Origin of the sequence: Nonomuraea sp. NPDC049758 (genome assembly GCF_040674635.1) — a bacterium.
In the GTDB taxonomy this organism is placed as follows: Bacteria; Actinomycetota; Actinomycetes; order Streptosporangiales; family Streptosporangiaceae; genus Nonomuraea.
Genome location: NZ_JBFAMZ010000036.1, coordinates 1 through 51,076 on the forward strand (window position 1 = coordinate 1; position 51,076 = coordinate 51,076).

The window sequence follows — 51,076 nt, forward strand, 5'->3', positions numbered from 1 at the left end:
ATCCGCTGCCTGAAGCGCTACATAGCTCGCGAACTCTACCGAATCATCACAGCAAACGATCAAGAACATCCCGCTTGACATCCATAGGAGCATCCAGCTCAGTCAGCGCCTGCTGAAGGAACGCATCGTGGTGCTCGGCCAGGAGGTCGACGACGAGATTTGCAACCGGCTCTGCGGTGAGCTGCTTTTGCTGGCAGCCGAAGACCCCAATCGGGACATAACGCTCTACATCAATTCGCCGGGCGGCTCCGTGACGGCCGGCATGGCGCTCTACGACATGATGCAGTTCGTCCCGTGCGACGTGGCGACGGTGGCGATGGGCTTCGCCGCCTCCATGGGCCAGCTGCTGCTGACCGCCGGGGCGCCGGGCAAGCGTTACGCCCTGCCCAACGCCCGCGTCGTCATGCACCAGCCGCTGGGCGGCATCGGCGGCTCGGCCAGCGACATCCAGATCCAGGCCGACAACATGCTTTACACCAAGCGCCGGATGGCCGAGATCATCGCCCACCACACCGGCCAGCCGCTCGAGCGCATCCAGGCCGACTCCGACCGCGACCGGTGGTTCACCGCCCAGGAGGCGCTGGAGTACGGGTTCGTGGACCACATCGCCGAAGGGATGAACTGACCATGAGCGGTCGCTACGTGCTGCCCTCGTTCACCGAGCGCACGTCCTACGGGGTGCGGGAGATGAACCCGTACAACAAGCTGTTCGAGGACCGGGTGGTGTTCATCGGCGCCCCGATCGACGACACGGTGGCCAACGACGTCATGGCCCAGCTCCTCACGCTGGAGTCGCTCGATCCCGACCAGGACATCAACATGTACATCAACTCGCCGGGCGGGTCGTTCACGGCGATGACGGCCATCTACGACACGATGCAGTTCGTCCGGCCGGAGATCCACACGGTCTGCATCGGGGAGGCGTCCTCGGCGGCGGCCGTCCTGCTCGCGGCGGGCACGCCGGGCAAGCGGGCGGCCCTGCCGCACGCACGCGTCCTGCTCCACCAGCCGGCCACGGAGGGCGGCCGGGGGCAGTCGAGCGACCTGGAGATCCACGCCAGGGAGATCGTGCGGATGCGTGACCAGCAGGAGGAGATCCTGGCCCGGCACACCGGGCGCGGGGTGCTGGAGATCAGGAAGGACATCGAGCGCGACCGCATCTTCACCGCCGAGCAGGCGCGCAGCTACCGGCTGATCGACGACATCTACGCCTCCAGGAAACGCACCTTGGCCGCCGCCCACTGACCTACCCGCCCGCACCTGGCCCTGGCCCTGGCCCTTCCTGGGCCCGCCGGTCTGTTTGGAACTGGCCTGCGGGCTCGTGCGGGCTGGCCCGCCGCTGGTCTCTCCGGATCTCTGCGGGCTGGTTTTGCCTGCGCCTCGTGCCCGCTGGTTTGACTGTGCCTCCTGCGGGCTGGTCTGCCAGGGCCCCTTCGGGTCGCCCTGCCGTGGGTCCTGCCCGGACCCCGGTATCGGCGTCCTGCTTGGGTCCGGCCTGTTGGCCTCCTCGGGGCCCCGGCCGGGCCCTGGGATCATCCCTCCCGGTCGTCCCGTACGGTGCGCAGGCGTCGCAGGGCCAGCAGTCCGCCGACGCCGGGTACGAACGCGCTCAAGCGCGCCCCGGGCGTACTTTGGGCCCTGGGGGTCATGGCCGCCGTGGCGATGACGATGAGGTAGGCCATGCCGTGCAACGGGCCGGCGTAGGTCGTGATCGCCTTGGCGTGCACGGTGAGCAGGTTGGTCAGCAGAACCGCCAGCGTGACGGCCTCGGCGGCGGCGGCGATGCGCAGGGTCAGCACGCTCAGGCTCCCGTCTGCTCGCCCGGACGGACGATCATGAGCACGACGACGGCCGCCCACAGCAGGTTGTAGACGCCGGTGAGCATCGTCAGCGTGCGGAGCCGGCGGCCGTCGTCAGGGGCGTCGAGGGCCTGGCGCTGACGGGGGTGGATCTGGGTGGCCAGCAGGGCGCCCGCGACGGCGGTGAGGATCATCGCCACGATGATCCAGGTCTGCCCCATCCGTCCCTGCACACTGGCCAGCACGATCCCGGCCAACGGAACGATCAACCCGAACGCGGCGTAACCACCGGTGATGCGGTGCAGCACAGCGGCTACGGCGGTACTGCGCTCCGCGCCGGCAGCTTCGGCAGAGCCGGTGGCCGTGGCAGAGCCGGTGGTGGTGCTGGGCGTCGTGGATGCGACGGGGGCGTAACGGGGGAACAGGCTCGACGCGACCGCCGAGCCACCGACGAACACGATCCCCGCCAGCACATGGATGGACAACAGGACATGATTCATGGATCGCCTCCAACCTTCAGGGGGACTGAAGCCTAGCGAAACCTTCAGCCACCCTGAAAGTCGGCCTGTCCTACGGGACTCCGCCACACCTTTCGCCCTCGCCTCAGCCGAGGAGGCCATCGCGGCCCGGCTGCGCGTCCTGTACGCCGACTTCCGCCACCAGATGGCCGACCTCGTCACCCATGACCAGCAGGCCGGCCGCATCCCCGCCACCCTTGACCCGTCCGACACGGCGCTCGCCCTGGTGGTCCTGGCCGAAGGTTGGCCGCCTACGTGCTCACCGGCGTCACCTCCGCGACCCCGGCCGCGAGCAGGTGCTGGCGGCCGTCGCAGGGCTCTACCGCTGAGGCGGCGACGGAGGGGGCAGGGGTGGAGGCGGGGCAGTGGTGGCCAAGAGGTCAGGGGGTGGGGAAGGCGGTGCGGATCGCTTCGCCCACCTGTTGGTGGATCGGGTCGGCGTCGGGGCCGAAGAGGCGTTCGTCGACCTTGGTGATGGCCTGGGCGGCCTCCCGCAGGAGGCGTCGCCCCTGGGGGGTGAGCTCGATGGTGGAGGCCGACCCCGCCCGCGCCGTACGGTCGCGCACCAGCCCCGCCTGGACGAGCCCCTTGACCGCCGTGTGCACGCTCTGCACCGAGATGCCCGACATGCGGGCCAGGTCGCTGAAGGACGCGCCGGGCACCCCGGCGATGTGTCCCAGCAGCCCCAGGCGGCTGATCGTCAGCTCAAGCGGCGCCAGCTCGGCGGAGAGCTCCGTCTCGACCCGCCGCGCCAGCGTCAGCACCACGATGGAGGTGCTCGACACGGGCGGTCCGTTCTCGATCGTCACCGGTCCAGTCTCGCCTACCCGGGCGGGACGACGCCCGCCGGTCACCCGCGCGGCGGGTAGACGGTGTGCAGGAGGTCGCGCAGGAAGGCGTCGAGGTCGTCGAGGCCGTAGTCGGCCAGCGTCTGGGCCGGTTGGGTGAGCAGGTAGGTCAGGGCCGTGTTGAGGCACATCGTGACCGTCGCGGCGGTACGCCGGGTCGCCGGCAGGCCCGCCGCCTCGTGGGCGCGCAGGTGCAGGGCCAGGTCGGCGCGGGTGAGCTCGGCCAGGGGCGCGCGCAGCTCCGGTCTGCGTGCGGCCTCGGCGTGCAGTTCGGGCTGGGGGCGGAGCTGCGGCGCCGTACGGTGCCCTACCGTTCGGCGCAGATCCTGACGCCGGACGGCCGCCGGCTGGCCGACCTCCCCCCTCGAGCGCATCGAGCGCAAGGAGGGCAGGCCCGTGCTGATGCTGTCCAGGGTGTCGCTGATGGAGATGCTGCTCGACGCCGCCGGCGAGGCGACCGTCCGGACCGCCGCGGACATCGCCGACCCCGCGGCCCTGCGCAGCCGGTACGACCTGGTCGTGGGGGCCGACGGGCTGCGCAGCACGGTCCGCCGGGCGTTCTTCGACACCGCGGCTCGGCCGCGCTACACCGGCATCGTGGCCTGGCGGGGCGTCGCCGCGTTCGAGCCGCCCGTCCATGGCGAGACGTGGGGGGCCGGTCAGGTGTTCGGCATCACGCCGCAGGAGCCCGGCGCGACCGACTGGTACGCCGCCGTCGCCACCCCCGAGGGGCACCGCGAATCGCTGGACGCGCTGCGCGTCCGCTTCGCCGGCCGGCACACCGCCGTCACCCGCGTCCTGGCCGAGGCCGACGAGAAGAACGTGCTCCGGCACGAGATCCACGACCTGTGGCCGCGCCTGCGCTCGTTCGCCGGCGGCAACGCGGTCCTGGTGGGGGATGCCGCGCACGCCATGACGCCCTCGCTCGGCCAGGGCGCCTGCCAGGCCCCCCGGGACGCCGACACCCTCACCACCTGCCTGCGGGAGGCCGGGGACGTGGCGTCCGCGCTGCGTCGCTACGACGCCTCGCGCAGGAGGCCCGCGCAGCGCGTGGTCAGCATGTCGCGCCTCATGACCCGCCTGGCCGGGCACCACCTGCAAGGCCCCCGCAACCTCCTGCTCCGCCTCCTCGCCGCCTGACCGCACGACTGGAGCACGCGAGGGTCGGGGGTTCGCCGGGGGTGGGGCCGGGGTGAGGGGGTGGCCTGCGGTGGGTGGTTGGAGAGGGGCTGTAGTCTTCTGGGCGTTTCCTGGGGGAGTGGGGGAGCGGCGTGCCGCTGGAGCAGGTTGTGGTGTTGCTGGCGGCCGCGGCAGGCGCCGGATGGGTCGACGCCGTCGTGGGCGGCGGCGGGCTGGTGCAGCTGCCGGCGTTGCTGATGACCGGCATGCCGCCCGTCCAGGCGATGGCGACCAACAAGTTCTCCTCGGTGTTCGGCACGGCCTCGGCCGCCGTGGCGTACGCGCGCTCCACCAAGATCGACCGTCAGGTGGCGTTACCGGGTGCGGCGCTGGCCGTGGTGAGCGCCGGACTGGGCGCGTGGGCGGCCGCGGCGATCTCGGCCGATGTGTTGCGCCCGGTCGTGATGGTGGTGCTGCTCGGCGTGGCGGCGTTCGTCACGTTGCGCCCTTCGATGGGGGCCCTGCCGCAGCCGCACCTGCGGACCGACGGCCGGGTGGTGGCGGCGGTGGCCGTGGCGGGCGTGGGCATCGCCTTCTACGACGGCATCATGGGGCCGGGCACCGGCACGTTCCTCATCATCGCCTTCACCACCATCCTCGGCCTGGACTTCGTCGCCGCCTCCGCCTCGGCGAAGATCATCAACGTGGGCACCAACCTCGGGGCGCTGGCGGTGTTCGGGCTGCAGGGACACGTGCAGTGGGCGCTCGGGCTCGGCATGGCGCTGTGCAACGTGGCCGGCGCCCAGCTCGGCGCCAGGATGGCGATCAGGCGCGGCACGGCGTTCGTCCGGGTCGTGCTGTTGTGCGTGGTGGTGGCGATGGTGATCAGGCTCGGCTGGCAGCAGTTCGGCTGATCCCCGGCACGCCGCTGATCCCCGGCACGCCGCCCGCGATCGGACTCCTAAGACCGCAGGGCCGGGGCCGTCAGGGCGACGAAGGCCGCCATCAGCGCCGGTACGGCCAGCGCCCGCGGCAACCCGGCCAGCTGGGCCACCGCCCCGATGATCACCGGCCCCGACAGGAACCCCAGATACCCGATGGACGCCACCCGCGCCAGCGCCCGCCCGGCGAAGGCCGGATCCCGGTGCCCAGCGGCCGAGAACACCTGCGGCACGATGCATGACAACCCCGCCCCGAAGCAGCCGAACCCCACCACCCCGGCCACCGGTCCGCCGCCGAGCAGCGCCAGCCCGAGCCCCGCCGCCGCCAGCAGCCCGCAGCACCGCACCAGCGTCACCGGCCCGAACCGGGCGGCCAGCCGGTCGCCCGCCAGCCGCCCCGCGGTCATCGCGATCGAGAACGCCGCGTACCCGGCGGCGGCGAACCCCGCCGAGGAGGCCAGGTTCTCGCGCAGGTAGACCGAGCTCCAGTCGGCCGCCGCCCCCTCGCCCACCAGGCAGCAGAAGGCGAGCACGCCGAGGAACAGGATGCCCTTGGGCCGTCCGGGCCCCGAGCCGCCGGCCGGCAGGGGAGCGGGCGCCGAGCGCAGCGCCCACCGCCAGGCCCACACCGCCAGCACGACGATCACCGCCCCCACGCACCCGAACGTCACCGACGGCGGCAGCCCGGCCTGGGCGAACAGCCCGCCCGTCGTGGCCCCGGCGAACCCGCCGACGCTGTAGACGGCGTGGAAGGACGACATCACCGGCCGCCCGTAGGCGCGTTCCACCTCGACGGCGTTGGCGTTCATGGACACGTCCAGGACGCCGTGGACGACCCCGAAGACCAGCAGCGCGGCGGCCAGCGCGCCCAGGTTCGAGGCGAAGGCGGGCGGCACCAGCACCACGCCCTGCGACAGGGCCGCCGGGATCATGACGCGGCTGCTGCCGTACCGGTCCACCAGGCGCCCGACGGTCGTCATGCCCGCGACGGCGCCCGCGGCGATGGCCAGCAGGGCCAGGCTGAGCCGTCCCGCGTCGAGCCCGAGGCCCTCCTTGATGGCGGGGATGCGGGCCGTCCAGGTGCCGATGGCCAGGCCGGCCAGGAAGAACAGCAGGTAGACGGCCGTCCGTTCGCGTCTCATCCGGCCTCCTTGACGTCCACCCCGGCCGCGAGGAGCGCGTCACGCTGCTCGGGCGGCACGCCCTCGTCGGTCACCACGACGTCCAGGCGGGAGATGGGGCAGACCGCACCGAAGGCCGTACGGGAGAACTTGCCCGAGTCGCAGGCCACGATCACCCGCCGGGCGGCGGCGATGGCCGCCCGTTTGACCGCGACCTCGGGCAGGTCGTGCGCGGTCAGGCCGTGCTCGGCCGACAGGCCGCAGCAACCGATCACCGCGGTGTCGAAGCGCAGCGCCGCGATCGAGCTCTCGGCGAGCGGGCCGGTGACGTTCAGCTCGCCCTTGCGGACCTCGCCGCCGGGCAGCACCAGGCGCACCCGCGGCGCGGCGGCCAGCAGCGAGACGGCCTGCAACGCCAGCGGCAGCACGGTCAGCCGCCGCCCGGCCAGGACGCGGGCCACCTCCAGCACGGTGGTGCCGCCGTCCAGGACGACCGCCTCCCCGTCGGCGATCAGCGCCGCGACCTGGACGCCGATGCGCCGCTTGGCCTCCACCGCCTCCCGCTCGCGCACCCCGAACGGCGGCTCCTCGCCGCGCAGCAGCAGGGACAGCGCCCCGCCCCTGACCCGGCGGACCACGCCCTGCTGGGCCAGCTCGTCCAGGTCGCGCCGGATCGTCATCTCCGACACGCCGTGCCGCTCGGCGAGCTCGGTCACCGAGACGCTGTCCTGGGCGCGCAGGGCGTTCATGATGGCGGTCAAACGTTCCATCTGTTCATACAAACACCGAAAATGTGCGCAATACAATGACGAGTATGCGTGCCAGCCGCCTGCTCTCCCTCCTCCTGCTGCTGCAGACGCGGGGCCGGATGACCGCGCCCGAGCTGGCCGCCGAGCTGGAGGTGTCGATCCGCACGGTCTACCGGGACGTCGAGGCCCTGTCGGCGGCCGGCGTCCCGGTCTACGCCGACCGCGGACCGGCGGGCGGCTACCAGCTCCTGGACGGCTACCGCACCCGCCTGACCGGGCTGACCGCCGAGGAGGCGTCCTCGCTGTTCCTGGCCGGGCTGCCGGGACCGGCCGCCGAGCTGGGGCTGGCCGACGTCGCGGCGACCGCGGAGCTGAAACTGCTGGCCGCGCTGCCGCCCGAGCCGCGCTCGCACGCCTCGCGCATGCGCGAGCGTTTCCTGCTGGACGTGCCCGGCTGGTACCGCTCGGCCGACGACGTGCCGCACCTGAGCGACGTGGCCGAGGCGGTGTGGGAGCAGCGGCCGCTGCACATGACCTACCGCCGGTGGGGCCAGCGCGAGGTCGACCGGGTGATCCACCCGTACGGGCTGGTGCTCAAGGGCGGCTCCTGGTACCTGGTCGCCGCCCCACCCGAGGGCTCGCCGCGCACCTACCGGGTCTCGCGCATCCTCACCGTCGAGCAGCTCCCGGGCCGTTTCCGCAGGCCGGAGGGGTTCGAGCTGGCGGCGTTCTGGCGGGCGTACGCCAAGGAGTTCCGCGAGCGCATGTACACCGCCGAGGCCGTCATCAGGCTGGCGCCCGGCCGCGAGGACCTGCTGGCGTACACGATGGGGTCCGACGTGGTCGCCGCGGCGGTGGCCGCGGCGGGCGAGCCCGACCCCGAGGGCTGGCGGACGCTCACCGTGCCGGTCGAGTCGCTCACCCACGCGCGCTGGCTGCTGCTGCGCATGGGCGCCGACGTCGAGGTGCTGGAGCCGGCCGAGCTGCGGGCGCTGATGGCCGAGGCGGTGGCCGGCCTCGGCAAGCTGTACCTCTAGATCAACTTGTCCGGATAAATCGCGAGAAATAGGCCGCCTTCTCTGTCAGCATGCCCAGCATGTACCTTCTGGCTTTCGTCGGCGCGTGTTTCCTGGTGGCCATGGTCCCCGGCGTGAGCACCGCCGTCATCCTGCGTCAGACGCTCCGCTCCCGCGGCTCCGGCCTGGCCGCCGCGCTGGGCAACGAGACCGGCATCCTGCTGTGGGGGCTGGCCGCCGCGTTCGGGCTGTCGGCGCTGCTGGTGGCCTCGCAGGTCGCCTACGACGTCATGCGCGTCACGGGCGCGGTCGTGCTGGTGGTGATGGGCGCGCAGGCGCTGTGGAACGCGCGCCTGGGCACCCCGACGGTGGAGGTCGAGGCGGTGGCCGGGCTGCGCAGGTCGTACCTGTCGGGGCTCGGCACCTGCCTGGCCAATCCCAAGGCCGCGGTGTTCGCGATGTCGTTCCTGCCGCCGTTCGTGCCGGCCGGGCAGAACGTGCCGCTGACGCTGGTGACCCTCGCCGTCGTCTGGGTGCTGGTGGACACCGTCTGGTACGGCCTGCTCATCTGGACGGTCGCCAGGGCCAGGGACTTGCTCGGCCGCCCGGCCGTCAGGCGCCGCCTGGAGCAGATCTCCGGCGTCGTGCTCATCGGCCTCGGCGTCCGCCTGGTCCTGGACGCGCGATGACCCGCTGAGCGGCGGGAGATCGTGGACTACCGTTAGGGCATGACCAACGACCTGGCGTCCCTGATGAGGCAGGCGCAGGACGACGATCCGCTGCTGGCCCTGCACGCCACCACCGCGCTGCGGCGCGAGATCGAGCGCCTGGAGGCCGTCCAGGTGCGCCGGGCCAGGGTGGCGGGCCTGCCCTGGGCGCAGATCGCCGACGCGATCGGCGTCAGCAAGCAGGCCGTGCACAAGAAGTACGGCCGCCGCTGATCACGTCCGCGTCCATCGGGCGGCGAACCAGTCCAGCACGATGTTCCAGGAGTAGCCGCGGCGGATGCGGCCGGCCACGTCCGGGGGCAGGGTGTCCAGGCCGCGGTGTTCGAGCAGCACCCGCGTGCCGTCCTCGACCGCGGTGAAGGCCACCTCGATCTCCATCCGGCCGCCCGGGTTGAGCAGGTCGGCCCAGACCAGGCGGCGGGGCGGCTCCCAGCGCACGATCCGGCCCATGTCGGCGTGGCCGCCGTCGTCCCACAGCTCGCGCAGGTAGCCGTCCTGGAAGCGGATGGCCACCGCGCGGGCGGGGTCGACCCAGCTGTGGCGGCCGCGCACGTACCACTGGTCGATCTCGTCGGTGAACATCCGGAACGCGGTCGCCGGATCGACCGGCACGACGACCGCCGCCCGCACCGCGTTCACCGTCCGCGCTCCACGTGGTCCTTGAACGAGCCGAGCTGCTCGGCCCAGAACGCCTGCACCTGGTCCAGCCACGCCTGCAGGGCCGCGAACGGCTCCTGGCGCAGGGTGTAGAGCCGCAGCCGGGCGTCCTCGCCGCCCGCCTCCGCCCGCACCAGGCCGCCGGCCCGCAACACGCGCAGGTGCCTGCTGAGCGCGGGGGCGCTCATCCGCACCGCCTGGGCCAGCTCGCCGGCCGAGCGCGGGCCCTCGCGCAGCAGGTCGATCACCTTGCGCCGGGTGGGGTCGGCGAGGGCGGTCAGCGTGGCGTCCAGATCGTTAACGTCGTTGTTAATCTTTACCTGCTTCCGTTATGGTGTTGGTGCTTAACGATAGCGGCAATTATTGCGGGGAGATGTGCATGAGTGTCCAGCTGGGTTACTACACCCTGTCGGTCGAGGACCTGGAGCGGGCGGCGGCCTTCTACGGGCCGCTGTTCGGCTGGGAGTTCAGGCGCGAGCACGAGCGCTACCTGCACGTCACCAACGCCGACGTGCCGATGGGCCTGCGCGCCGGCGGCCGGTCCGCGCAGCCCAACCTCTACTACCAGGTCGAGGACATCGACGCCGCCGTCGAGCGGGTGCGCGAGCTCGGCGGCACGACGAGCGAGGTGCACGAGAGCAAGTCCGGCCGCAGCTGCTCCTGCACCGACGACCAGGGCACCGAGATCAGCCTGTGGCAGGCCGCCCCCGGCTTGGAGTGACCCTCGCCGACCTCACTGTCTAGGTAGGCTTCGCCGGTGACGACAGACGTGTGGCGCATCACCGGCCAGTCCCAGATAGACAGTTATGTCGGTAGATGGGTGGATCTGGCCGTGCTGCTGGTCAACGAACTGGCCGTCGCCCAGGTGCGTGGTCGTCCCGCCGGGCCGCCGGCCGACCGGCGCGCCGCCCTCGACGCCGCCTTCGTCCAGCATGGATGGACGCCCAGCAGGGCGCTGACCGGCGCCGACGCCGACCGGCTGGCCGGGGTGGCCGACGAGCTGCGGCCCGCCTTCACCGCGAGCCCCGACGCGCCGGCCGCGCTGAACCGGGCCCTGCTGCGGCACGGCGCCGTGCCCAACCTGCACGGCGACCCGCCGGTCCTGGCCTTCCACGGGCCCGCCGCCGGCCTGGTGGACGCGTGGGCGGCCGACACGGCCACCGCGCTGGCCATGGTGATCGGCGTCGGCCAGGGGGTGCGGCTGCGCACGTGCGAGGCGGCGGCGTGCGAGCTGGTCTTCTTCGACGCCACCCGCAACGCCTCGCGCCGGTTCTGCGGCCTGTCGTGCCAGAACCGCGCCAAGGCCAGCGCCTACCGCGCCCGCCGCCGTACCTGATCTACAACGTAAAGGCGTGGGCCTGGGACGACCGCCACCGTCAGTGCACGGAGAAACCGCCGTCGACGAAGAGCAGCTGGCCGGTGACGAACGCCGAGGCGTCCCCCGCCAGGAACACCGCCGCGCCCGCGAAGTCGCCGGGCACGCCGTTGCGGCCGGTCATGTGCCGGGCGGCCAGTTCCTCGACGCGGCCTGGGACGGCCTGGGCGGGCTCGGTCAGCGGGGTGAGCACGAATCCGGGGATGATCGTGTTGACGCAGACGCCGTGGGCCGACCACGCCTCGGCCTGCGAGCGGGTGAGACCGGCGACGGCGGCCTTGGCCGCGCCGTACACGCCGCTGTGGCCGAAGGCGCTGATGGACTGCTGGGAGCCGACGTTGATGATGCGGCCCCGGCCGCGGGCCGCCATGCGGGGGCCGAAGTGCTGGCCGAGCAGGTAGGGGGCGGTCAGGTGGACGGCGATGGTCTGCTCGTAGTCGCCGGGGGTGAGCTCGGCCATGGGCTTGCGGATGTTGTTGCCGGCGGCGTTGACCAGGATGTCGATCTCTCCGGCGGCGGCGCACAGGCGGGCCAGGCCGTCCCGGTCGTGCAGGTCGGCGCTGACGGTGGAGGCGGTGACGCCGTGGGCGCGCAGCCGCTCGGCGGCCCGGTCGAGCTCGGCGGGCCTGCGGGCGGCGAGGACGACCTCGGCTCCGGCCCGGCCGATCGCCTCGGCCATGGCCAGGCCGATGCCGGAGCTGCCGCCGGTGACGAGCGCGCGGCGGCCGTGCAGGGAGAACAGGTCGCGTAGATAGTCCGACACGACCGCTCAAGCTAGCACCAGTCGCGGGAAGGCGGGCAGGCGGCGTCGGTTGCCGGAACGGCGAAGGAGGGCTAGGCTCGTGAGCTCGACAATACGAGAAGCGGCTCCACAGAGCTCCCGTAAAGGAGTATAGCAGGGAATGGCTAATCGTCAAGATGGTCTCGCGGAAGCCCTTGACAGCGAGCAGCGTACGGTCCGGTGGCTGTACGCCCGGCTCGACGCGGCCAGGGAGCGGGCGCAGGCGACGCTGCGCCAGGTGTACGCCGGCGGCGGCGCGCTGGGCACCCGGCAGGCGCGGGTCGAGCGCGAGGTGACCGCCTCCGAGCAGGCGCGGCGGCTGGCCCAGCTCAACGCGGTCGAGCGCGGCCTGTGCTTCGGCCGGATCGACGACTCCGGCGGCGTCAGCACGTACGTCGGCCGGATCGGGCTGCGCGACGAGGACCACGAGTCGGTGCTGATCGACTGGCGGGCCCCGGCCGCGCGCCCGTTCTACGTGGCCACCGCCACCGACCCGGGCGGCCTGGTGCGGCGCCGCCATCTGCACCTGAAGGACCGCACGGTGGTCGGCATCGACGACGAGGTCTTCGACCTGGACCGCATGTCCGACGGCGACCGGCGCACGCTGGTGGGCGAGGCGGCGCTGCTGGCGGCGTTGCGGCGCGGCCGTACCGGCCGGATGGGCGACGTGGTGGCGACGATCCAGATCGAGCAGGACCGGGTGATCAGGGCGGGCCTGCAGGGGGCGCTGGTGGTGCAGGGCGGGCCGGGCACCGGCAAGACCGTCGCGGCGCTGCACCGGGCCGCCTACCTGCTCTACACCCACCGCGACACGCTGGAGCGGCGCGGGGTGCTGGTGGTGGGGCCCAACCCGATGTTCCTGCGCTACATCGGGCAGGTGCTGCCGGCGCTGGGGGAGACGCAGGTGGTGATGGCCACGGTGGGCGAGCTGTTCCCGGGGGTGCGGGCGGTGGCGGCCGATCCGCCGGCGGCCGCGGTGGTCAAGGGCGACCTGCGGATGGCCGAGGTGGTGGCCGCGGCGGTGGCCGACCGGCAGCGGGTGCCCGCGGGCGATCTGGAGGTGGAGCTCGACGGGCTGCGGCTGCGCGTGCCGCACGCGGTGTGCGTGCGGCTGCGCGAGCGGGCGCGGGCGGTGCGGCTGCCGCACAACATGGCCCGCAAGCTGTACGTCACCGAGCTGCTGAAGGAGCTGGCCAGGGCGGAGGCGCGGGCGCTGGAGGAGTCGCTGCACCTGGAGGAGCTGGCGGTCGACGACCCGGAGCTGGCCGAGCCGCTGGACCTGGAGGGCGACCTGGACGAGACGGACATCGCGCTGGCGGCCGAGCGGCTGTGGGGGGAGGAGCCGGTGCGGCGCGCGGTGGCCGAGCTGTGGCCGGAGCTGACGCCGCAGGAGCTGGTCGCCGATCTGCTGTCCGCGCCGGACACGTTGTGGTCGGTGTGCCCGCCGGGCCTGGACTGGACGCCGCTGGTGCGGCCCCGCGAGTCGCCGTGGACGGTCGGCGACGTGCCGCTGCTGGACGAGGCGGCCGAGCTGCTGGGCCGCGACGACTCGGCCGCTCGGGTGGCGGCGCGGCGGGCGGGGGAGGAGTGGGCCGAGCAGGAGTTGTACGCGCGCGAGGTGCTGGAGACCACCGGCCTGCTGGAGGAGGGCGTCTTCGACCGGGCCGACGTGCTGGCCGAGCGGCAGGCCGACGACGGCGCGGGGCTGACGACGGCCGAGCGGGCGGCGGCCGACCGCACGTGGGCGTACGGGCACGTGATCGTGGACGAGGCGCAGGAGTTGTCACCGATGGCCTGGCGGACGGTGGTGCGGCGGGTCCCGGCGCGGTCGCTGACCGTGGTGGGCGACCTGGCCCAGACGGGGTCGGCGGCGGGGGCGCGCTCATGGGCGCAGGTGCTCGATCCGTACCTGGAGGGGCGCTGGCGGGAGGAGCGGCTGCTGGTCAACTACCGCACGCCGGTGGAGATCATGCGGGTGGCGGCCGACGTGCTGGCGGCGGTGGCGCCGGGGCAGGAGCCGCCGGAGTCGGTGCGGGACGGCGGCGACGAGCCTCGCGCGGTGCGGGCGGCGGTGGCCGAGCTGCCGGCGCTGGTGGCGGCGGAGCGGGCGGAGCTGGGCGCGCGGGGCGAGGGCGGCAGGCTGGGGGTCATCACCCCCGACGGGCTGCACGCGCGGGTGGCGGCCCTGTTCCCGGGGTCGGCGGACCTGGACGCGCCGGTGGTGGTGCTGACGGTGACGCAGGCCAAAGGCCTGGAGTTCGACGGGGTGGTGGTGGTCGATCCGGCGGGGATCCTGGAGCAGTCGCCGATGGGCGGCCACGACCTGTACGTGGCGGTGACGCGGGCGACGCGGCGGCTGACGGTGGCCTGCGAGGGCGAGCTGCCGTCGATGTTGTCCCGCTTGAGATCTACAATGTAAAGCCGCTGGGCTGGTGACATTCACCCGCAATTCACCGAAAAAGCGGCAATAACCGGGAGCGCCCCGGCCGGGTCATTCGTTGTAGAGCTTGTCCGCGACTTCGCGGATGCGGCGGGTGGCGTGGTCGAGGGCGCGCAGGGTCTCGGTGTCGAGGTGGGACATGATGCGCTTGTAGTGTCTGAGGCCCGCGTCGTTGATCTCGGCGACCAGGGTGGCGCCGACGGGGGTGAGCTCGACCCGGCGCACCCGGCGGTCGTTGGGGTCTTCGTGCCGGCTGACCAGGCCCTGGGCGACCAGGCGGTCGACGATGCCGGTGACGGTGGCGAGGCTGACGCCGAGGGTGTGGGCGAGGTCCTGGCCCGAGGCCGAGCCGTGCGTCGACAGCTGCATGACGACGCGGAGCTGCCGGATGGTGAGGTTGGAGCTGAACAGGGGGGACTGTTGCCCGGTGAACAGTCTTCCCAGGTCGCGCTGTGTCTCGGTGATCCGGCGGATCAGGTCTTCGCGGTCGTCGCTCACGCTCACCTCTCGCTTCCTGAGAAGGTTATCAGGAAAGCTGGATCAGGCTAAATATTCGTATAAGGCAAAGTGTTAGTCTGGGGCGAACTTTGGAGGGGAGCCTATGACCGCTTTCGCCCGGTTGAGTCTGGTCAACCGCAGTCTTGTGATCTTGGTAGCGGTCGTGATCACCGCGTTCGGCGCGTTCACGATTCCGCAGTTGAAGCAGCAGCTCCTGCCGTCGTTGGCGTTCCCGGGCGCGTTCGTCATCGCGCCCTTCCCCGGCGCCTCGCCGGAGATCGTCGAAGACCAGGTGACGAAGCCGATCGAGGACTCCTTCCAGGGGATCCCCGGCATGGAGCAGATGACCTCCACGTCGAAGGAGGGCATGGCCCAGATCCAGGTGGCCTTCGAGTACGGCACCGACATCGAGGCCTCGCTGAACAAGATGCAGCAGGCCGTCGCCCGGATCACGCTCCCGCAGGGCGTCGATCCGCAGGTGGTGGCGGGCAACACCGACGACATCCCGGTGCTGGTGCTGGCGGTGGGCGACGGCGGCGACGAGCGGGCGATGGCCGACAAGCTGCGCCGGATCATGGTGCCGGAGTTGCAGAGCGTGGAGGGGGTGCGCGAGGCGGCGGTCACCGGCACTCGTGACGAGGTCGTCACGATCGAGCCGGACGTCAAGAAGATGGCGCTGGCCGGGGTGTCGGCGGCGCAGATCCCCGAGGTGCTCAAGGCGAACGGCACGCCGATCCCGGCCGGGTCGCTGACCTCCGACGGCAGGTCGCTGACCGTGCAGGTGGGGTCGCGGGTCGACTCGCTGGAGAAGCTGAAGAACCTCTACCTGACCCCCGCACAGCCTGCCCAGCAGCAGGCCCAGTCCCCGGCCCAGACGCCGGGGCAGGCGCAGGGCCGTCCGCAGGCCGGGCAGCCGGCCCAGACGGGCCGGGCGGCGCTGCCGCAGCAGGTGGCGCGGCCCAAGCCGCTCAAGCCGGTCAAGCTCGGTGACGTGGCCGAGATCAAGCGCGGCCTGGCCGACGCCTCGACGATCACCCGTACCGACGGCAAGACGAGCCTCGGCGTGTCGGTGACGATGACGCCTGACGGCAACGCGGTGACGATCTCCCACGAGATCCGCGAGAAGCTGCCGGAGCTGACGCGCTCGCTGGGCGACTCCTCCGACACGCAGGTGTCGGTGGTGTTCGACCAGGCGCCGTACGTGGAGGAGTCGATCGAGAACCTGACCACCGAGGGCCTGCTGGGGCTGGCGTTCGCGGTGCTGGTCATCCTGGTGTTCCTGCTGTCGGTGCGTTCGACGCTGGTGACGGCGGTGTCGATCCCGCTGTCGGTGGTGATCGCGCTGCTGGCGCTGTGGGCGGGTGACTACTCGCTCAACATGCTGACGCTGGGCGCGCTGACGATCGCGGTGGGCCGGGTGGTCGACGACTCGATCGTGGTGCTGGAGAACATCAAGCGCCATCTGGGTTACGGCGAGGCCAAGCTGCAGGCGATCCTGACCGCGGTGCGGGAGGTGTCGGGGGCGGTGACGGCCTCGACGCTGACGACGGTGGCGGTGTTCGCGCCGATCGCGATCGTGGGCGGCATGGTCGGTGAGTTGTTCCGGCCGTTCGCGGTGACGGTGGCGGTGGCGTTGCTGGCCTCGCTGGTGGTGTCGCTGACGGTGGTGCCGGTGCTGGCGTACTGGTTCCTCAAGGCGCCGTCGTTGTCGCCGGAGCAGGCGCGGGCCCAGCGTGAGGAGGCCGAGGCCAAGGAGCTGCGCAGCCCCTTGCAGCGGGCGTACCTGCCGGTGTTGCGGTTCGCCACGCGGTTCAAGCTGGTGACGGTGCTCATCGGGGTGGCGGTGTTCGTCGGGACGATGGGCCTGGCGGGCGGTCTGCGGACGAACTTCCTGGACTCCTCCGGGCAGAACACGATCTCGCTGACGCAGAAGATGCCGGTGGGCACCGATCTGGCCACGACGGACAAGGCCGCCAAGAAGGTCGAGGGCGTGCTGTCGGGGCTGGCCGGTGTGGAGACGTACCAGGTCAACGTGGGTGGCGGCAACGCCATGCAGGGCGGCGTGGGCGGTGGCGCGGACCGGGCGTCGTTCTCGGTGACGGTCAAGGACGGCGCCGAGCCGGCGACGGTGGAGCAGCAGCTCCGTGAGAAGATCACGGGCCTGTCCGGGGTCGGTGAGGTGACGGTCGGCGGCGCCGGCGGGGGCGGGTTCTCCTCCGACACGGTGAGCGTGATCGTGCAGGCGCCCGACGCCGAGTCACTGCGCACGGCGACCGAGGCGGTCAAGGGTGCGATGGGCCAGGTGAAGGGTCTGCGTGACCTGTCGTCGAACCTGGAGGCCAGCGCGCCGCGCATCGAGGTCGCGGTGGACCGGGAGAAGGCGGCGGCCAAGGGGCTGTCGGAGGGTCAGGTCGGCCAGGCGGTGGCGCAGGCGTTCCGTGGCGCGCCGCTGGGGCAGATCACCCTGGACGGCCGCAGCAGCGACCTGGTGCTGCGCGGGGGCGATGCGCCCGAGGACGTCAAGGCGATCGAGGACCTGAAGCTGCCGACGGCGGCGGGGCTGGTGAAGTTGTCGTCGGTGGCCAAGGTGGAGCAGGTGGCCGGTCCGACGCAGGTGACCAGGATCGACGGTGAGCGTTCGGCGACGGTGTCGGGCAAGGTGGAGGCGTCGGACCTGGGCACGGTCACCCAGGAGCTGACGACGAAGATGAAGTCGGTGGCGCTGGGCGCCGGCGCCCGGTACGAGATCGGCGGCGCCTCGGCCGACCAGGCGGACGCGTTCTCCGACCTGGGCATGGCGATGCTGGCGGCGATCGCGATCGTGTTCATGATCATGGTGGCGACGTTCCGGAGCTTCGTCCAGCCGCTGATCCTGCTGGTGTCGATCCCGTTCGCGGCGACCGGCGCGGTGGGTCTGCTGGTGGCGACCGACACGGCGATGGGTGTGCCGGCGCTGATCGGCATGCTGATGCTGATCGGCATCGTGGTGACGAACGCGATCGTGCTGATCGACCTGATCAACCAGTACCGGGATCAGGGGCTGGGCGTGGTCGAGGCGGTGATCGAGGGCGGCCGGCGCAGGTTGCGGCCGATCCTGATGACGGCGGTGGCCACGATCTGCGCGCTGACGCCGATGGCGCTGGGGGTGACCGGGTCGGGCGGGTTCATCTCGCAGCCGCTGGCGATCGTGGTGATCGGCGGCCTGGTGTCCTCGACGCTTCTGACGCTGGTGCTGGTCCCCACCCTTGTTGTTGCTATAACTCGGAAGCGTGATCGAGGACCGCGCCACGTTAACCCCAGCCATCGCGTACGTGAGAGTGTCGATGATGCTGGAGGAAAAGATCTCGCCAGCAATCCAGCGTGATGCCATCGAGGCGTTAGCCGCCCGGCGGGGTTACTACATCCCGCCGGGCGCTTGGCCGGACGGCGGCTGGATAGAAGATCTTGACGTGTCCGGGAGGAACTTCCAGCGGACGATCATGGCGGCCATCTCTCAGGTGGAGAAGGGTGCTGCCAAGGCGATCCTCGTGTGGAAGTACTCCCGGTTCGGCCGTAACCGCATGGGCAACCAGCTCAACCTCGCACGGTTGGAGACGGCGGGTGGCGACCTGGTGTCTGCCACGGAAGAGGTGGATGCCACCACCGCGGTCGGCAAGTTCACCCGCGGCATGCTGATGGAGCTGGCCGCCTTCGAGAGTGACCGGGCGGGCGAGCAGTGGGCGGAGGCGTTTCAGAACCGTCTGGCGCGGGGGCTCCCGCCGTTCGGTGGAGAGTACTTCGGGTACGTGCGGCGGGGGCGGCAGCCGCACCCGCTCGATCCGAATCGGACGTTGCGCGACCCTTCCGATGGCGAGGAACGCTACGAGCCTGATGTGCAGTCCGGCGCCGCCCTGGTGTTCGCAGGCTGCTACGAGTCGTACGTGGCCGATCAGAATTTTGCCGCGCTCGCCACGCGGCTGAATCGGCACGGGTTCACCACCGAGGGTGGTCTGCCGTGGAGTGCCGAGACCATCCGCCAGGTCATGGACCGCGGCTTCGCGGCCGGCCTGCTGCAGATTCACGATCCCGAATGCAGGTGCGCCAAGGCGTCCCGCTGCCAGCGGAGAGTGTTTCGTCCGGGCGTGCACGCGCCTCTCATCAGCGACGAGTTGTGGAAGCGGTACCTCGCGCTGAGAGCTGCCAAGGTCACACGGCCGTCGCACTCCATGCACCAGTTCACCGGTTTCATCAGCTGCTGGCACTGCGGCGGCGGGATGCACCTGAACAGGCATCAGAAGGGCTTTATCTGCGGCTCAAGAGCTCGGCATGACGAGGTGGTGTGCGGGTCGAGGTTCGCGCTCTTGGCGGCGGTGGAAGAAGCACTGCTGCAACTGCTCGCCGAGTGGGCACCCGAGATCGAGGCGGCGGCCGAGTCGTTCGCGATCGAACCGGAACCTCCGCGGCCGGAAGCGAACCTGGAATGGCTCAAGAAGGAACTGGTGCGCATCAACGAGGACTTGGACCGGCAGACGATGCAGTTCGCGAAGGGTCTGCTGCCTGAGGACTCCTACATACGAGTGCGCGACGAGTTGCTGGCCGAACGGGATCGGCTGATAAGTGCCTTGGAGCCGGAACCGGCGGATGAGGCGAGGATGGACCCGCGCGAGGCCGTTCCGGTGATGCGAGGGCTTATCGAGGAGTGGCCGACGCTCGCCGTGCTGGATCGTCGCGCCCTGCTCATGCAGATTGTTGCCAAGCTGGAGATCGAGAAGCCTCCGTACGCGCCGGCGTGGCTGTGGGTGCATCCGCTGTTCGAGGCGAAGCCGAAGCGAGTTCCTTTGCAGAGCCGTCTGCGGCTCGATGAGGTCAAGGACGGCATTCTGGCGGCGATGCGGGCCAGAGGAGAGGCGTCGATGGGGGCCTCGGAGCTGCTGCGGGTCGTGCCGACGTCCCATCCGACTCTCGGTCGTGCTCTTGGGCAGTTGCTCGCTGACGGCATGGTGACGCGGGAAGGCAAAACCAGCAGCACCCGCTACCGGCTCGTTAAGCGTCCCGGCGTTCTCTTGGGCGCTCACGCTGAAGCGGAACGCGTGAAGGATGCCATCCTACGCATGCTGACCGAGCGGGAGGGGGAGCCGGTCGGCGCTCGCGAGATGAGGATCGCTGTGGGGTCCTCTGCTGCCACCGTTGGCCGGGCGCTGGCCGCCTTGCAGGCGGACGGTCTCATCGGGCGCGGAGGTAAGGGAAAACGAACTCGTTACCAACTCGCGCAGCATCACCGCTAGCGGAACCGCTCACACATAGCTAGCTGCGTCTGTAGCGGTTGCTGAGCGCGTGAGGATGCGTGTTGCACCCCATGATGTCGGTTGGTCGGTTCAAGCGCTCTGTGTTCGTTTTGCGACGCGTCCCGTGTCGTTCCCGGAATCTCTCTCAGACTCATTGCACTCCCGCAATGAGTCTGCGAATCTGATCACCGCACCACCCATGAAACCCGCTGACCAGCGGAAACGCCTACCGAGGAGCGGCTATGATCACTCGGCTCTACACCCGCAACGCACCCCAACTCGCAGTCGGCATCGAGGTCTACCACCTCACCATCCACCTGCCCGGCCAGACGAACCACATGGGCGACATCACCAGCACAGGCGACATCTGGGTCGTGCACTTCAGCGGTGACCGCGCCGACAAAGACGTCTTTGCCCCTGACGCCTTCGACGTCTACGGCGAGAACGACCTGCACGAGGGCGACCAGGCCCCGGCACCAGGTCAGACCCTAGAGGCGTTCCTCGAAGCCGAGCACCAGTACATGACCGACCAGGGCTGGGTGCTGCTCCCTCACGACTTCGGGGTGAGCGAGACCGCCTCCCGGATTATCGCCCGTTCCTACGAGCTGGCCCAGCACGCTATCCGCTAGCCATACCGCTTCCCGAAAAGAGGACCACATGAGCATCCGCTACCAGGCGATCGCCGTCGATGACTCCACCACCTTCGAGCGCGGCCTCGACGGCGCCCCCCTGCCCCCGAACCACCTGGTCGTCGTCGCCGAAGCGCAGGAGCACGCCGAGGACGAGGAGACGACCATCCTCGTGGCGGTGCCTCGCGTCGTCGCCGTCATCGACACCGGCGTGCCGCTCGATGACAAAGGCCCGGACCTGGACGACCTGCTGGACCGCCACGGCTGGAAGTTGACCGGCGACAGCGGCCTGGGCGAAGACGGCGCCAGGCACGAAGTACACGAGGTCGTCCCGGCCGACCCGGACGCCGCGCCGCCCGCGGTCACCTACCGGAACGGGAGCCCGCTGCCGTACTACCTCGCCGGCCGGGCGCGACTCGACGAGAACGGCTCGCTGCGTCCGGCGCTCCTCGTCGCCTCCTTCGCCGCCGCCCAGGCCGAAGGCGCCGCGCACGGCCTCGACGTCACCGGTATCGAACTGCTCCTGATCTCTGCCGTCCGCGCCGCCGTGGACGACAGGCTCACCGCCGAGGGACATGGCCTCGACACTGCCGACACCGCGTGCAAGCAGCGATTGTTCATGATCGCGTGCGACGCGATCGGCAACGCGCTCGACATCATCCGGGAGCGGAAGACCTGCCGCACCTGCGACGCCCGCGCCGTTTCCCGCACTCTCGACGGTCTGCCGACCTGCGCGAACACCAGCCACTAACCGCTAGCGACGACGCAGTCTTGCAAGGCTCGCGTGGACCTCCGTGATCTGAAGCTCTGACCGCACCGCCCGCCCCCTTCTCCCCGAGGTGGCGGCCCCCCGCCCCCGCAACCGAACCAACTCACCTGGAGCCTCATGACAACGACCGCCACCCCCGTCGAACTCGGCGAGGGACTCCTCACTCTCCTCCGGCGCGCCGACACGCACCCTGACCCTCACATCAGCGGCGGCGGCGACACCGTGGCCGACCATCTGCACGCCGCGCTGATCGCGCTGCTGGGCACGCAAGGCTGGGGCCCCGCACAGGCCGCAGACGCGATCGCCGCCGCTCGTCTCAGCGACTGCACTCTCGGCCGCGCGCTGCTCGACCACCAGGAGGGCACCGTCCGCCCGACGACCGTGTCTCGCGCCCAGGCCGAACAGGTGGCCGCCGCGATCGCCCGCCAGTTCGGAGTGCTCGCCGACGAGCCGAAGCTGATGGAGGAGTGGTGGGACGGCCGCCAGTGGTCGATCTACTGGGACGGCCCGCACGAGTGGACCTGCTACGTGCCCGAGGGTGGCCCCTTCGCCGAGTCCGACTGGACGATCCCGGCGTGCGACCTGCCGTCCGGCGTCCGCGTCGAGGCCGTCAACGCCTGCACGCTCACCATCCAGCCCCGCTGACCCGGGCCACCCACAGAAAGGGAGCGTCATGTCCACGATCGTCTGCACCATCGCCGCGGGCGCCGGCCAGTTCGTCATCGAGGAGATCCGCACCGACCTGCGAGGCCGGCACCTCTACTACAGCGAGGCCGCGGCGCTCGACCTGGCCTCAGCCCAGCACCGGCCCGTCACGCTGGTCCGGCTCGACGGCACCCGCGAGCGCCCGGCCGTCGCCTTCGACCCCGATGCGTGCGAGCGGCACGCCTACCGGGGCTACGTCTGCCACGGGCTGTCGATGACGGACGGCCACTTCGTGCCCGAGCCGTTCGAGCAGTGGGTGTCCGCCTTCCGGCGGCACCCGGACTGGCGCGGCATCGACGCGCCCTGGCCCGTCGTGGACGCGCTCGGCACCTACAAGGCCCACCGCGCCGCCGCCCCGGCGGCCTGACACCCGACACCGCGCGGCTCGCCCCAGGGGCCGCGCCCTTCCACAGAGAGGCACCACCGTTGACCATCGCGTCCACGACGCTCACCCCGGGCGTCTACAAGCTCGACGGCCGCCTGTACGCGGTCAAGGACAGCCGCCGCTACAGCGACAAACAGGACGTCAAGCGGCTCGAAGTCCGCAACGGCAAGCTGCACCGCCGCCCGGTCACCCCCACCACGATCGACCGGCTCACGCCCGACCTCCACATCACCCTGGAGGACGCCGTCGCCTTCGGCGAGAAGCACCACTTCTGCTGCATGTGCGGCAGACAGCTCACCGCCGAGACGTCGATCGCCAGGGCGATCGGGCCCAAGTGCGCGAAGAACATCGCGAAGGCGCATGCCGCATGAGCCTCCCCGAAATCTCGCCCCCGCATAGCCCGCCCACGGCCGAGCAGCAGACGTGGGCGTGGGGACCACTTGTCCTGCCACGCGAGAAGAACTGGGCGTGCGGCTGCGCCCCGAACTGCCCCCACCCGTCCGTCGTGGCCCTCATCAGCCACAACCCCGACTGGCGGTACGGGTTGTGCGAGGCCAGCGCCCGCGAGAGCGGCTGCCCCCAGACCCTGCTCGATGAGGCAAAACCGTGAACGCCGGATCGAAGATCATCGGCTACCGCCTCGCCGATGTCCGCCCGTACGGGCCGACCGGCGACGATCTGGAGGTCACCCCTCTGCCCGGCCTGTTCACCGTGCCGCCCTCGAACGTCGCCTCGGTCCTGGGCAGCGACGTCGTCGTGATCGAGTTGCGCCGCGGAGGCCGCTCCAGCGCCGACCCGACCGGACGGCCGCTGCCCAACTGGTGGCACGTCGTCTGCGACGGCGGCCATGTGGAGCTGCCGTGCACGACCTGGCAGAGCGCCGTTCGGGCCCGGGATCGCATCCTGCGGCACGACGAGTGCCCTCATGACCACCGGGTGATCACCCGCCACCCCGACGTGATCGCCATTCTCCGCTAGCGAAACCGCCAGCACCCTTCGTGCGGGCTGGCCCAGCACCGCCGGGCCAGCCCGGCCAATCCCGAAACACAGCACGAAAGGCACCACGCATGATCCTTCCCCCGATCGACCGGCCCAAGACCGGCCGCGCCGCCGACATGACCGATGAGGAATGGGCCGCCTGGCGCGGCCAGCAGCTCATGGGCAACTCCTGGGCCGCCGCCTCCTGCCAGGTGACCGCCGCCGAGATCCGCGACAACCCGGCCGTCCTGGACGAGTTCCGGCTGTACGCCGCCCAGTTCCCCCACTACAACCGGCACACCTTCGCCAACGCGATGCGTCTGTACGCCCAAGACCCGGACGCGACCCGCGTGCAGGGCGAGAAGTGGTGGAGCGGCGAAGGCCGCCAACTGCGTGAGGGCGCCGTCCCGCTCTGGATCGAATCCCTCTACCAGGGCACCCGCCGCGAGCAGCGGGAGAACCCGGACACCGGCGAAACCGAGGAGGTCACCCGCCGCCGCCGTCGCGCGATGGTCGGCACGGCCGTCTACGACGTCTCCCAGACGGTCCCCAAGGACGGCGTCACCTGCATCCTGTGTCGCACCGAAGGGCCGCAGGACTGCCCGCCCACCTGCCCCGTCTATCTCCCGGAGTCCGGGCGCATCCCCTCACGCAGCGACGTCCTCGTCGAGGCGGCCACCCAGCTGAAGGAGATCGGCGGCCTCGACATCGAGGAAGTCCTCAGCCAGCTCGGCACCGACCCCTACCGTGACGGCGACCACGTCCACGGCACCAACAGCTTCGTCTTCAGCGTCCCCCGGCTCCGCGGCAAGGGCACCCGGTCGTTGCGGGCACACGTCTCCCACGACGAGCGGGGCCGCACCCGCTACGCCGTCGTCCGCGTCGGCGTCTTCTGGATCGGCCTCGACAGCCTGGAATACGACCGCGCCGCCTACGGGGGGAACCGCCGCCGCAACGCCCTGCGCGTCCAGTACGGCGACGCCCGCGACGGCGAGGACTGCCACAACCGGGACGGCAGCCGGGCCAGGCCCGGCGCCCCCACCGTCAACGGCGTCACCCTGGCCGGTGACGGCACCTACAACGCCGACGACATCACCAAGGACGGCACGTCGGGTCCCTGGGTTGGCCGCCCCGGCCGCTACTCCTCGGGCAGGGTGCCCGAGAAAACCGAGCAGGCCGTCCGCCGCATCGTCTACAACCTGACCCAGCACTGGCTGAGGCAGCCCGGCCTGGACGAGCTGCGCGCCGCGCACGACCGGCATCACGCCCCCTCGCGCAAGGCTGGCCACGACCGTCGCGTGGAGCGGCTGCGTGAGCAGGTCGGCCAGCTCGCAGCCGAGCTGGCCGAGCAGGAGGAAGCCGCCGCCGTCCAGGCCGCGCTCGTCAAGGCCGCGGGGGAGGGGGCATGAACGTGGCCCGGCCCCCGCAGCTCGCTGACGAGCCGCTGTGGCGAGGTGTCATCGTCCCCAAGATCACCTTGTGCCATCTCGACGGCACGCCGATCCTCGGCGAGGTCGACCAGAGCATCGTGGGCGACTTCCTCGCAAGCCAGCAGTGCCAGCTCTGCGGCAAGGAGATCAGCAGTCCGCGCGGCACCGCCGTGGTGATGGCACGCCCGGGGGACCTCGACCGGGGCCTGGTCAACGAGCCCGCCCAGCATCGGTGGTGCGCCAACTACAGCGTCCAGGTGTGCCCGATGCTGTCAGGCCGCCTCGACCAGTACCGGACCACGGCACGCTCCGATCGGGATCGGTGCGGGGACCCGCGCTGCCACTGCGCCACCTGGGATCCGCTGCCGATGGCGCTGCGAGCCGGCCAACCGGCCGACCCCTGGTACGCGGTGCAGTTCCCGATGGCGGACTACCGCGTGGACACCATCGCGCTCCCGGGCGGGGCCGTCATGACCGGCGTGTCGCTCACCTACCCGCGCAACCCACGCATCCGGCTCGTCACCCCTGGCAGGCCCGGACCCGACGACCTGAACCTCATCGACCGGCTCGGGCTGCCCACCCCTGTCTGACCGTTGACCACCGGCGTGCGGCGGCCGACCAGCCGCCGCACGCCCCCTCACCCTTCGAGGAGACCAATGGAGCGCAACCTGCCTCCCATACCGCTACAGATCGCGGCACTGCCCCAAGATCGCGGCTTCCCTGTCCCGTGGGTCGCCGAGTGGAACAGCCGCACCCAAACCGTCGCCGTCGACGAGCAGTTCGGCCGGATGCTGGCCTGCGACTGCGCCCCCGGCCAGGGACGAGCCACCCTCGGCGTGAACTGTGCCGTCCGGCAGCGCGAAGCCATGCGTGACCGCCTGTGCGGCACCTGCGGCACAGCGATCATCGGCCCCATGGCCATGGTCGGCACGCGCGACATGCCCTACAGCGTCGAACCGGGCCTGCACCTCGACTGCGCGGTCTTCTCCCTGCTGGCCTGCCCAAGACTCGTGCATGCGGGCGGCCGGGCCGGGCTCGTGGTCATGGACCGCTACACCCTCATGGAAGACCGCATCCTCGGCGTGAACCCTGACCGGACACTCATCCGCCACATGCTGCCGCCCCTCCTCGGCGCGATCTCCGGGGGCGTCCTGGCCTACCTCGTCGCCATCATCCCCAGCACCGCGCAGCGCTTTCGCGCCACGGACTGGCTGGACGCCAACCGCCACATCCTGACCAGCCCTTCGCCTACCCCCTTGGAAGGACACCGATGACCTCGCAGCACTCGCTCGCCGACCTCGGCCAGCTCACCGGCCGACCGCGTGAGTCTCTCGTCGAGGAGGTTCTCCCTGGCCTGCCCGTCAAGGTTCACGGCCTGCTCCGCGCCAACGGCGTGCACACCCTCGGCGACCTGCTCGACCGGGGAGAAACGGGCCTAGCCGAGATCCCCCAGTTCGGTGCCGTCGCGTTGGAGGCCGTCAAGCAGGCGCTCGGCCGCATCCTGCCGTCCCTGGTCACCCCGCAGGAAGCGGCTCACACGCTGCGTGGTCTCCTGGACCGCGAAGAGCTGTTCACCCGCCTCCACGCCGACGGCAGCAGCCTCGACGTGCGGTCCGGCCGGGCGAGAGAGTTCCCCTCGGGGCCGATCACGCACGTCATCATCGAGGCCAGCCTGCTGGGGCCCGCGTACGTGATCGCGCCGCCGCCGCTGCCCGGCCGCGACGCCGGCCCGTCCCGCGTTACCCACCACGTAGGCGAGGCCGTCACCTGGATCTGCTCGCAGACGCTGTACCCGTACGAGTGCCTGATGGACTGCGGAAACCCGGCCGGGGTGGGCTGTACCCCGGCCTGCCAGTCCTTCCCGGATGACCGGTACACGCCGCCACCGGCCGAGGAGAACGCGGACCATGGCGGGCTGTTCGCCGACGAGCCGCCTTTCCCCGACGACCCGTGGGCGACCGCCGCGCAGGACCGTCAGCACACCGTTCCGGACGGCCCAGCGTGACCGGCCACGACAGCGAGCCGCGCGGCGCGATCGCCCGCCACCTGCACTACCGCTCCCTCACCCACCGGCCCACCGGGGTCTGGGCGATCTACATCACCCATCCCGGCAACGTGCTCGGCCAAGCCCACGCGCCGCTGGTCCCCGCCGAGGAGCACCTGCCGACCGTGCTGTTCCAGTCCGGCGTCTCCCCGCGCCGCTTCCTCGGAGCGTGCCTGGGCTGCACCTGGGAGAGCGAGCGGGAATTCGGGCACGTGCTCCTGGCCGTCGAGGCCGCCCACGATCACACCCACCCTGGGTGGCGGGCGCTGCCCGCCGTGCACCCCCGCCCGAAGTCAGGGCCGGCCAAGCAGTGGATCAGACAGGTCACAGCCGCCTACCCGGCAGGCTGGTTCGCCCGCGGCGGTCCGATCCTGACCATCCGCGCCGACCGCGCCGACCGCATGCCGCTGCCCCACAGGGCGCCCGGCGGCCGCGGATACGACCTGCCCGCTCTCCCTCCCGCGCACGCGTCCGTGCCCGCCACCCCCGCCCCCTCACCCACAGCCTCGCCCCTCATCCCCGCCCTCGAAGGGAGAACCCCTCATGCCCGACTCCACGCTGCCTGATAGCCCTCCTCCGGCGCGACGCCGGCGACGCAGGAACAACCCCATCAGCCACGGCATGCTGATCCGGGCCCTCGTCGGGATCGCCGCCGAGCATCCCGGCCGCACCGGCGCCTCCCCCCACCGCAGGCAGCAGGAACCGCACGCCTGCATCGCGGTCGCCCTGTTGCAGACGCAGGGTGTCACCGTCGAGGACCTGCCGTCCGGCTGCGACATCCAGAACGCACCCAACCGTGTCAGGCACATGTTCACGCCCGGCGCGCGCTGGCTGCTCAAGCGCCTGCACCAGGCCAACCACCGCGGCACGCCGTGGGGTGACCTGCCCGACTTCGCCGAGCGCCTGTTCGCCGCTCAGGAGCGGCCGTGAGAGGCCACGTGGTCGGCATGCACCTCGGCCTGCCGACCTCCCACGTCGCCATCACCACCGACTACGGCATCACCGTCCACCGCTGCACCCCCTCGGCGGGCTACGGTCCGTCGACGCCTGAGCTGATCCGTCGCCATCACTGGATGGCGCGCGACATCGGGCTCACCGTCGCCCAGTTCAACCCCGTCCTCGTCGTGGTCAACCAGCCCGGCGAGCAGGACGGCAGCAATCGGTGGGACAGCCACGGCCTGTGGTGGCACGTCGTCAAGGACCTGGTCGGCGACCTGCGGCCGATCTCGGTGATCGACGACGACACGGCGTTCACGTACGCCACCGGCGTCAACCGGGCCACAGACCCGCTGCCCTTCGAGGACACCGTCTTGGCGCGGTTGACCGACCGCTACGGCCAAGAGCGCAGGCTGACCAGCGGCCAGGCCGCGGCCCTGATCCGCGCCGCGATGGGCGCCGACCACCTTGGCCACCCCGTCGCCCCCGTGCCTGCCAGACATCGCGCCGCGCTCGACTCCGTCGAACGCTGGGCTGAGGTCTGGCGCTAACCGCTAGCAGCACCGCTAGCGTATTACCGATCAACAACGTGAAGGGATCACACATGGCCACCATCACGAACAAGCCCATGGGCAAGACCGAGCTGATCGCCGCCATCGGCGAACTGATCGGCAACCGGGAGATGGCCGCCGACGCGGTCGCCGCCCTCATCGGCGTCATCACCCAGCAGGCCGCCGCCGGCCGCGAGGTGCGGATCACCGGGCTTCTCAGCATCAAGCCGCACCTGCTGCCTGCGCGCACCTTCCGCAACCCCAAAACGGGCGACGAGGTCCAGCGGCAGGCCCGGTGGAGCGTGAAGGTGAAGGTCGGCAGCGAGCTGGAGACCGCGGCCGCCTCACGCAAGCCGTAGCAGCCCCGAGCAGCGTGGGCGGGGCGACGCCGCCCGGCCCACGCCCGCTTCCCCCTCCCGGAGAACTTGATGAGACGTTCCGACATGGACGCCAGGCTGGCCGACCTGTACGCGCAGGTACCGCAGCCCAACTGCAAAGGGCTGTGCGCTGACTCGTGCGGCCCGATCGACATGAACGCGCGCGAGCGGCAGCGCATCCGCGCCCGCGGCGTCACCATCCCGCACCATGACGACCAGCTAGACCAGGCGGCGCGTGAAGGCGATTACACCTGCCCCGCCCTCAAGGATGAGCGCTGCTCCGTCTACGCCGACCGCCCGATGATCTGCCGCCTGTGGGGGGCCGCCGAAGCAATGGCCTGCCCCCACGGCTGCCGGCCTGAAGGCGGACTGCTATCCGACGGGCACGGCTCCATGCTCCTGTATGAGTCACTGGCCCTCGGCGCGGCCGACGCCGACGTGATCGAGCAGCGCCGACGCCAGCTGCAGCAGCGGTTCGCCGACGCCGAGTTCCGCCGGGCGTATCGGGAGTTCGTCCGCCGCCCCACACGGCTGCCCTCCACTCAGCGTCAAGGCGGCCAGGCGGCCAGCGGATAGGTCTACGATCATCGGGATACCCCTCCCGAGCGAAGGCCCCGCCATGACCGACCCTGTACGGCGTCCCGAGTGGTACAGCTCGGCGCAGCTTGACGCCTACCAGCTCGACCCCCGGCGCGGCTCGGTGCGCAAGACGGTGCTCGTGGCAGGGGAGCGGATCGGCAGCATCGAGCCTATACGCAGCGATGCGACCGGCGCCGTTGTCGGCTGGAAGGCCCGCAGGCTGTCCGGTTTGACGGTTCCCCGCGCGTCCACTCGGTACGCGCGGGTGCAGGGAGAGGCCGTGCAGGACCTGATCGCCGACCTGCACGGCCGATGGCAGGACCAGCAGTCGCGGCCAGTTTCCGAACAGGATGCGGACGCGGGGCTCAAGCCGCCGCTGGCGCAGGAAGAACGCTCGGAGCTGCTGCGCCGCTACACCGAGGACCTGGACAGCACCGTGCCCGAAATCGCGGCCGACTTCGACGTGAGCACGGCCACCGTCTACCGGCTCGCGTCCGACGCCGGCGTCCACCGGCCCAACCGGCGGGGCCAGGGCCGATTGCCGAAGGTCAGGCTGACGGACGAGCAGATGGCGGACCTGCGCGCCTCGTACCCGACCGCCGAGTCTACGGTGGACATCGCCTGCAGACTCGGCATCAAGGTGGAGGAGCTCGCACGGATCGCGAGCCGGGAGGGTCTGCGCCGCCCCAGGTAGTTAGCGGGGCGGGATCTCCAGCCTCGTTCGGTTGGCTGGGAGCACGCGCTCTTGGCCGTCCTCCTCGACCACCAGGACGGGCACGCCTTGCGCGGGCAGTCCGAGGTCGCGCCGCTCGTCCGGCGTCGGCATGCGCGCGTGGACGAAGGCCGGGCCCTCCAAGACGACGGTCTGGCGCTCGACCTGCGCCGAGACGAAGCTGCCGACGCCCTTGCGGGACTCGATGAGCCCTTCGCCGCGCAGTTCGGCGAGAGCGTCCTCCACCGTGGCGACGCCCACGCCGTACTCGGCCGCCATGCGGTGCAGGGATTGCAGCTTGTCGCCCGGCGCGAGAGCGCCTGCACGGATCTTTTGGCGCAGTGCGTCGGCGAGCTGCTTGAACAGCGGGCGATCAGCTGTGTGGTCCAAGGTCACATCGCGATGACATCAGGGCTATAGCGCCGTTCCCCCTTAGCGTCTTAGCGCTTAAGCGCTAAGGTTGCGCTTTAATGGCTTTCCGAAACCCGGGGGCCCATCTACCCGTGGGCGCCCCCAGCGTGACGAGGACGAAAAGATGGCATACGGCTGGGGACCAGAAGAAGAACTCATCCGCCTGGAAGACGCGCTGGCCGAGATCAGCAACAGGCAGCGGCTATGCATGCTCCCGGAGGCGGGGGAGGTGGATCCGCAGGGCGTGCGCCTCAGCGAAGAGCTGGAGGTGCAGTGATTGACCGCACCGCCGCGGGCATGCCCGTCCCGGCGATTCTCGCCAGGATGGCGGAGGCGGTCTATCAGCAGCTGATCTTCAGGCGGCACGCAGGATCCGAAGGTGGGATGCGCCTGGAGCACGTCAACGTCAATCCCCGCACGGACTGGCGGCGCGGCATCCTCCTGGGCCGCGTTCACGACACGATGCGCGGAGACCCGATGTGGCGCATGCTCAACCACAAGCGGCAGTGGACGATGATGCGGAAGAACCTCTGCCAGGTGTGCCGGAGATCAGCGGTGATCCCGGAGACGGGCAGGATCTCCTACGTCGTCACGAAGACCAACTTCGTCGCCAGCGAGGTAGATCGACTGACCAACGCGCCGCCCACCTGCCGCGACTGCATCCGACTGTCCCTACAGTGGTGCCCGCAGCTCCAGAACTCCAGCACGGCCTACACGGTGGGCCGGACAGACCCCGCCGGCGTTCTGGCGGACCTGTTCCGGCCCGGCGTGCTCGGCCCGGTGAGGGAGGCCAAGAACGTGTTCGTCGGCTGGGACGAGTTCGCCAGGCACCCGGTCGCGCTCGCCAAGCAAATGGTCGTGCACCTGGTGGACATGCAGGCGGCCGACCTGCCGCTTGCCGTTACGCGCTGATCGAGGCCGAGGCGGTGCCCGACCCTCGGATTCCCCTGCGGCTCATCCAGACATTGAGCGCGGTGTTGACGATGCGCTCGGGGCCGTCGCCGGTGAGCTCCCACACCGCGGTGAGACGGGCATCGGTCAGCGGGTCGAGCCTGGTGCCGATTTTCGGCGGCTCTTCCCGCCTGACTCCTCTCGGGCTGCGGCTTCTGCGGTCCTGCGTCGTGGGAGCCGCGCGGCGGGGCCGGTCCTCCGGGCGGGGGATCGGGAGGTCGCGGGGGACGTCGAGGGCGTCAGCGTAGGCGTTGATGGCCTGGATCACGATCGGCTGCGGCCCCAGCTGATAGCGCTGATGGGCGGCGGTGAGCCTGTCATTCATCTCGGGTGTGGTGCGCACCGTGAGCCGGTACAGGTCCTTCGGGGCCGTGCGCCGCGCGACTGGCGTTTTCGCTTGCGCGTTGGATGTGACCGGCTTGCGTCTGGGAGCGTCAACGACGGCGAGCTGGCGAGCGTCCGGCTCTTGCTGAGACTTCGCGGCTTTCCTGGCCATCGAGGGGTGTCGCCTCCGTCGGGTTGCGGGTCACGGTCGGCTCCAGTCTTCTGCCGATGCGGAATTTTCGCAACTGCGGCACACCTTCCGCTAGCGGAACCGCAATCAAAACCCCTGGTCAGAACCCAACACCCCCAGAACCTCTCAGAGCGTCGCTCACGCGCAAACTCCCCACCCCCGAAGGATCACCCCCCATCGCGGGAGAACCGCGCTCACACGCACCTCTCAAACACTCTCAGAGTCATTGCAACCTCGCACCGACTCTTGACATAGTGATCAACCCACCCCCCGACGCACCTCACAACGACCGCTAGCGTGACCGCTAGCACACCTGAAACGGAGCCACATGAACGACATCATGCGCACCCTCCTCGGCGAACTCCCAGCGGACACCGCCGCCGACCGCATGACCCTCAAGCACCTCGTCACCCAGCAGATCACCTGCCCCAAGACCGGCGTCGTCCTGGATGTCCGCCAGGCTGTCGCCTTCACCCTGCGCGCCCACAACGGCGCCCACGCCGGCTACCGGGCCGTCGACGCCGCATGGTGGGACACCAACCGTGCCACCTTCGACGACCTGGCCGCCGAGACGAACACCACCGTCGAAACCCTCGACGGTCGCACGCTGTTCACCGACTAACCAGGCCACACACCCCCGGCCCGGCCTCTGGGCCCCCTCACCTTCACCCACGAAAGGAACCACCGTGCCCAACCCCGACCACCGCCACATCACGATCATCCTCGACCGCTCCGGCAGCATGCAGACCGTCAAGGCCGACACCGAAGGGGGCTTGAAGGCGTTCCTCGCCGAGCAGGTCACCAACGCGGGCGAGACCCTCCTGTCGCTCTACCACTTCGATGACACGTGTGAGGCGGTGTACGAGTACCGCGCGCTGGCCGACGTCCCCGACTACCGCCTGCAGCCGCGCGGCAGGACCGCGCTTCTCGACGCTATCGGCAAGACCCTCACCAGCATGCGCGCCCAGTTCGACGCCATGCCCGAGGGCGACGTGCCCGGCAACATCTCGGTCGTCATCCTGACCGACGGCGAGGAGAACGCCTCCCGTGAGTGGCGCTCCCGCCGCCAGATCCGCCGCATGATCGAGGACCTGCGCAAGAAGGGCTGGACGTTCATCTTCCTCGGCGCGGACCAGGACGCGTTCGCCGCAGCCGACGACATCGGGATCGGAGCGGACACCACCCTGTCGTACTCCTCCCACCGCACCACCGAGACACTGACCCGCGCCGGACGGGTGGTCTCTCGCGGGGGCGAGTTCACCGACGACGACCGCAACGCCACCCGTCACTGATCACCCCGGCGTCCCACCCTCTACCCCCGGCGGGGACGCCTCGACTCCCGAAGACCGGAGACCCATGACCACCGAAGCCAGCAAGAAGACCTTCAACCGCATCCGCAAGCTACTCACCAAGGCCGAGGGCACCACCAACGAGCACGAACGCGAGACGTTCATGGCCGCAGCCCGCGGTCTCATGGCCAAGTACGGCATCGACCAGGCCCGCCTCGGCTACCTCTCCTCCGGGCGGGAGAAGCCCCAGCTCCGCGAGGTCGCGTGCCCCGATCCGTATAGCAAAGAACAGACCGTCCTGCTCCACAACGTCGCCAAGGCCCTGCGGTGCCGCAGTGTCACCATGCGCGTCCCCCGAAGCAAGGACGCCACCGTCGAGCTGGTCGGTTTCGCCTACGACCTGGACCGCCTGGAGCTGCTCTACCCGAGCCTGCTGCTGCAGATGCTCGGCGGCATGGCCCAGCAGCGAATCCCTCAGGGGGAGTCGAAGACCGTCTACCTCCGCTCGTGGGCGTTCGGCTTCATCGTCGAAGCGACCGCCAAGCTCGAAGCGGCCGAGAAGCACGCCGCCGACGAGCAGGCCGCCCAGGACAAGCCCGGCGAGGCCAGCACTGCGCTCGTCCTCCTCAAGAACGACGAGGTCGTCGACACGCTGTTCGCCAAGCTCTACCCGAAGCTGCGCCAAGCCCGCCAGGTCAAGGTCAACAACGACGCCTGGCACAGCGGCGCCGAGGCCGGCCGCCGCGCCGACGTGGGCGGCGCCCGCCTGGACACCACCCCCAAGGCATCTATTCGCTAGCGAAACCGCAGGCGGCCCCGCTGCAAGCGGGGCCGCCCCCCTATGAGAGGAGCATCGTGGCAGTTCGCTTCAACCTCACCACCACGGCGGGCATGATCTCCGCCATCCACCACCTGACCAGCCACCTCGACACCGGCCGGGTCGCCATCACCTGGGGCGACCGCGAGGAGTACACGCGGCGCATGCTCGTCCGGTTCATCGGGCTCGACCGCGACGACAAGGGCAAGCTCACCCTGTTCATCCGAGGCGCCATCCCCACCCCCATGGTGCAGGACTGGCTGATCTGCTGCACAGACCGGCTGCCCGGCACGGAAGACAGGGACAGCACCGACGTAATGGCCCGCTGGACCGGCGCCAGCATCGCCCTGAACCTGCCCAGCCACGCCCTCACCGTCGAAGAGGCCCACCACTTGCACGCCCAGCTCGGCGACGCCATCCGCCAGGCGGGCGGCCCCGAGCGGTGCGAGATCGACCCGCCCGGCACCGCGCGGTGACCGGCGCACCGTCGGACGAGACGTTCCACATGCTCGCCTACGCCTGGAACATCACCGCAGCCAAGGCGCTGGCCGCCGGACGCAAGCCGAACGGCCGGCTAGCCCCCGCCGAATGGGCGGGCGTCCTCAGCCTCATCGCCACCACCAGCGACCACGCGGCCGGCGTGGACCTGGACGAGCCGCTCATCGCCGTTCCCGTCGACGACGCGGGCCACTTCCCGATCGACGGCTGGCACCGCATCCGGCGCGCCCTGACCGAAGGCGTCCAGCACCTGCCCGCGATCGTGCTCACCGCCGAGGAGGAGCACCAGATCCGCATCCATGGCGGCGACAAGCAGCCGCACTTCCCGCACCACCCCACCCACCGAAGGAGATGACGAGATGGCCGATCCCCACGGCTGGATTATCACCGAAGACCGCGTCGCGACCAGGCCCGAGGAGTCCCGGGCCAACGTGTTCATCGCCACAGCGAACGCCGACCTCACCGCGCACTACCAGCTCACGCGCCGCCTCAAGGCAGGCGAGGGCACACCGTGGCAGCTCTACGACGGCGACGGCAATCTCGACTACGCCGGTCGGATCATCGTCCCGCCGGGGGAGGAGGGCGGCGAGCTGTGGTTCGTGCCCCTCGACTGGGCCAAGGCACACACCGGCTCGGCAGAGATCCGCTACCTCAACACCGGCACCGGCCAGTGGGAGGTGCTGTGACGATCGCGGACCTGATCGCGCAGGCCGGCCTGCCCAACGACGCCGACATCAAGCCGACCCTGCCGGAGCTGACCTGGCATGTCACCACCCCGCTGAAGCGAGCGGGCATCACGACCATCGGTGAGCTGCGCGCCCGTAGCGACGCCGAGCTGCTGGATATCCCGCAGTTCGGCGAGCGCCGACTGGACATGCTGAAGGCCGTGCTCCAGCAGCGGGAGGCGCAGTGACCAGCCCGCCCGCCAATTACCTGCACGCCGTGGACGAGCTCACCGCCGATCCCGTCGTGCGCAAGATGGCCACCCGCCTTACCGACACCGCCGAAGAGCAGGGCGTCAACGCTGACGGCACCCTGTCGTACGCGTTCCTGCGTGACTCTGCTGAGGAGTACCTGCGCGCGGGCGGCCAGCATCGCGGGCCCGTGGGCGCGGTCGCCCACGCCATGCTCCGCCTCCGCGCCGAAGTTGCTCGGCCAGCACCGGTCCACATCACGCCTGACGGGCCCGGCGCAGTCGCCCAACGGCCCGAGGAGGAGCCCGCCCAGGGGGAGACGGCAACGACCGCCATTGATGATCCCCGAGGCTGCATGTCCGCGCACGGCCCCAACTGCCCGCACGACCGGTGTGACCGGTACGGGTGCCTCCTGGAAGGAGATTGCTGCCAATGAGCATCGACGCCTACATCGGACGCGAGGGCATCAAGCAGGTCGTCGGCCTGCTCGGAGCCCCGCCCGGTAATCCCTATAACAGCGTGGAGATCATCCCGACAGCCGTCAACGGCAGGCAGGACAACCCCGTCTCTGTCTATCGCGCGGCCCTGATGTGCGCGGAGATGGCAGCCGAGGACAGCGTGGACTACGGGGCCGAGCAAGGGCTGTTCTCCGTCAAGTACTCCTTCGAAGACGGCAACGACGGCAAGGCCATTGCGGTCACCCCGATAGAGGAGAACGACGCCGACGCCGACCGGCAGACGGCCCGCGAGATCGTCGCCGACCTTACCGCGCGGTTCGAGCTCGACCGGTATGCCGAGCTCGGGCTGACCGGCGATCAGGTGGCCGAGCTGGTGCGGCTGGCCTTGGCCGTGTGCGCGGCGGGTGAGGAGGGCGGCGAGCAGCTCGCGTGGGCGCTGGACTTCTTCATCGATCCGGACGGCATCGTCAAGCTGGGCGAGGCCATCTGGCACAAGCTCGACAACAGGTACGGGCCCCTCTGATGTAGCCGAACATGATCTATCACGGCTACCGGCGCAGGATCAGTGGCTCGATCATCGCGATCGAGTCACTGGACGGGGTGCAGTAGCGCGCCCGTCTGCAGCAGAAATGCCAGGTCGTCCATCGTGAGCGAGCTTAGCGCTTGTGGACGGGGCGATGCGAGTATGGCCCTGCGCGAGTTCCGGCCATATCATAATGCGAAAGCAGTAACGCAGAGATGGTGTATGGCGTTTATATTCTTGCCCAGAGGACAACCTCGCGCTAGACGGGCTCGCCGAAGCGGCGCATACACGCCACCGACATGAGAGGTTATGTTGGTGACCAGAGGAGGAGGGGCTGGTGAATCTACTCACGCAGGTTATAACGATTGCGGCAGTGATAGTAGGTGCAGTCGTGACATACGCGACGAATTCTGCCACCGAACGGTCACGGCACCGGCGGCAGCTGCAGATCAGATGGGATGAACGCAACCTTGAAGCGTATGCCGATTATATCGGGAAGGTCCGATCATGCATTTACTCCGCTGTACGTCTTTATGAAAGCCCGCGCGAACCTGACTCCCCAGAAGGTCAATGGGGGCAGCTCCTAGATGCCCTTACAGCAGCAGAAGGCCAACGCGCCGTGGCATTTGAGCGAGTAATGCTGTTAGCCAATGATCAAGTCATCGAAAAGGCGCACGAGGTGAATATGGCCGCAGCCCGCATCGACTGGGCAGCCCGACGTCGAATTGAGTGTTCACTTGAGGAATGGCGTTCACTGCACAGAGCAGTATTTGCGGCGATCAATCGCCTGCATCAGTGCGCGCGTCAGGATTTGAAAGTTCCCGGTCTCTTCATAAGCGATCAGCACACTGGTCGTGGGCTAACGCTGCCCGATTCCGATCAGTAAGGCTCCGGCTTCTCGACGCGCAGACTCGCGAGAGACTCAGATCCACAGGTGAAAGCAAGTGCTTCTTGACTTACCACCGTGAGGTGTTGCCGAGCGCGTGCGAGCAGCAGCCCCAAGACGGGAACATGACGCGCAGAACGGCCAGGCTGCTTACTCTCATCGGTCGAGTAGCGAGGGCGTCCCGCCCGTCTCGGCTGGCAAGAACTTCCACTTGGCGGCCGAGGCGGGTGCAGCGGGCAGGACGCGACTGGACCACCAAAGAGATCGCGGAGGTCATGAGGAACGCTGTCGTATTTAATCGCTAGCGGATAGGCTATCGTCTTGCTATCCCCTTCTGGTTTGGAAGAGAGCGTGAGTGTTGAGCGAGGCGCCGCTGTGTGTTGCCCCTCGCTGCGGTGGACAGCGGGGTCCCCGCCAGGCTGCGTCCGGCTGGCTCATCTGCACGTCCTGCCAGACGCGACTGGAGCGCGACGTGCGGATCACGCCCACGCTTGAGCGGTGGCTGTCCCATCACGTCGTACCCGGCAGCGGGGGAGGGCTGAAGGTCTCCGGTAGCCGCGAGGCCCCAGTGCCGATCAGGCTGGACGTCCTCGATCACGTCGCTCACATCGAGCACATCCTGAAGTCCTGGGCGTGGCTCATCGCCGAGCACCGCGGCTTGAAGTACCCGAGTCCCACGTCGATTACCACTCTCGCGCTGTGGCTGGCCCAGGATCTGGAGTGGCCGGCCGCCAGACCGTGGATCAGCGACATGTGCGACGAACTGGCCGGGCTGCGCCGGACCGCGCACGCACTCGCTCCCTGGCGGGTGCAGGTGGACTACCTGACGGGCCCATGCCCGTCATGCGACCTCCGGGCCTTGATCCAGGTGGCCGGGGAGACGTACATCGAGTGCGACCTAAGGGCTGGCGGCTGCAACAGTCTCTGGACAGGGCAGGAATATCACCGCCGTGTGAAGGAGATCGCCGACGAGCACGAGGCGGCTACGATGCTGACCATGGCCAGGCGACACCCCGGGCGGCTCCCCCCGGCAGAGCAGCGCGCGGAAGCGGAACGGGATCTTCAGACGGTGGCAGAGGAGTACGCAAAGGCCAAACAAGCTGCCGACGAGGCGTACCAGCGGGCGATGGCCGAGCCGACGACTCGCCTGCACGCCGCGATCCGTGTTGCGGCGGCCCCACCTGAGGGCGTTCCGGCCGCCGAGAAGAAGAGCCTGGTGACGCGGAACCGCATCGCCGAGATCACGGGTATCCCGGTTCGGGTGGTCCAGCGCATTGTCAATGAGGGCGAGGCGTCGTAGGGTCGCAGCGGTTGCGTTGCTCACGAAAACCCCGGCATGAAGGTGCCGGGGTTTTCTTGTACGTCACTCCAGGCTGGGGCAGACGCGCGAGATGGCAAGAAGGTTTACAGTAATCCAGTTTTTCTGATTACGAATTCAACGCGATTAAGTGCAGGCATGGAACGTCGAACGGATGCTTCGGGACAATCGCCGCATGCCGCGCATGAGTCCGCCCTTACAACAGGAGAAGCTAGGCCGTGAGCTGCGGGCTCTGCGGCTGGCGCGGGGCCTCACCATTACTCAGGTCGCCCAGAGGTTGGGGTGCGCGAGCGGAAAGGTCTCGCAGGTCGAGAACGGCCTGACCCTAGTCACGCCCGGGTATGTACGCGACGTCCTGGACCTCTGCCAGGCGGACGAGGGAACCCGTGAGCTCTGCCTGCAGCTGATCATCGATGCCCGGCGCACGCCCTGGTGGAGACGCGGCGAATTCCGTCAGGTTCTCGGCCCGTTCATCGTCTATGAGACCGAGGCCAGACGCCTGTGCTACTGGCAGGCCCAGGTGATTCCCGGGCTGCTCCAGACGTTCTCTTACGCCTGCGAGGTCATCAGCGCCGACCGGCCCTGGGAGGGGGAGGACCTGGTGCGGTTGCGGGCTAGGGCGAGAATCGCCCGGCGATGGGTCCTCAGCCATGAGTCTGATCCACTGATGGTGGACGCCATCGTGAGCGAGGACGCGCTGCATCGGCCAGTCGGACGCTCCGCGGTGATGGTGGAACAGCTCGCTCATCTCCTTGAGGTCGGCGGCTGGCCGACGGTGCAGTTGCGCGTGGTGCCGCGTTCGGTCGGCGCACACGCGGGCCTGACCTGCTCCTTCGTGCTGTTTCACATGCAGGATGCACGGACCGTGCTGTATCGAGAGGGTGGCGTGGATGAGATCGTTGATCTCGGCGCGGGCGTTGCGCAGGAGTACGAGCGACGCTTCGAGCATCTGACCCGCGTCGCGCTGACGCCGGAGGCGTCGGCCGATCTGATCGATTCGATCCGCGAGGAGTTTGTGCGTGCCGAGCAGCATGACGAGCAGCGTGCCGAGCAGTGTGCCGAGCGAGGAGCATTTGACGGAGGCATGGCGTAAGGCCACACAGTCGGAGTCCGGGGGCTGTGTGTGGGTGCGGTTGTCGGGGAACCGCATCGAGGTAGCAGGATCGTCTCCCGTCGGAGAGGGCCCTGATCTGGCCGGGCCGATCAACCAGTTCACCCCGCACGAGTGGCGCGTGTTCCTCGCTGGCGTCCGGGGGAGCCAGCGCTTCGACCTTCCCGACGGCTCTGTGTAGGAACACGCTCCAGGTCGGCGTGCTGCGGGCCTGGAGCGTGCCATTCTCAGCGTTGGCGCTGCGCGCTGCGATGGCCATCGCGCAGGCCCGCCTCGTAGGCAATCTCAGTGGGCACGGGGGGCGGCGATGGCCAGGACTCAACCCTTTTTGTGAATGCGCTGGTGAGCAGGGCCATGACGGCGACGCTGGCGCCGGCGATGGGCAGGGGCGGCTCGCCTGCGGCGGCGAGCAGGAAAGTGAACAGGGTGCTCATGCCGAGCACCCTGGTGGATTCGATCATGACGGCAGTCCCTCATCTTAGGGATGTTGAGCTTTGAACCACCACACTGTGTCACGCATGAATTTCATCGTCACGCCTCTGGCGTCGATCGTTACGTTCTTTCACAATCTGCACCGATCACACACAGTTTCGGTAACGTCCCATATGGCACTTTCGTGCCATGGTTGGAACGTGCCGCCAGAAAGGCTGGACAGGAACACGGGTGGGCCATTTGCATATTCCTCCACGAGCGGTAACAAACATCGCTGACATCCAGGCTTGGCGTTCGTCAGCAGGTGAACCGCTGTACGTGGACAATCCCTCGAACTGAGAAAGGCACCACCATGCTGTCTCGACTCTCCCGCACCGCACGGACCCTGCTCGCCACGGCAGGGGCGGCCGTACTACTGGCCACCGCGACCGCGGCTTACGCCGATGACGAGCCTGCCACCGCTACAACCGGCGCCAGCGAGCCGGTTCTCACGCAGGGACCTACGGTAAGCCCCGAGCCGGCCGCGTCGGAGAGTCCTGCGGGTTCCCCTGTGACGACCGCGCCGTCTGGCGCGCCCGTCACCACAACCAGCACCACCTACACCAAGGTCGTCAACCATGACGGGTCGGTGACGATCACCACGACGCGTATTACCACGACGAGCAAGAGCGTCACCTACGCCAAGGCGAACGAGGTGCCCGCTGCGCTGCAGGCGCACATGGGCGGCTGGTGATCTGGACGGTGCGCCCAGCGGATGTCCGGCCACGCCGATTCGATCGCGCCTGGCTGACATCCGCGATCGGGGCGGGCACAAGCTGGATCGCCTGTCCGGCCACCCTCACCGGGGGTGGCCACCTCGGCGAGGACGAGATGCTGCTGTTCGCTGGATGGGTCGCCGCAGTGGCACTGCCTCTCACGTTGCTGGCGGTCCGGCTCCACCCCGCCCAGCGTCGGGCGGCCAAGGCGTATCGGGCGTATCGCATGGGACACATGCATGGACGAGAAGCCGCAGCTGACAGAGCTGCCAGGGCGGCCAGAACGTAGAAACAGGTCCCGGCCTGACGGGGCCCAGGCCATGGGGAAGGCATGTACCAGATTTTCGGCCTCGACGACGACGCCGAGGCGCTCTACCGCCTGTTGTTACGCGAAGGGCCCGTGCGTGCGGACTCCTTCGCCCTCAACCCAACAGAGGGCGCCATCATCGAGCGGCTACGCGATGATGGGTTGATCTACGGGGAAGACGTGCTCACCGCAGCCCGCCCCGGCCTAGCCCTGAAGGGCCGGCTGCTGGAACGGCAGCGTGCCATCAACGCGGCAGAAGCGCTGATGACCGAGTACGAAGCGCTCTACCAGTCGAACAGCCGTCACTACAGCGACGGCGTGCCGGTCGAAGTACTGACCGACCCGGCGCACATCCGGCGGACCTTCAGCCACATCGAGGGCTCGGCCCGCAGCGAGCTGCTGTCGTTCGTGACAGCCCCCTTTCAGGTCGTCACGGGGGATCGGCGTGTGGTGGACCCCAGCGATCACCCGCGGTGCCGGATTCTGGTGGAGGAAGAGGCGTTCACGGACGAGGCCGCCGTCGCCGCTGCGCAGCACTCGGCCGACAGCGGGTGCGAGGTCCGCGTCATCGAGAGACTGCCGTTCAAGCTGATCATCGGCGACCGGCGCCAGGCGCTGGTGCCTCAGGCGCCCGGGGAGACGATGCCGGTGCTGCTGGTCCACGCGGGTACGGTGCTGGACGCGCTGGTGGCGACGTTCGACGTGTTCTGGGAGCGGGCCCTGCCGCGCAGGACGGCCTGGCGCAACAACGGAACGGATGACACCAGGCCCACCCAGCAGGAGATTACGATCTTGCGGCATCTGGCCAGGGGAGCCACTGAGCAGCAGATCGCCACGACGCTCACCATCTCCAAGCGCACGGTGATTCGCCGAATCCAGCAGCTCATGGATCGGGCCGGCGTGGACACGCGCTTTCAGCTCGCTCTGCACGCGGCGCGCGCCGGGTGGCTGTCGAAGGTAGTCGACGCCTGACCTCAGGCGGTGTCGATGCCGAGCTGGACGTCGACGAGGTCGGCGGTGGATTCGTAGTGCTTGAGCAGTGAGGCGATCATGCGGTCCTGCTCTGCGGGGGTGGTGTCGCGCATGGCGCGGATCTGCTGGATCTGGCGGCGCTGACGATCGGTGAGCTGGTCTAGATCGAGCGCTGGGTGCATGGCGGGTACGGCATGGGGCGCTGGGATGCCGAGTTCCGGCGCTCCGTGCTCTCGTACGCGTTCCAGCAGGCGGGCGGCGCCGGGGCGGCCCATGTCGTGCTCGAGTTCGTTCGGCTCGATGTTGCGGTAGATGAGGGCGAGGACGACCACCTGGTGGTCGTCGGCTTCGCGCCGGCCGGACTCCCAGTGGTCGATGTTGTTGCGGCTGAACTTCCTGCGAGTCATCTCGGCGAAAAGCCGTGCGACTTCGGCGACTTTGAGGCCGTCGAGCCGTGCCGTTCGCTTGGCTCTGAGAAATGCGCCTTGCTGTGCGTACGGCAGGGTCTCGCCGCGTGTGCTGGTGGCCACGGCCGCCCTCCCTTCGTCATCTGACTGCGGTTTTTTCGCGCCGACGGCCACCGTATCAAGGCGTGTGGCTTTTGGCCTACACGTGTGCCGATCTGCTACACGAACTCACACGTATGCCCGCGTGTGTGTGAGTTTGTGTGAACACCGAAGCGCAAAAGCGTTGACCTTCTCACACAAGTCACACTATGTTCGACGGGTGCGTGACCATAGTTCGACCAAGATCAACAACACGTGAGAGGGGGTGCGCACGTGCGCAAGAAGCGAACGGAGATCTCCCGACGGGAACGACGGGAACGACGAGAGGCCGTGCTGCACGCCCTCCGCGAGTCGAAAGGAACCATCCCTCCGGACGTACTCACCGCGCTCGTCGCGGCAGGACTCGTCATCCTCTCTCAGCCCGCGAGAACTGCCGCCCCCAGGATCCGCCCCTCAGGCGCGGGACTCTCGGGCGAGTCTCTATATGCCGCGCTGAGCTGGCCTTACCGCGACACCCTGGCCAAGCTCAAGGCGGGCGTCCCCGTCACCCTCGACGAAGTCGCCGATCTGAATCTGCTGACCGTCGCCGAGGCCGCCGAGCTCATGGCCGTCAGCGACCGCACCGTCCACGCCCTCGTCGCGCGCGGCGACATCGCCCACTTCCGCATCCATGCCCGCGCTCTGCGCATCCCCGCGGGCGCGGCCGTGGAGCACCTGGCCAGCCGACTGACCTACCCCTCCAGCACCGATGCGGAGGCGTCTCCCCCCGCCCCCGCCGACCTCGAAACGAGAACCGCATGACCAGCGTCCTCCAAGCCGCTAGCGAACTCGCTAGCCATGACGCGCGCTCACGGGAGTGCACCGCCCCTCACAGCGATCGTGTAGCCGAAGCGCGTCCGAAGCGGGGGCGCCCGGGCGCCCCCGCTTCCTCCTTCGGCGCCACGTTCGCCGACAACATGAAAGCCCAGGCCGCCGCCCTGTCCGGCGACGAACTGCTCGCCATGTACGAGGAGGGCCTGCGGCTCAGCCCCGTGTCCCAGCTGGTCATGGACACGCTGCGCGCCGAGCTGCTGGAGCGCCTCAACGCCGCCCGGGAGGGAGCGTGACGACCACGCTTCTCACCCGCGCCCAGGCCGCCGCCATGCTCGACCTCACCCCCCGCCAGGTGCGCCGCCTGGCCCTCGCCGGCCTGCACCCGCACCGGCAGCCCGACGGCCGCTGGCTCTACCGACAGTCCGAGGTCGAGGCCAGGAAGCAGGAGGTGTCTCGGTGATGGGCTCGCCGCTCCTGTCGGACGACGACGGCCTGGCCGCTCACCTGGAGTGGCTCGGCGCGCTGCACGAGGAGTCTGAGGCGAAGGGCTGGGAACCGGCCCCCTACCCGGCCTCCACGCCCTGGCCCACGTGGGGGAGCGCCGGATGATCGTCTACCGTGTGGGCGACCACGTCACGCTCACCATCGCCGGTGTCATCGACAGCGCCGACCCGGAGGACCCCGCCCGCTACCAGCTCCGCCACGGTGAGCGGGGCCTGGTGTCCTTCCGCACCGACGACCGCAGCATCCACCAGGCCCTGGTGGCTACAGCGGACTGGCCGCCGCTGCCGGGCGACGTGTGGCTCGACCGCAATCGCAAGCGCTGGTTCGGCCAGGTCGAGACCGGCCCCGACCGGCCTGATCTCATCATCCTGGTCAGCGAGTTCGGGGCCTGCTACTCCGGCGAGGAGCGCCTGCTTAAGGCGATCCAGGAGCACGGCACCTTCCACCTGGAAATCCCCGGCCGCGTCCGACTCGAACAGGCCGATCCTGCCTGGTTCGGCGTTGGGCAGCGCGGCAGCGCGACGGTCGATGCCTGGTTCCGGACAGACGACGACAGTGTCCGGCACACGCTGGTGACCGCCGTGCAGTGGCCGCCACTGCCCGGCGACACCTGGATGGACGGCACGGGCAAGGACTGGTTCGCCCACGCGGCCGAGGATGACGGGCACGGCCTCGCCCTCACGTCCGAGTTCGGTGCCCGCTTCGAGGACAAGGACGGGCTCAAGCGAGCGGACGAGCTGTATGGACCGTTCCGCCTCAAGACGCCCGGCAAGCAGCGCCTCGAACAGGGGAGCAGCCAGTGAGCGGCCCCCGCTACCGCAAGGGCGACCACGTCGAAATCGTCCGCTGGGGCGTGGTTGTCCACGTTGACCCGAAGGACCCGCACCGGTTCGGCATCGGTCAGCCCGGCAGCCGGATGGTCGATGCGTGGTTCCGCGCCGACGCAGCCGAGGTGCGTCACCGGCTGCTGACTGCTGCCGAGTGGCCGCCTGTGCCGGAAGACGCATGGCGCGATCGGGACGGCAAGCAGTGGAAGGCGGTCGAAATCGACTGTCCCGACTGCACCGCTGACGGCCGCGAATGCGAGGACGGCTACGTCGCGCTGAAGTCGGAGTTCGGCGCGTGGTACCCGGGCAGCCTGCAGATCGCCCAGGCCCACCGCTACTACGGCCCGTTCACGCTGGAGAAGCCGAGTCCGCGGCGCAGCCAGGAGCGGCCGTGCTGACCCAGATGGCGGGAACCGCCCGCCGTCTGGGCCGGTACCGCCCGGACAGCCGCCGCGGACGCCGGATCCGGCGCGGCCGGCTGGGCGGCTCCTCGATCGCCGCGGTGATCGGGAAATCGCCGTGGTCGTCGCCGTACTCGGAGTGGGCCTTGCAGAAGGGGCTCGTCCAGCCGGACCCGACCACGGCCGCGCAGAGCCGGGGCAACTACCTGGAGCCCGCCCTGCTGAAGTGGTACGCCGACCAGCATCCGGAGTTCCGGGTGCGGCGGGGCGGCACGTACGTGCACGTCGATCGGGACTACCACCTGGCCAGCCCGGACGGCCTCTGCTTCCAGGACGGCGTGCTGGTCGAGGGAGTCGAGGCCAAGACCGACGCGGACGCGGACGGCTCCGGCTGGGGCCGCCCGGGAACAGACGAGGTGCCGATCTACTACCGAGTGCAGGTCGTCTGGTACATGGACGCCTTCGGAGTGAAGCGGTGGCGGTTCGTCCTGCTCGACGGCCGCCTGCAGTTCCGCGAGTACGTCGTCGAGTACGACCCGGCCGAGGCGCAGGTGCTGCGGGATGCGGCCGAGGACTTCCTGGCATCGGTGTTCTGGGACGAGATGCCGGAGCTCGACGAGCACCCGGCCACGTACGCCACGGTCCGCAAGTTGCATCCGAAGATCGACCGCGAGGCCACCGTGCAGTTGCCCGCCGAACTGGCGGCCGAGCTGCACGCGGCCGTCATCGGCATGGACGCGGCTGAGAGCCGTAAGCGGCTGGCGCTGTCCAAGGTCGGCGCGTTCATGGGCACCGCCCGCCGCGCGATGCACGGCGGCTACGACTACGCGCTGCGCCAGTTGTCGAGCAAGGGCCTGCCGTACGTGAAGCCCGACAACAAGCTGGATCAGGTGCCACCGCCTGATCTCCCTGACGACACCACGGAGGAGGCCGCGTGAGCGACACCTTGCCCGCTCTGATCGAAGAGATGAACGCCCGCATCGGCAAGCACACCGCCGAGTTCGAGGCGGCGCTGCCGAAGGGCGTGACGGTCGCCCAGCTCAAGCAGGACGCCCTGAACAGCCTGCGTGCGACCCCGAAGCTGGCCCAGGCGCACGCGCCGACCGTGCTCGGCGCGCTGATGACGTGCGCACAGCTCGGACTGCGTCCCGGTGTCTCTGGTCTTGGCCACGCCTGGCTGCTGCCGTTCAAGAACTACAGGGAGAACAACCGACTCGAAGCCCAGCTCATCATCGGCTACCGCGGCTACGTGGACCTGGCCTATCGCCACCCGGCCGTGCAGGGCGTCGTCTCACGCATTCGCTACGCCAACGACAGGTTCAAGCTCATCTACGGGCTGGACGGCGACACGCTGGAGCACGAGCCGCCCGCCGACGGCGGTCCTCGCGGCGAGGCAGTCCTGTACTACGCCATCGCCCGGGTGCGCGGGCACAGCATCATCACCGAGCCCATGTCGCGCCGGGAGATGGAGGAGCATCGCGACAAGTTCGCGATGGCCAAGAGCAGAGATCGGGGAATCGTCGGCCCCTGGCGTGACCACTTCGACGAGATGGCACGCAAGACGATGATCCGGGCCCGGCTGGTCAAGGCCATCCCGACCGCGCTCGACATGGCCATCGGCATGTCCGTGGACGAGGGCGTACGGCTCGACTTCGACCCGACCGCCAACCCGGCCGAGGTGACCACCCACCCGGACCGCGCCGACGAGGCGGACGCGGAGAACCCCGCTCAGTCCGTCCGCGAGTCCGTCACCATCCGCGAGTCGTTCCCCAGCGGCGGCCTGACCGGGGACCAGGACCGCGAGATCGCCGGGCTCGTGCGCGACCGCAGGATGAGCAAGGACCAGGCGCTCGATCTCGTGGAAAGGCTGTTTAAGGAGCGCAAGTCGGCCCGGCAGCTCAGCGAGGAGCAGGCCGCCGAGCTGATCGAAGAGCTGAAGAAGATCCCGCTGCCCACTATGGAGGGCGAGGTCTTCCCGCCCAGCCGCTCGTCGGCCGAGCCGGACCAGCCGGCCCCGGCGAAGCGGAAGCCGACCAAGGCGATGATGAACATGATCCACGCCGCGCTGGCCGAGCGGAATATCACCGACGATGAGGCGGTGCGCGCCGAGCTCGGCCGCATCCTCGGCGTGACGGTCGAGTCCCGCAGGGACCTGACCTTCGACCAGGCGTCTCAGATCCTTGATCGTCTCGAAGCCCCCGCAGACGCCGCCGCTCCCGCGCCGGGCAAGGATGAGCTGACTCCGGAGCAGATCAGAGAGCTGATCCGCGCCGAGTGGGCCGAAGCGGGCGGCCAGCCGCAGGCCCTGGCGGGAGCATTCCGCAAGGCTATGAACGTCGGTGCCCGTGAAGCCGCACCGAACGAGCTGAACGCGTTCCTCCAGCAGCTCCGCGACGGCAAGCACCTGCCCCGGCAGCACGAGCGCAAGCGCTTCCTCGGCTCCATCACGGCCCTGTTCGACGGGCTCGACAAGCCGATTCCCGAGGAGGACCGGCTGCGCGACCTGTCGGCGCTGCTCGGCTACACGGTCCTGCGACCGCACCAGATCGCCTTCGACCATCTCCAGGACGTCATCGACGTCCTGACCGCCTGCAAGGGCCAGACCCACGCATGGGACGAGGCCCTCCAGGCCGCGCAGGCCGCACGCGGGGACCAGCCCGCGTCCTGACCCCCATGCTCCGAGCCCGGCCCGCGCAGCGCGGGCCGGGCACCTACCCCTCAAGGAGATCCGCTCATGCCCATGTCCATCACCGTCAACAAGGGCGAGCCCAGCCCGGCCGATGTGTTCCATCAGGCCACCGACCAGGCCATCACGCTCGTCATCGGCGACTACCGGTACAGCATCGACGCCAGAGACCCCCGAGACCTGATCGATGGCGCCCTCCTGCTGGACCGGCTGCAGGCCGTCCTTCCGGCCGCGCGCCGCGACATCGAGGCCGCTCTCACCGCGCACAAGCGCGCGGAGCAGGATCGCGTGCGCGCCGCTGCGGGGCTCGCGTCGCAGCGGACGTGCTCATGCGGGACGCCGGACAGGCCCCAGACGGTTCACCGTCTCGACCTGCCGTGCCACGCCGAGAGCATCACCCCCTGCTTCACCTGCCAGGGGGGTGGCTGCCCGGAATGCGTGGGCACCGGAAACCAGGACGTCGTCGCCAGGGCCAGCACCCCCGTGCATCTGGTCCGCGAGACCACCCACGCGGTGCGCCCGTACGTGCCCGCCGTCACCCCGATCAGCACCCCCACGCGCGCGGCCAGCGCGCCGCCGCTCCAGCCGCGCGAGTGCGGGTGCAGTGAGCACGGCCCCTGCCCGGCGCACGGCGGACCGGCGCCGGGGGAGGAGACCCGTGACCTGACCAGCGTGATGCCGAGGCCGGCGCAGTCCGCCGCGACGCCACGGGAGGAGCGGTGATCTTCCGCACGTTCCCCGTCCACTGCGGCAGCGTGACGGTCGGCTGGGATTCCGACAACGCCACCTTCTACGCGCGCGGCACCAACACGGCCGGCAGACGCATGTGGGAGTACGCCAGCGGCATGCCCACCCTCGCGCAGCTCCGCGCGGTGCTGTTCGGGCACCGCGTCACCCTGCACGCGGTCGACGCCACGCGCCTCCTGCACGACGTGGACGCGTCCCGGCAGCGCGCTAGCCGGACCGCCAGCCGCTGCACCCGAGGTGGCCGATGAGCGGCATCGCCTTCGTCCTGACCTTGATGGCCAAGACATACAAGTTCCTCGGGACGCTGATGACCGTGGCATTCGGCTGGGCCGTGCTCTGGGCCATCACGCAAGGTCTCGTCTCGCTGGCGTGGAGCCTGTGATGGCGATCCCCCGCACCACCCTCGGGTGCGACGCAACCGCGAAGCACGCCGAGCCTCCATTCCTCGCATGACCCATCTCCCCGAAATCAAGGAGCCCTTCATGACCAACCCCATCGGCACCCAGCTCACTGACATCGCTGACGCCACCGCCGACCTTCAGATCCCTCTGGCAGATCTCGTGCAGGTCACCATCACGGTCAGCCCGTGCGTCGGCTTCCCTACCACGATCATCCGCTACCTGCGCAAGAGCGACGCCGAGGCGCTGCAGGCGACCGCCCGCGAGAAGCGTGTCCTGTGAACAGGACGTACGCCGTGCTGGGCACCCTCGCTGTTCTCCTGGCGGCGAGTTGTGCCGCGTCACCGTCCCAGGGGCAGGTGACGCACCGGCGTTACGAGCCGCCGCGCACGTGGACGACCACAAGCTGTGCAGCCTGGAAGACCACCACGTACCGCACCGGCAGGCAGCGGCGCACGGCAACCACGTGCGTCGCCCGCCACGTGAACGTACACCGGAGCCTGCCGGAGTGGTACCTCGCCCTGCACGACGGCGACCAGGAGGGCGAACGAGTCGTCAGCCGAACGACGTGGGACGCCTGCCCCGAGAAGGCGGCGTACCTGGCCTGCGCACAGGGGGAGTTGTGGTGATCGCTGCGCTGCCCTGGTTTGCCGGGTGGGTCATTCTCACCGCTGTTGCCTGCCTCATCACCTGGCGGCTGACGGTCCGGCTGATGGACGTACGGGAGACGGAGCTGTGGACGCTGGTCTACGAGATGCAGTTGGAGTCCAGGCTGCTCAAGGGGCGGCTGGCGGACAGTGGGAGGGAGGCCACCGCCTTCGGGGACGCGCTGAACGACATCGTGGACCTGGCAGACTGGGCCGACGTCCGGCCATTCGCTAGCGATTTCGCTTGCATAGCCGAGATCGTCGCGATCGCCAAGCAAGCGCTGGAGACGCACGCCTACCCCGGCAGGCTGCGAGCCGCGCAGGAGGCACTGGAGCAGGCCGAGCGTGACCTCCAAGAGCTGCGGGCGGACAACGTGCGCCTGGCCGAGCTGGCGGTCGCTCCACAGTGACGGCACCGCTGTTCGCGTCCCTCCCGGCCGTGGGCCTGTTCGCGTGGCTCATGGCCGGGTGGGGCGTCTTCGCCGCCACCGTCGGCATGCTCATCGGCTGGTGGGCGCGAGGCAAGGATCGTCGCACGTGATCGCCGTGTACGTGCTCGTCGGCCTCCTCGCTCTCGTCGGCCTGGCCGTGGTCCTCGTCGGCCTGGCCGTTGTCGCCGGCGTCGTGCTGGACGTCCGCCGTGACCGGCGCCGCATCGAGTTGGAGCGGCTCGCCGGTACGGATCGTCAACCCGATCTCGACCCCGATCCGTCGCTGGACGGGCTGGTGGTCGAGATCTCTCAACGCCTGAGGAGGGCACAGTGACACCACCGCTGATCACGATCACGGTGTACGGCACACCCGGCTCGCAGGGCTCCAAAAGGCCTGTCGGCAAGAACCGGATGATCGAGCAGAACGCCACCGTCAAGCCGTGGCGGCAGGACGTTCGCCAGGCCGCGATGGACGAGATCGACCGCCGCGCTGCGGCCGGCGAACCGTTCGCGCGGCTGGACGGGCCGATCCTCGCCGAGATGGTGTTCACGATGGGCGACAAGCCGTCCGGCCGCCCGACGTGGTGGCCGTCCGGCGTCCGCTGGTCAAAGGCCCTGTGGTGGCATCCCGCCAGCGCGCCTGATCTCTCGAAGCTCCTGAGGTCCACGGAAGACGCCCTCACGCAGGCCGGAGTGTGGAAGGACGATGCCCGCGTGGTCCGCTACCGGGAGCTGGCCAAGGTGTACGTCGGCCAGGTGGACGAGCCGGACGCGCTGCGCGTGCCCGGCGCGGTGATCCGGCTGTGGTCGGGGCTGGACGTGGCCGCGTGATCCGGCTGGCCGCGTTCCTCGTCGTCATCGCGGCGATGCTCGCCTCCAGCTGGTACGTCTTCCAGGTCGATCAGGGCCTCGGCGTGCTCATCCTCGCCATCGGCGTCCTCATCATCACCCCCGCCTTCTACAAGATCATCGACAGCGGACAGGCAGGCCCGCCGGAGAAGAAGGACGACA

General features: G+C 69.8%; 78 protein-coding genes (1 of these 78 cut by a window edge). 64 read left to right on the top strand and 14 right to left on the bottom strand.

Going from position 1 to position 51,076, the window contains the following annotated elements; genetic code table 11:
- The first annotated feature begins 67 nt into the window (after positions 1-67).
- Together AB0J46_RS48185 and AB0J46_RS48190 are read left to right on the top strand one after the other, a co-directional pair.
- Positions 68-625, top strand: a complete 558-nt coding sequence (locus tag AB0J46_RS48185; protein ID WP_364343231.1) for an ATP-dependent Clp protease proteolytic subunit — start codon at positions 68-70, stop codon at positions 623-625.
- A gap of 2 nt (positions 626-627) precedes the next feature.
- Positions 628-1,245, top strand: coding sequence for an ATP-dependent Clp protease proteolytic subunit (locus AB0J46_RS48190; RefSeq protein WP_364342966.1), 618 nt, complete (start codon positions 628-630; stop codon positions 1,243-1,245).
- Positions 1,246-1,532: 287 nt separating this feature from the next.
- On the opposite strand, the gene AB0J46_RS48195 is transcribed toward AB0J46_RS48190, so the two are convergent.
- The 4 genes from AB0J46_RS48195 to AB0J46_RS48210 form a co-directional block, all read right to left on the bottom strand.
- Complete coding sequence (locus tag AB0J46_RS48195) at positions 1,533-1,799, bottom strand: DUF3817 domain-containing protein (RefSeq protein WP_364342969.1); 267 nt, start codon at positions 1,797-1,799, stop codon at positions 1,533-1,535.
- A gap of 2 nt (positions 1,800-1,801) precedes the next feature.
- Positions 1,802-2,299, bottom strand: a complete 498-nt coding sequence (locus AB0J46_RS48200) for a hypothetical protein (RefSeq protein WP_364342972.1) — start codon at positions 2,297-2,299, stop codon at positions 1,802-1,804.
- A 398-nt stretch (positions 2,300-2,697) separates the two neighbouring features.
- On the bottom strand, positions 2,698-3,126 hold the full coding sequence (locus AB0J46_RS48205) for a MarR family winged helix-turn-helix transcriptional regulator (protein WP_364342975.1): 429 nt from the start codon (positions 3,124-3,126) through the stop codon (positions 2,698-2,700).
- Between the two features lie 41 nt (positions 3,127-3,167).
- Complete coding sequence (locus AB0J46_RS48210; protein WP_364342978.1) at positions 3,168-3,539, bottom strand: hypothetical protein; 372 nt, start codon at positions 3,537-3,539, stop codon at positions 3,168-3,170.
- A 28-nt stretch (positions 3,540-3,567) separates the two neighbouring features.
- Between AB0J46_RS48210 and AB0J46_RS48215 the strand changes: the two genes are divergently transcribed.
- Together AB0J46_RS48215 and AB0J46_RS48220 are read left to right on the top strand one after the other, a co-directional pair.
- On the top strand, positions 3,568-4,305 hold the full coding sequence (locus AB0J46_RS48215; RefSeq protein WP_364343234.1) for an FAD-dependent monooxygenase: 738 nt from the start codon (positions 3,568-3,570) through the stop codon (positions 4,303-4,305).
- 131 nt (positions 4,306-4,436) lie between these two features.
- Positions 4,437-5,198, top strand: coding sequence for a TSUP family transporter (locus AB0J46_RS48220; RefSeq protein ID WP_364342981.1), 762 nt, complete (start codon positions 4,437-4,439; stop codon positions 5,196-5,198).
- A 47-nt stretch (positions 5,199-5,245) separates the two neighbouring features.
- On the opposite strand, the gene AB0J46_RS48225 is transcribed toward AB0J46_RS48220, so the two are convergent.
- Both AB0J46_RS48225 and AB0J46_RS48230 read right to left on the bottom strand, forming a co-directional pair.
- A complete protein-coding gene (locus AB0J46_RS48225) occupies positions 5,246-6,367 on the bottom strand; it encodes an MFS transporter (protein WP_364342984.1) in 1,122 nt (373 codons plus the stop codon).
- Positions 6,364-7,116 carry a DeoR/GlpR family DNA-binding transcription regulator gene (locus AB0J46_RS48230; protein ID WP_364342987.1) on the bottom strand — a complete coding sequence of 251 codons (753 nt, stop codon included), beginning with the start codon at positions 7,114-7,116 and terminating at the stop codon, positions 6,364-6,366. The genes AB0J46_RS48225 and AB0J46_RS48230 overlap by 4 nt, the downstream gene beginning before the upstream one ends.
- A 44-nt stretch (positions 7,117-7,160) precedes the next feature.
- On the opposite strand from AB0J46_RS48230, the gene AB0J46_RS48235 reads away from it, so the two are divergent.
- The 3 genes from AB0J46_RS48235 to AB0J46_RS48245 are packed head-to-tail and all read left to right on the top strand — an operon-like array spanning position 7,161 to position 9,052.
- Positions 7,161-8,132 (top strand): YafY family protein, encoded by a 972-nt coding sequence (locus AB0J46_RS48235; protein WP_364342990.1) that lies wholly within the window; start codon positions 7,161-7,163, stop codon positions 8,130-8,132.
- 59 nt (positions 8,133-8,191) lie between these two features.
- Positions 8,192-8,800, top strand: a complete 609-nt coding sequence (locus AB0J46_RS48240; protein ID WP_364342993.1) for a LysE family translocator — start codon at positions 8,192-8,194, stop codon at positions 8,798-8,800.
- 39 nt (positions 8,801-8,839) lie between these two features.
- The gene (locus AB0J46_RS48245; protein ID WP_352328267.1) at positions 8,840-9,052 is read left to right on the top strand and encodes a hypothetical protein; all 213 of its coding nucleotides are present in this window, start codon (positions 8,840-8,842) and stop codon (positions 9,050-9,052) included.
- Here the strand turns inward: AB0J46_RS48245 and AB0J46_RS48250 are convergent, their stop codons facing one another.
- On the bottom strand, positions 9,053-9,478 hold the full coding sequence (locus AB0J46_RS48250) for an SRPBCC domain-containing protein (RefSeq protein WP_364342996.1): 426 nt from the start codon (positions 9,476-9,478) through the stop codon (positions 9,053-9,055). It abuts the gene before it with no gap.
- The gene (locus tag AB0J46_RS48255) at positions 9,475-9,810 is read right to left on the bottom strand and encodes a metalloregulator ArsR/SmtB family transcription factor (RefSeq protein ID WP_364343237.1); all 336 of its coding nucleotides are present in this window, start codon (positions 9,808-9,810) and stop codon (positions 9,475-9,477) included. The genes AB0J46_RS48250 and AB0J46_RS48255 overlap by 4 nt, the downstream gene beginning before the upstream one ends.
- A gap of 65 nt (positions 9,811-9,875) precedes the next feature.
- On the opposite strand from AB0J46_RS48255, the gene AB0J46_RS48260 reads away from it, so the two are divergent.
- Positions 9,876-10,217: a VOC family protein gene (locus tag AB0J46_RS48260; protein ID WP_364342999.1), complete on the top strand. Its 342-nt coding sequence runs from the start codon at positions 9,876-9,878 to the stop codon at positions 10,215-10,217.
- 36 nt (positions 10,218-10,253) lie between these two features.
- Positions 10,254-10,832, top strand: coding sequence for a CGNR zinc finger domain-containing protein (locus AB0J46_RS48265; protein ID WP_364343002.1), 579 nt, complete (start codon positions 10,254-10,256; stop codon positions 10,830-10,832).
- A gap of 40 nt (positions 10,833-10,872) precedes the next feature.
- Here the strand turns inward: AB0J46_RS48265 and AB0J46_RS48270 are convergent, their stop codons facing one another.
- On the bottom strand, positions 10,873-11,634 hold the full coding sequence (locus AB0J46_RS48270; protein ID WP_364343004.1) for an SDR family oxidoreductase: 762 nt from the start codon (positions 11,632-11,634) through the stop codon (positions 10,873-10,875).
- 139 nt (positions 11,635-11,773) lie between these two features.
- Here AB0J46_RS48270 and AB0J46_RS48275 point away from each other — a divergent pair, with 139 nt between their 5' ends.
- Positions 11,774-14,071 carry an ATP-binding domain-containing protein gene (locus tag AB0J46_RS48275; RefSeq protein ID WP_364343007.1) on the top strand — a complete coding sequence of 766 codons (2,298 nt, stop codon included), beginning with the start codon at positions 11,774-11,776 and terminating at the stop codon, positions 14,069-14,071.
- Positions 14,072-14,143: 72 nt separating this feature from the next.
- Here the strand turns inward: AB0J46_RS48275 and AB0J46_RS48280 are convergent, their stop codons facing one another.
- Positions 14,144-14,596 (bottom strand): MarR family transcriptional regulator, encoded by a 453-nt coding sequence (locus AB0J46_RS48280; protein WP_364343010.1) that lies wholly within the window; start codon positions 14,594-14,596, stop codon positions 14,144-14,146.
- Positions 14,597-14,693: 97 nt separating this feature from the next.
- Here AB0J46_RS48280 and AB0J46_RS48285 point away from each other — a divergent pair, with 97 nt between their 5' ends.
- The 19 genes from AB0J46_RS48285 to AB0J46_RS48375 all read left to right on the top strand — a co-directional run bounded on the left by AB0J46_RS48285 (position 14,694) and on the right by AB0J46_RS48375 (position 29,931).
- Positions 14,694-17,954: an efflux RND transporter permease subunit gene (locus tag AB0J46_RS48285; protein ID WP_364343013.1), complete on the top strand. Its 3,261-nt coding sequence runs from the start codon at positions 14,694-14,696 to the stop codon at positions 17,952-17,954.
- Positions 17,860-19,854, top strand: a complete 1,995-nt coding sequence (locus AB0J46_RS48290; RefSeq protein ID WP_364343016.1) for a recombinase family protein — start codon at positions 17,860-17,862, stop codon at positions 19,852-19,854. The genes AB0J46_RS48285 and AB0J46_RS48290 overlap by 95 nt, the downstream gene beginning before the upstream one ends.
- A 242-nt stretch (positions 19,855-20,096) precedes the next feature.
- Complete coding sequence (locus AB0J46_RS48295) at positions 20,097-20,483, top strand: hypothetical protein (protein ID WP_364343019.1); 387 nt, start codon at positions 20,097-20,099, stop codon at positions 20,481-20,483.
- A 28-nt stretch (positions 20,484-20,511) separates the two neighbouring features.
- On the top strand, positions 20,512-21,234 hold the full coding sequence (locus tag AB0J46_RS48300; protein WP_364343022.1) for a hypothetical protein: 723 nt from the start codon (positions 20,512-20,514) through the stop codon (positions 21,232-21,234).
- A gap of 135 nt (positions 21,235-21,369) precedes the next feature.
- Positions 21,370-21,897 (top strand): hypothetical protein, encoded by a 528-nt coding sequence (locus AB0J46_RS48305; RefSeq protein ID WP_364343025.1) that lies wholly within the window; start codon positions 21,370-21,372, stop codon positions 21,895-21,897.
- Positions 21,898-21,925: 28 nt separating this feature from the next.
- A complete protein-coding gene (locus AB0J46_RS48310) occupies positions 21,926-22,324 on the top strand; it encodes a hypothetical protein (protein ID WP_364343028.1) in 399 nt (132 codons plus the stop codon).
- Positions 22,325-22,383: 59 nt separating this feature from the next.
- Entirely contained in the window at positions 22,384-22,713 is a 330-nt protein-coding gene (locus AB0J46_RS48315) for a DUF6011 domain-containing protein (protein WP_364343031.1), read from the top strand.
- The gene (locus tag AB0J46_RS48320) at positions 22,710-22,952 is read left to right on the top strand and encodes a hypothetical protein (protein ID WP_364343034.1); all 243 of its coding nucleotides are present in this window, start codon (positions 22,710-22,712) and stop codon (positions 22,950-22,952) included. Before AB0J46_RS48315 ends, AB0J46_RS48320 begins: the two co-directional genes overlap by 4 nt.
- A complete protein-coding gene (locus AB0J46_RS48325) occupies positions 22,949-23,320 on the top strand; it encodes a hypothetical protein (RefSeq protein ID WP_364343037.1) in 372 nt (123 codons plus the stop codon). Before AB0J46_RS48320 ends, AB0J46_RS48325 begins: the two co-directional genes overlap by 4 nt.
- Before the next feature lie 89 nt (positions 23,321-23,409).
- Positions 23,410-24,729, top strand: coding sequence for a hypothetical protein (locus AB0J46_RS48330; RefSeq protein ID WP_364343039.1), 1,320 nt, complete (start codon positions 23,410-23,412; stop codon positions 24,727-24,729).
- Positions 24,726-25,340 carry a hypothetical protein gene (locus AB0J46_RS48335; RefSeq protein ID WP_364343042.1) on the top strand — a complete coding sequence of 205 codons (615 nt, stop codon included), beginning with the start codon at positions 24,726-24,728 and terminating at the stop codon, positions 25,338-25,340. The genes AB0J46_RS48330 and AB0J46_RS48335 overlap by 4 nt, the downstream gene beginning before the upstream one ends.
- Before the next feature lie 66 nt (positions 25,341-25,406).
- A complete protein-coding gene (locus AB0J46_RS48340) occupies positions 25,407-26,024 on the top strand; it encodes a hypothetical protein (protein WP_364343045.1) in 618 nt (205 codons plus the stop codon).
- Complete coding sequence (locus AB0J46_RS48345; protein WP_364343048.1) at positions 26,021-26,755, top strand: hypothetical protein; 735 nt, start codon at positions 26,021-26,023, stop codon at positions 26,753-26,755. The genes AB0J46_RS48340 and AB0J46_RS48345 overlap by 4 nt, the downstream gene beginning before the upstream one ends.
- The gene (locus AB0J46_RS48350) at positions 26,752-27,360 is read left to right on the top strand and encodes a DUF6349 family protein (RefSeq protein ID WP_364343051.1); all 609 of its coding nucleotides are present in this window, start codon (positions 26,752-26,754) and stop codon (positions 27,358-27,360) included. Before AB0J46_RS48345 ends, AB0J46_RS48350 begins: the two co-directional genes overlap by 4 nt.
- Before the next feature lie 55 nt (positions 27,361-27,415).
- Positions 27,416-27,724 carry a hypothetical protein gene (locus tag AB0J46_RS48355; protein ID WP_364343054.1) on the top strand — a complete coding sequence of 103 codons (309 nt, stop codon included), beginning with the start codon at positions 27,416-27,418 and terminating at the stop codon, positions 27,722-27,724.
- Positions 27,721-28,281 (top strand): hypothetical protein, encoded by a 561-nt coding sequence (locus AB0J46_RS48360; protein ID WP_364343057.1) that lies wholly within the window; start codon positions 27,721-27,723, stop codon positions 28,279-28,281. Before AB0J46_RS48355 ends, AB0J46_RS48360 begins: the two co-directional genes overlap by 4 nt.
- Before the next feature lie 53 nt (positions 28,282-28,334).
- Positions 28,335-28,640: an HU family DNA-binding protein gene (locus AB0J46_RS48365; RefSeq protein WP_364343060.1), complete on the top strand. Its 306-nt coding sequence runs from the start codon at positions 28,335-28,337 to the stop codon at positions 28,638-28,640.
- An 84-nt stretch (positions 28,641-28,724) separates the two neighbouring features.
- On the top strand, positions 28,725-29,234 hold the full coding sequence (locus AB0J46_RS48370; RefSeq protein WP_364343063.1) for a YkgJ family cysteine cluster protein: 510 nt from the start codon (positions 28,725-28,727) through the stop codon (positions 29,232-29,234).
- Between the two features lie 43 nt (positions 29,235-29,277).
- On the top strand, positions 29,278-29,931 hold the full coding sequence (locus AB0J46_RS48375) for a hypothetical protein (RefSeq protein ID WP_364343066.1): 654 nt from the start codon (positions 29,278-29,280) through the stop codon (positions 29,929-29,931).
- On the opposite strand, the gene AB0J46_RS48380 is transcribed toward AB0J46_RS48375, so the two are convergent.
- Positions 29,932-30,345 (bottom strand): GntR family transcriptional regulator, encoded by a 414-nt coding sequence (locus AB0J46_RS48380; RefSeq protein ID WP_364343069.1) that lies wholly within the window; start codon positions 30,343-30,345, stop codon positions 29,932-29,934.
- 139 nt (positions 30,346-30,484) lie between these two features.
- Here AB0J46_RS48380 and AB0J46_RS48385 point away from each other — a divergent pair, with 139 nt between their 5' ends.
- Both AB0J46_RS48385 and AB0J46_RS48390 read left to right on the top strand, forming a co-directional pair.
- A complete protein-coding gene (locus AB0J46_RS48385) occupies positions 30,485-30,637 on the top strand; it encodes a hypothetical protein (protein ID WP_364343072.1) in 153 nt (50 codons plus the stop codon).
- 47 nt (positions 30,638-30,684) lie between these two features.
- On the top strand, positions 30,685-31,272 hold the full coding sequence (locus tag AB0J46_RS48390; protein ID WP_364343075.1) for a hypothetical protein: 588 nt from the start codon (positions 30,685-30,687) through the stop codon (positions 31,270-31,272).
- On the opposite strand, the gene AB0J46_RS48395 is transcribed toward AB0J46_RS48390, so the two are convergent.
- The gene (locus AB0J46_RS48395; protein WP_364343077.1) at positions 31,262-31,807 is read right to left on the bottom strand and encodes a hypothetical protein; all 546 of its coding nucleotides are present in this window, start codon (positions 31,805-31,807) and stop codon (positions 31,262-31,264) included. The genes AB0J46_RS48390 and AB0J46_RS48395 overlap by 11 nt on opposite strands.
- A 346-nt stretch (positions 31,808-32,153) precedes the next feature.
- Here AB0J46_RS48395 and AB0J46_RS48400 point away from each other — a divergent pair, with 346 nt between their 5' ends.
- From AB0J46_RS48400 to AB0J46_RS48460, 13 genes are all read left to right on the top strand, one after another.
- Positions 32,154-32,447: a hypothetical protein gene (locus AB0J46_RS48400; protein ID WP_364343080.1), complete on the top strand. Its 294-nt coding sequence runs from the start codon at positions 32,154-32,156 to the stop codon at positions 32,445-32,447.
- 64 nt (positions 32,448-32,511) lie between these two features.
- Positions 32,512-33,117, top strand: a complete 606-nt coding sequence (locus AB0J46_RS48405) for a vWA domain-containing protein (protein ID WP_364343083.1) — start codon at positions 32,512-32,514, stop codon at positions 33,115-33,117.
- A gap of 64 nt (positions 33,118-33,181) precedes the next feature.
- Positions 33,182-33,913 (top strand): DUF2786 domain-containing protein, encoded by a 732-nt coding sequence (locus AB0J46_RS48410; RefSeq protein WP_364343086.1) that lies wholly within the window; start codon positions 33,182-33,184, stop codon positions 33,911-33,913.
- Between the two features lie 56 nt (positions 33,914-33,969).
- Positions 33,970-34,407: a hypothetical protein gene (locus tag AB0J46_RS48415; protein ID WP_364343089.1), complete on the top strand. Its 438-nt coding sequence runs from the start codon at positions 33,970-33,972 to the stop codon at positions 34,405-34,407.
- Positions 34,404-34,784, top strand: coding sequence for a hypothetical protein (locus AB0J46_RS48420; RefSeq protein WP_364343092.1), 381 nt, complete (start codon positions 34,404-34,406; stop codon positions 34,782-34,784). The genes AB0J46_RS48415 and AB0J46_RS48420 overlap by 4 nt, the downstream gene beginning before the upstream one ends.
- A gap of 4 nt (positions 34,785-34,788) precedes the next feature.
- Complete coding sequence (locus AB0J46_RS48425) at positions 34,789-35,115, top strand: hypothetical protein (RefSeq protein ID WP_364343095.1); 327 nt, start codon at positions 34,789-34,791, stop codon at positions 35,113-35,115.
- On the top strand, positions 35,112-35,342 hold the full coding sequence (locus tag AB0J46_RS48430; RefSeq protein ID WP_364343098.1) for a DNA-directed RNA polymerase subunit alpha C-terminal domain-containing protein: 231 nt from the start codon (positions 35,112-35,114) through the stop codon (positions 35,340-35,342). Before AB0J46_RS48425 ends, AB0J46_RS48430 begins: the two co-directional genes overlap by 4 nt.
- Positions 35,339-35,779, top strand: a complete 441-nt coding sequence (locus tag AB0J46_RS48435; protein WP_364343101.1) for a hypothetical protein — start codon at positions 35,339-35,341, stop codon at positions 35,777-35,779. The genes AB0J46_RS48430 and AB0J46_RS48435 overlap by 4 nt, the downstream gene beginning before the upstream one ends.
- Positions 35,776-36,324 (top strand): hypothetical protein, encoded by a 549-nt coding sequence (locus AB0J46_RS48440; protein WP_364343104.1) that lies wholly within the window; start codon positions 35,776-35,778, stop codon positions 36,322-36,324. The genes AB0J46_RS48435 and AB0J46_RS48440 overlap by 4 nt, the downstream gene beginning before the upstream one ends.
- 337 nt (positions 36,325-36,661) lie before the next feature.
- Positions 36,662-37,210, top strand: a complete 549-nt coding sequence (locus AB0J46_RS48445) for a hypothetical protein (protein WP_364343107.1) — start codon at positions 36,662-36,664, stop codon at positions 37,208-37,210.
- Positions 37,211-37,682: 472 nt separating this feature from the next.
- Positions 37,683-38,510 (top strand): hypothetical protein, encoded by an 828-nt coding sequence (locus AB0J46_RS48450; protein WP_364343110.1) that lies wholly within the window; start codon positions 37,683-37,685, stop codon positions 38,508-38,510.
- A 193-nt stretch (positions 38,511-38,703) separates the two neighbouring features.
- Positions 38,704-39,621: a helix-turn-helix transcriptional regulator gene (locus tag AB0J46_RS48455; protein ID WP_364343113.1), complete on the top strand. Its 918-nt coding sequence runs from the start codon at positions 38,704-38,706 to the stop codon at positions 39,619-39,621.
- Positions 39,560-39,820, top strand: coding sequence for a DUF397 domain-containing protein (locus AB0J46_RS48460; protein ID WP_364343116.1), 261 nt, complete (start codon positions 39,560-39,562; stop codon positions 39,818-39,820). Before AB0J46_RS48455 ends, AB0J46_RS48460 begins: the two co-directional genes overlap by 62 nt.
- Positions 39,821-39,866: 46 nt before the next feature.
- Here the strand turns inward: AB0J46_RS48460 and AB0J46_RS48465 are convergent, their stop codons facing one another.
- Positions 39,867-40,100, bottom strand: coding sequence for a hypothetical protein (locus tag AB0J46_RS48465; RefSeq protein ID WP_364343119.1), 234 nt, complete (start codon positions 40,098-40,100; stop codon positions 39,867-39,869).
- 521 nt (positions 40,101-40,621) lie between these two features.
- Between AB0J46_RS48465 and AB0J46_RS48470 the strand changes: the two genes are divergently transcribed.
- Together AB0J46_RS48470 and AB0J46_RS48475 are read left to right on the top strand one after the other, a co-directional pair.
- Complete coding sequence (locus AB0J46_RS48470) at positions 40,622-40,804, top strand: hypothetical protein (RefSeq protein WP_352365915.1); 183 nt, start codon at positions 40,622-40,624, stop codon at positions 40,802-40,804.
- Between the two features lie 353 nt (positions 40,805-41,157).
- A complete protein-coding gene (locus AB0J46_RS48475; RefSeq protein ID WP_364343122.1) occupies positions 41,158-42,105 on the top strand; it encodes a helix-turn-helix domain-containing protein in 948 nt (315 codons plus the stop codon).
- Between the two features lie 2 nt (positions 42,106-42,107).
- Here the strand turns inward: AB0J46_RS48475 and AB0J46_RS48480 are convergent, their stop codons facing one another.
- Positions 42,108-42,635 (bottom strand): hypothetical protein, encoded by a 528-nt coding sequence (locus AB0J46_RS48480; protein WP_364343125.1) that lies wholly within the window; start codon positions 42,633-42,635, stop codon positions 42,108-42,110.
- Between the two features lie 306 nt (positions 42,636-42,941).
- On the opposite strand from AB0J46_RS48480, the gene AB0J46_RS48485 reads away from it, so the two are divergent.
- From AB0J46_RS48485 to AB0J46_RS48570, 18 genes are all read left to right on the top strand, one after another.
- Positions 42,942-43,412 (top strand): helix-turn-helix domain-containing protein, encoded by a 471-nt coding sequence (locus AB0J46_RS48485; RefSeq protein ID WP_364343127.1) that lies wholly within the window; start codon positions 42,942-42,944, stop codon positions 43,410-43,412.
- Between the two features lie 155 nt (positions 43,413-43,567).
- Positions 43,568-43,717 carry a hypothetical protein gene (locus AB0J46_RS48490; protein WP_364343129.1) on the top strand — a complete coding sequence of 50 codons (150 nt, stop codon included), beginning with the start codon at positions 43,568-43,570 and terminating at the stop codon, positions 43,715-43,717.
- A complete protein-coding gene (locus AB0J46_RS48495; RefSeq protein ID WP_364343131.1) occupies positions 43,714-43,884 on the top strand; it encodes a helix-turn-helix domain-containing protein in 171 nt (56 codons plus the stop codon). Before AB0J46_RS48490 ends, AB0J46_RS48495 begins: the two co-directional genes overlap by 4 nt.
- Positions 43,884-44,033 carry a hypothetical protein gene (locus AB0J46_RS48500; RefSeq protein WP_364343133.1) on the top strand — a complete coding sequence of 50 codons (150 nt, stop codon included), beginning with the start codon at positions 43,884-43,886 and terminating at the stop codon, positions 44,031-44,033. Before AB0J46_RS48495 ends, AB0J46_RS48500 begins: the two co-directional genes overlap by 1 nt.
- Positions 44,030-44,731: a hypothetical protein gene (locus AB0J46_RS48505; protein WP_364343135.1), complete on the top strand. Its 702-nt coding sequence runs from the start codon at positions 44,030-44,032 to the stop codon at positions 44,729-44,731. The genes AB0J46_RS48500 and AB0J46_RS48505 overlap by 4 nt, the downstream gene beginning before the upstream one ends.
- A complete protein-coding gene (locus tag AB0J46_RS48510; RefSeq protein WP_364343137.1) occupies positions 44,728-45,153 on the top strand; it encodes a hypothetical protein in 426 nt (141 codons plus the stop codon). Before AB0J46_RS48505 ends, AB0J46_RS48510 begins: the two co-directional genes overlap by 4 nt.
- The gene (locus AB0J46_RS48515) at positions 45,147-46,094 is read left to right on the top strand and encodes a YqaJ viral recombinase family protein (protein WP_364343139.1); all 948 of its coding nucleotides are present in this window, start codon (positions 45,147-45,149) and stop codon (positions 46,092-46,094) included. The genes AB0J46_RS48510 and AB0J46_RS48515 overlap by 7 nt, the downstream gene beginning before the upstream one ends.
- Positions 46,091-47,824 (top strand): recombinase RecT, encoded by a 1,734-nt coding sequence (locus AB0J46_RS48520; protein ID WP_364343141.1) that lies wholly within the window; start codon positions 46,091-46,093, stop codon positions 47,822-47,824. Before AB0J46_RS48515 ends, AB0J46_RS48520 begins: the two co-directional genes overlap by 4 nt.
- Positions 47,825-47,890: 66 nt before the next feature.
- Positions 47,891-48,565 carry a hypothetical protein gene (locus tag AB0J46_RS48525; RefSeq protein ID WP_364343144.1) on the top strand — a complete coding sequence of 225 codons (675 nt, stop codon included), beginning with the start codon at positions 47,891-47,893 and terminating at the stop codon, positions 48,563-48,565.
- Complete coding sequence (locus AB0J46_RS48530; protein ID WP_364343147.1) at positions 48,562-48,837, top strand: hypothetical protein; 276 nt, start codon at positions 48,562-48,564, stop codon at positions 48,835-48,837. Before AB0J46_RS48525 ends, AB0J46_RS48530 begins: the two co-directional genes overlap by 4 nt.
- On the top strand, positions 48,834-48,971 hold the full coding sequence (locus tag AB0J46_RS48535; RefSeq protein WP_364343150.1) for a hypothetical protein: 138 nt from the start codon (positions 48,834-48,836) through the stop codon (positions 48,969-48,971). The genes AB0J46_RS48530 and AB0J46_RS48535 overlap by 4 nt, the downstream gene beginning before the upstream one ends.
- A 100-nt stretch (positions 48,972-49,071) precedes the next feature.
- Positions 49,072-49,269 (top strand): hypothetical protein, encoded by a 198-nt coding sequence (locus AB0J46_RS48540; RefSeq protein WP_364343153.1) that lies wholly within the window; start codon positions 49,072-49,074, stop codon positions 49,267-49,269.
- On the top strand, positions 49,266-49,616 hold the full coding sequence (locus AB0J46_RS48545; protein ID WP_364343156.1) for a hypothetical protein: 351 nt from the start codon (positions 49,266-49,268) through the stop codon (positions 49,614-49,616). The genes AB0J46_RS48540 and AB0J46_RS48545 overlap by 4 nt, the downstream gene beginning before the upstream one ends.
- Complete coding sequence (locus AB0J46_RS48550) at positions 49,613-50,044, top strand: hypothetical protein (RefSeq protein ID WP_364343159.1); 432 nt, start codon at positions 49,613-49,615, stop codon at positions 50,042-50,044. Before AB0J46_RS48545 ends, AB0J46_RS48550 begins: the two co-directional genes overlap by 4 nt.
- Positions 50,041-50,175, top strand: coding sequence for a hypothetical protein (locus AB0J46_RS48555; RefSeq protein WP_364343162.1), 135 nt, complete (start codon positions 50,041-50,043; stop codon positions 50,173-50,175). Before AB0J46_RS48550 ends, AB0J46_RS48555 begins: the two co-directional genes overlap by 4 nt.
- Positions 50,172-50,399, top strand: coding sequence for a hypothetical protein (locus AB0J46_RS48560; RefSeq protein WP_364343165.1), 228 nt, complete (start codon positions 50,172-50,174; stop codon positions 50,397-50,399). Before AB0J46_RS48555 ends, AB0J46_RS48560 begins: the two co-directional genes overlap by 4 nt.
- Positions 50,396-50,896 (top strand): RusA family crossover junction endodeoxyribonuclease, encoded by a 501-nt coding sequence (locus AB0J46_RS48565; protein WP_364343168.1) that lies wholly within the window; start codon positions 50,396-50,398, stop codon positions 50,894-50,896. The genes AB0J46_RS48560 and AB0J46_RS48565 overlap by 4 nt, the downstream gene beginning before the upstream one ends.
- A protein-coding gene (locus AB0J46_RS48570) for a hypothetical protein (protein WP_364343171.1) crosses the window boundary here: on the top strand, positions 50,893-51,076 show its 5' portion. The gene runs 8 nt beyond the window's last position; only the first 184 of its 192 coding nucleotides appear in the window; its start codon is at positions 50,893-50,895; its stop codon lies off the right edge, out of view. Before AB0J46_RS48565 ends, AB0J46_RS48570 begins: the two co-directional genes overlap by 4 nt.

Bases quoted from the DNA above. Each gene is read 5' to 3' on its own strand.
- AB0J46_RS48190 (WP_364342966.1), top strand. From the start codon at position 628: ATGAGCGGTCGCTACGTGCTGCCCTCGTTCACCGAGCGCACGTCCTAC.
- AB0J46_RS48200 (WP_364342972.1), bottom strand. From the start codon at position 2,299: ATGAATCATGTCCTGTTGTCCATCCATGTGCTGGCGGGGATCGTGTTC.
- AB0J46_RS48210 (WP_364342978.1), bottom strand. From the start codon at position 3,539: ATGCGCTCGAGGGGGGAGGTCGGCCAGCCGGCGGCCGTCCGGCGTCAG.
- AB0J46_RS48215 (WP_364343234.1), top strand. From the start codon at position 3,568: ATGCTGTCCAGGGTGTCGCTGATGGAGATGCTGCTCGACGCCGCCGGC.
- AB0J46_RS48225 (WP_364342984.1), bottom strand. From the start codon at position 6,367: ATGAGACGCGAACGGACGGCCGTCTACCTGCTGTTCTTCCTGGCCGGC.
- AB0J46_RS48230 (WP_364342987.1), bottom strand. From the start codon at position 7,116: ATGGAACGTTTGACCGCCATCATGAACGCCCTGCGCGCCCAGGACAGC.
- AB0J46_RS48235 (WP_364342990.1), top strand. From the start codon at position 7,161: ATGCGTGCCAGCCGCCTGCTCTCCCTCCTCCTGCTGCTGCAGACGCGG.
- AB0J46_RS48240 (WP_364342993.1), top strand. From the start codon at position 8,192: ATGTACCTTCTGGCTTTCGTCGGCGCGTGTTTCCTGGTGGCCATGGTC.
- AB0J46_RS48245 (WP_352328267.1), top strand. From the start codon at position 8,840: ATGACCAACGACCTGGCGTCCCTGATGAGGCAGGCGCAGGACGACGAT.
- AB0J46_RS48260 (WP_364342999.1), top strand. From the start codon at position 9,876: ATGAGTGTCCAGCTGGGTTACTACACCCTGTCGGTCGAGGACCTGGAG.
- AB0J46_RS48275 (WP_364343007.1), top strand. From the start codon at position 11,774: ATGGCTAATCGTCAAGATGGTCTCGCGGAAGCCCTTGACAGCGAGCAG.
- AB0J46_RS48285 (WP_364343013.1), top strand. From the start codon at position 14,694: ATGACCGCTTTCGCCCGGTTGAGTCTGGTCAACCGCAGTCTTGTGATC.
- AB0J46_RS48295 (WP_364343019.1), top strand. From the start codon at position 20,097: ATGATCACTCGGCTCTACACCCGCAACGCACCCCAACTCGCAGTCGGC.
- AB0J46_RS48300 (WP_364343022.1), top strand. From the start codon at position 20,512: ATGAGCATCCGCTACCAGGCGATCGCCGTCGATGACTCCACCACCTTC.
- AB0J46_RS48305 (WP_364343025.1), top strand. From the start codon at position 21,370: ATGACAACGACCGCCACCCCCGTCGAACTCGGCGAGGGACTCCTCACT.
- AB0J46_RS48310 (WP_364343028.1), top strand. From the start codon at position 21,926: ATGTCCACGATCGTCTGCACCATCGCCGCGGGCGCCGGCCAGTTCGTC.
- AB0J46_RS48320 (WP_364343034.1), top strand. From the start codon at position 22,710: ATGAGCCTCCCCGAAATCTCGCCCCCGCATAGCCCGCCCACGGCCGAG.
- AB0J46_RS48330 (WP_364343039.1), top strand. From the start codon at position 23,410: ATGATCCTTCCCCCGATCGACCGGCCCAAGACCGGCCGCGCCGCCGAC.
- AB0J46_RS48335 (WP_364343042.1), top strand. From the start codon at position 24,726: ATGAACGTGGCCCGGCCCCCGCAGCTCGCTGACGAGCCGCTGTGGCGA.
- AB0J46_RS48340 (WP_364343045.1), top strand. From the start codon at position 25,407: ATGGAGCGCAACCTGCCTCCCATACCGCTACAGATCGCGGCACTGCCC.
- AB0J46_RS48345 (WP_364343048.1), top strand. From the start codon at position 26,021: ATGACCTCGCAGCACTCGCTCGCCGACCTCGGCCAGCTCACCGGCCGA.
- AB0J46_RS48355 (WP_364343054.1), top strand. From the start codon at position 27,416: ATGCTGATCCGGGCCCTCGTCGGGATCGCCGCCGAGCATCCCGGCCGC.
- AB0J46_RS48365 (WP_364343060.1), top strand. From the start codon at position 28,335: ATGGCCACCATCACGAACAAGCCCATGGGCAAGACCGAGCTGATCGCC.
- AB0J46_RS48370 (WP_364343063.1), top strand. From the start codon at position 28,725: ATGGACGCCAGGCTGGCCGACCTGTACGCGCAGGTACCGCAGCCCAAC.
- AB0J46_RS48375 (WP_364343066.1), top strand. From the start codon at position 29,278: ATGACCGACCCTGTACGGCGTCCCGAGTGGTACAGCTCGGCGCAGCTT.
- AB0J46_RS48385 (WP_364343072.1), top strand. From the start codon at position 30,485: ATGGCATACGGCTGGGGACCAGAAGAAGAACTCATCCGCCTGGAAGAC.
- AB0J46_RS48390 (WP_364343075.1), top strand. From the start codon at position 30,685: ATGGCGGAGGCGGTCTATCAGCAGCTGATCTTCAGGCGGCACGCAGGA.
- AB0J46_RS48395 (WP_364343077.1), bottom strand. From the start codon at position 31,807: ATGGCCAGGAAAGCCGCGAAGTCTCAGCAAGAGCCGGACGCTCGCCAG.
- AB0J46_RS48400 (WP_364343080.1), top strand. From the start codon at position 32,154: ATGAACGACATCATGCGCACCCTCCTCGGCGAACTCCCAGCGGACACC.
- AB0J46_RS48410 (WP_364343086.1), top strand. From the start codon at position 33,182: ATGACCACCGAAGCCAGCAAGAAGACCTTCAACCGCATCCGCAAGCTA.
- AB0J46_RS48425 (WP_364343095.1), top strand. From the start codon at position 34,789: ATGGCCGATCCCCACGGCTGGATTATCACCGAAGACCGCGTCGCGACC.
- AB0J46_RS48440 (WP_364343104.1), top strand. From the start codon at position 35,776: ATGAGCATCGACGCCTACATCGGACGCGAGGGCATCAAGCAGGTCGTC.
- AB0J46_RS48455 (WP_364343113.1), top strand. From the start codon at position 38,704: ATGCCGCGCATGAGTCCGCCCTTACAACAGGAGAAGCTAGGCCGTGAG.
- AB0J46_RS48460 (WP_364343116.1), top strand. From the start codon at position 39,560: ATGACGAGCAGCGTGCCGAGCAGTGTGCCGAGCGAGGAGCATTTGACG.
- AB0J46_RS48465 (WP_364343119.1), bottom strand. From the start codon at position 40,100: ATGATCGAATCCACCAGGGTGCTCGGCATGAGCACCCTGTTCACTTTC.
- AB0J46_RS48475 (WP_364343122.1), top strand. From the start codon at position 41,158: ATGTACCAGATTTTCGGCCTCGACGACGACGCCGAGGCGCTCTACCGC.
- AB0J46_RS48490 (WP_364343129.1), top strand. From the start codon at position 43,568: ATGAAAGCCCAGGCCGCCGCCCTGTCCGGCGACGAACTGCTCGCCATG.
- AB0J46_RS48500 (WP_364343133.1), top strand. From the start codon at position 43,884: ATGGGCTCGCCGCTCCTGTCGGACGACGACGGCCTGGCCGCTCACCTG.
- AB0J46_RS48505 (WP_364343135.1), top strand. From the start codon at position 44,030: ATGATCGTCTACCGTGTGGGCGACCACGTCACGCTCACCATCGCCGGT.
- AB0J46_RS48525 (WP_364343144.1), top strand. From the start codon at position 47,891: ATGCCCATGTCCATCACCGTCAACAAGGGCGAGCCCAGCCCGGCCGAT.
- AB0J46_RS48535 (WP_364343150.1), top strand. From the start codon at position 48,834: ATGAGCGGCATCGCCTTCGTCCTGACCTTGATGGCCAAGACATACAAG.
- AB0J46_RS48540 (WP_364343153.1), top strand. From the start codon at position 49,072: ATGACCAACCCCATCGGCACCCAGCTCACTGACATCGCTGACGCCACC.